The organism is Novosphingobium sp. BL-A-41-Hi4A-0G, from assembly GCF_055521735.1.
On the sequence record NZ_JBVFVU010000002.1, the window covers coordinates 57672 to 114080 of the forward strand.

The following is a 56409-nucleotide window of genomic DNA, read 5'->3' on the forward strand; positions in this document are numbered from 1 at the left end:
CAGAACTCCATATAGCGCCGCGTCGCGCCCTTCTTTGCCACATCCTGATAGGCCTTGGGCGGAGGTGCCAGATCGAGCGGGGTCACGTTGGGCAAATGCCCGAAATCGCTGCCCTGCGCCGCCTTTTCGCCCGCCAGCCCGCCAAGGTAATTGACGATCTCGGTGCGCAGCTTCTGGAATTCCACGCTGTCGTTCACCGCCTCGCGATCGCGCGGGCGCGGCAGCGTCACCGGGAAAATCCGCCCGATCTTCGCAGCAGGTGCCGGCGTCAGCACCGCCACCCGGTCCGCCAGCAGCAGCGCTTCGTCCACGTCGTTGGTGACGAGGATGATCGTGCGCTTTTCCTCCTCGCGGATGCGGTCGATCTCGTCCTGCAGCTTGGCGCGGGTCAGCGCGTCCAATGCGGAAAGCGGCTCGTCCAGCAGCAGGATTTCCGGCTCCATCGCCAGCGCGCGGGCGACTGAAACACGCTGCCGCATTCCGCCCGAAAGCTGCGCGGGCTTGCGGTCCATGGCATGGCCGAGGCCGACCAGCTCGACCTTCTGCCGCACCAGCGCCGCGCGCTCTTCCTTGCTGCGGTCCTTGTGCACCGCATCCACCGCCAGCGCCACGTTCTGCCCCACCGTCAGCCAGGGGAACAGCGAGTAGGACTGGAACACGAGGCCGCGATCCTTGTCCGGCCCGTCAATCGCCTTGCCATGCAGCAGGATCTCGCCCGCATCCGGCTCCACCAGCCCGGCAATGGCCGAGATCAGCGTGGTCTTGCCAGCGCCCGAGAAGCCGAGGATCGCGATGAATTCGCCCTCCTCCACATCAAGGTCGATGCCGCCGAGAACTTCCGAAACGCCCCCGGCCTTGCCGGTGTAGCTCTTGCGGACGTCTTTCAGCGAAAGGATCGTGGCCATGGTCGGTGCCTTTCTCAGACAGTGCGGTTGCGGCTGACGAAGGCCTGCAGCGCCATCATCACGCGGTCGAGAGCGAAGCCGATCAGCCCGATCACCACCACCGCCACCATGATCCGCGCCAGCGACTTTTCGGACCCGTTCTGGAATTCATCCCAAACGAACTTGCCCAGGCCCGGGTTCTGCGCGAGCATTTCCGCCGCGATCAGCACCATCCAGCCGGTGCCCAGCGACAGGCGCATGCCAGTGAAGATATAAGGCAGCGACGATGGCAGCACGAGGCGGGTCAGCTTGGCGAACCAGCCCAGCCGCAGCACCCGGCCCACCGCGATCAGGTCCTTGTCGATGCTCGCCGTGCCGATGGCGGTGTTGATCAGCGTCGGCCAGAGCGAGCACAGCATCACGACCACTGCCGAGATGATGAAGCTCTTGGCCAGCGTCGGATCGTCGCTGGTGACAGAGGCGGAAACCACCATCGTCACGATCGGCAGCCACGCCAGCGGGCTGACCGGGCGCATCACCTGCACCAGCGGATTGATCGCCGCGTTGACACGGCTGGACATGCCCGCAACCAGCCCCAGCGGCACCGCGAACAGCGTCGCCAGCACAAAGCCTGCCGCCACCGTTTCAAGGCTGGTGAAGATCTGGTCGATGAACGTCGGCGGCCCCGTATAGGCATAGCCTGCCGCAACAGCTTCAACTGCCGCAACCCGCGATGCCGCCGCCTCGTCAAGCAGCCCGAGAAAGGCTTCCCAGACATCCCCCGGCCCCGGCAGCGTGCCGAGCGAGGTCTGCACCAGCGGCGCCAGCAGCGCCCACAGCGCCAGGAACCCGCCGATCCCGGCCAGCGGCGGCCAGAGCGCTTCGAACGCGGCGCGGGCCGAGGGCAGCTTGATCCCGAACAGCAGCGCCTTTTCCGGCTTCGCGGCACTATCCACAGGTGTCTCCGCTTTCGCTTCGGGGAGGAGAGCCGCGCTCTCCTCCATGACATCCGCTTCGGTGCCGACGAATTCGTCCTTGCGCAATGCGACCGCGTTCATCGTCTCTGCTCCTGTCTTACTTGACGCCCGCAGGCGTGACCTTCTGGCCCGGCTTCAGCCCGATGGCGAAGCTGGCGGCATAGGCGGCGGGCTTTGTCGCATCGAAAGCCACGCCGTCGATCGCCTTGCGCGAATAGACGCGGAAGCCGTCGGTGGCGGGGAACTGGTCGGCCTGCGCCTTGCCTTCCTTGACCAAAGACTTGGCCGCCTCCTCATAGATGTCCGGGCGATAGACCGACTTGACCGTGTCGAGATACCACTGGTCGTTCTTGTCCTCGGCGATCTGCCCCCAGCGGCGCATCTGCGTCAGGAACCAGATGCCGTCCGAATAGAACGGATAGCTCGCCTGTTGGTCAAAGAAGAGGTTGAACTCCGGCGTATCGCGCGTATCGCCCGCGCCGAAGGTGAACTTTCCGGTCATCGAGGCCATCAGCACCTTTTCGTCGGCACCGACATACTTCGGGCTGGCGAGCATCTTGACCGCCTCGGGCCGGTTCTTGCCGCCCTCGGCATCAAGCCACATCGAAGCCCGGATCAGCGCGCGGGTCAGCGCCTTGACCGTGTTGGGGTTCTTCTTGGCAAACTCCGCCGTCAGGCCGAACACCTTGTCGCCCGTGGTCCCGGCAATGTCGGGATCGACGATGATCGGCACGCCGATCTTCTTGGCAACCGAGGCCTGATTCCACGGCTCGCCCACCGAATAGCCGTTGATCGTGCCCGCCTCCATGGTCGAGGGCATCTGCGGCGGCGGGGTGACCGAAAGCTGCACGTCGGCCCCGGTCACGCCTGCCGTATCGCCCGGCAGGTAGAAGCCGGGGTTCAGCCCGCCCGCCGCCAGCCAGTAACGCAGCACGTAGTTGTGGGTCGAAACCGGGAAGACCATGCCCATCTTGAAGGGCTTGCCCTCGGCCTTGAACTTGGCGACGACGGGCCCAAGTGCCGAAGCCGAAATCGGCATCTGCACCTTGCCGTCAGGCCCCTTCGGCAGGGTGGGCGCGATCATGTCCCACACCTGGTTGGAAACGGTCACGCCCTTGCCGTTGATGTCGAGCGAGAACGGCGTGACCAGCGGCACCTTGCTGCCGATCCCCGCACCCGAGGCCAGCACCTGCCCTGCCAGCATGTGCGCCCCGTCCAGCTGCCCGCCGGTCACGCCATCGAGCAGCACCTTCCAGTTCGCCTGCGGTTCAAGCGTCACGGTCAGCCCTTCCTCACGGAAGAAGCCCTTCTCCTGCGCCACCACCAGCGGGGCGATGTCGGTCAGCTTGATGAAGCCGAGCTTGAGCACCGGCTTTTCGATGCCATTGGCCGAAGCCGCGGGCTTTTCCGGCGCATCGCCGCCCTTGCCGCAGCTCGCCACGGCAATCCCTGCCAGCAGCGCCGCGACCATTCCCCGCCGGTTGAACCCGTTCCGTCCGCTCATGTAACCCACCCCTCGAATGCGGCGTGGCAAACACGAAAAAGCCGCCCGAACGCATCCCGAGATGGGGAAGGTCTGGGCGGCGACGTTGCCACGCAATGAAACTGCTGGTCCGCCCGGTGATCTGTCCGTCCATCCTTGGGCGGCACCGTTTGGCTTGAAACTCAAGCTATGTGATTCGGCTGCGGTTCGGCAAGCGTTTTTTGCACCGCAGCAGAAATTTATGTCTGACGCTGGCTTTCGATGTAACTCTGCAACAGCGCCGGATCGAACGGCTGACCATCAAAAAATCTGTTGTTTTCCAGTGTTATAACCCCCTGCTGCATGCTCACAGAAGTCGGCCCGCCAAGGCTGCCTTCCACCTTGGAACTGGCCCCCGGCAGCGGCTCCCCGGTCCCCAATAGTGCGCTGCGGTACACATCGGGCCGGAACACCCGCGCCGCCTTGCCCGCATCGCCCGCGTCAAAGCCCATGCCGTCCCAGCGCACCATCTGGCTGTAGAGCCACTCGGCCTGGCTGACCCAAGGGAAGTTCGCCGCCTCGCGATGCTGGAACATGAAATCGGGATAGTGCAGCAGCTCTCCTCCCTTTGGCCCACCTTGGGCCAGCAGCAGCCGGTCGGATATCGCCCGCCGGATCAGCTCGGCATTGCCGTCAAGATATTCCGCCCGCGCCAGAATCGCCGCATTGGCATCGAGGTTTGCCGGATCGACGAAGTGCTCGCCCGCCTTGCGCAGCGCGCGCACCAGCGCTTCCACCTTGGCGCGGCGCTCTTCCATCACCGGCTCGCGCAGGGCGAGAACCTTCTCCACCCCGCGCCGCCAGATCTGCGCGGTCACCAGCACGATCTCGCCCGCGCCGCGCTCCACCGCCACGCTGTTCCACGGCTCGCCCACGCAGATCGCATCGACTTCGCCAAACTCCAGCGCATCGGCGCAGAACGGCGGGGCGACCGTGGTGATCTCCACGTCCACGTCGGGCCGCACGCCACAGGCCGCCAGCCAGTAGCGCAGCATGTAGTTGTGGCTGGAATAGCGGTGGACCACGCCGAACCGCAGCGGCTTGCCGGTCTGCGCCAGATGCGCCTTCAGCGCCGCGCCGACGCTGGCCGGATCGCCGAGGCCGCCCGCCGGATTGACCGCGCGCGCAAGGTCTGGCCGCATCGTGATCGCATTGCCATTCAGCCCCAGCACGAACGGCACCGACAGCGGCTGCGCCGGCCGCCCGCGCCCCAGCGTCGTCGCAATCGCCAGCGGGGCGACCATGTGCGCGGCATCGCTGTGCCCGTAGAGCAGCCGGTCGAGCACCGTCGCCCAGCTCATGTCGCGCACCAGCCGCAGCGAGATGCCCTCGGCCTCGGCAAAGCCGTGCTCGCGCGCAAGGATCGGCAGGCACGCATCGACCAGCGGCAGGAAGCCGACGGTCAGTTCGCCCAGAGCAGACGCGGACGCCATCACTTCCCTCCCATCAGCTGATGCGCGGTCACCACCGCCTCGGCAATATCGGCAATGCGCTTGCCCTGGTTCATCGCGGTCTTGCGCAGTTCCGAATAGGCCTGGGGTTCGGAAAAGCCCCGGCTGTCCATCAGGATGCGCTTGGCCTTGTCCACCACCTCGCGCTCGGCCAGCTTGCCCTTGGCCTCGGCCAGATCGGCCTCCAGCCGGGCAAAGGCGTTGAACCGCCGCACCGCCAGATCGAGGATCGGGCGGATGCGATGCGGCGCAAGGCCGTCGACGACATAGGACGAAACGCCCGCATCCACCGAAGCGGCAATCGATTCCTCGTCGCTCTCGTCCACGAACATCGCGATCGGACGGCCGAGCACGCGGCTCACTGCAAAGTATTCTTCCAGCACGTCGCGCGAGGGGTTGCCGAGATCCATCAGCACGATGTCGGGCGCGATCTCGCCAATCCGCGCCACCAGCCCGCGTCGCTCGGTCACCACGAAGATCTCGCAGTCCTCGAGCATGGCCAGCCCCTCGCGGATCACCGCCGCGCGACTGGCGCTCTCATCGACGATGGCTATGCGCATGGCGATGCGTAGTGCGCGGGGGATTGCCGCGTTTCAAGGTCTTTTGTGTATATGACGCGCCCTAACGCGCTGGGGCGCGCCTAGGCAGGATTGCGGAACAGGTCGCCGATCGAGCGGGCAAAGTGCGATTCCATCGCCGCCTTGGCAAGCTCGGCATCGCGTGCAGCGATGGCCTCGGCTACTTCGCGATGAAGCTCGAGCGATTGCTCCTGCTCTTCGCGCGTGGTGCGCCCCGCCCATGCGCGCGGGATGGCAATGTGCATCATCTGCTCGAACGAGCGAACCACCTGGAAGAACAGCTGGTTGCCGCTCGCCAGTGCGATCAGCTGGTGAAACGCGGTGTCGGCCTGCGTCCTTTCGCCACCGTTGCGGCACGCCTCCATCGCCCTGACCGCCTGAAGGATCACCGCGGCCTGGTCGTCGGTCCGGTTGATCGCGGCGAGTTCTGCCGTGCGCAGTTCCAGCGTACAGCGCACGTCCCACACGTCGGCAAGCGAGACTTGCGCGGTGGAGATGGCATGGCTGATCGATGCCCCCATGACAGAGCCATCAATGGCCGCGACCCGCGCACAGCGGCCGTTGCCCACATCAATCATCTTGAGCGCGGCAAGCGCATGAAAAGCCTCGCGCATGACCGGACGGCTCACCCCCAGCTCGGTGGCAAAGCTGCCTTCGCTCGGCAGGGCATCGCCTACTTTCAGCCCGCGCGTCCGGATATAATCGCGCACCGCGTCGGTCGCGCTTTCGACCAGCGTGATCTTGGGCGTGGGCGTCATGCGGCAAGCCCCCGGCGGCGAAGTGCGCTCGGCGCGATGCCGAACCTGCGGTTGAACGCGCGCGTGAAGGCCGCATTGTTGAGATAAGAGCATCGGTAGGCGATAGTCGAGACGGGTAGATCCGTGCCAAGCAACAGCCGTCGTGCCTCGGCCAGCCGTCGTTCGGCCAGCACTTGCGCAATGGTCGTCCCATAGATTTCGTGGAAGCCCCGGACGAGCTTGTCGCGGTTGACTCCGGCAATCCGGGCCAGTTGCGGGATCGTCAGCTTCTGGTGCCAGTTCTCGTCAATGGCCCGCCGCGCCGCTGAAATGCGGGCAACGTCAAGCTCGCCAAGGCACCTCTCGCTGCCCGTCGCGACAAGCGTTGCGCCGTCGGCAAGGGCGGCATGGATCTGGCACAGCAGTTCGATGCTGCGCGCCAGACGCAGCGTCACGCGCGCTTCGCCCGAGGCCTCGCAGGCGATGATCGAGTTGGCGAGCGCGAGCAGCGGGCTTGGCAGATGCCAGATCGTCGCGCGCTCGGGTCGGGCGGCAAAAAGACGCTCGCAGGCCTTGCGCGCCACCACGAGGACGAGCGAGGCCGTCTCGGTCCCGTCTAGCTCCGGGCCATCGCGGTACTCGAGCAGCGTGGTCCCGTTGGCCTTGCCCGTGGGAAACAGGAAGATCACCGCATCATCGGGCATGCCCGGCGCGATGGCGCCCGCCGGAGCGGGTCCCTTGCCAACCAGCGTGATCATTTCGTGCGAAACCTGGATGCGCTCTTTCACCTGCCGACTCCCTGCAGCAGATTGCTTCTAACCTATAATACAGGTTGTGCAACGGCTGTCTTACAGGTCCGGCACATGCCGTCGGGCCACAATGAACCCTGCAGCCCCGGCAAGGCTCACGCCCAGCCCCACGATCGCCAGCGCCCGCGCGATCATGCCCTCGCCGCCGAGCACGTCGCTGATCGCGGCGACAAGTGTCGGCGAAAGGCCGAACGCAACCAGGCCGCCTATCGCGAAGAACACCCCAATCGCCAGCCCGCGCAGCTGGTTGGGCAAGAGCACCGCGAGCGCCGCCGCTGTCGTCAGGCCGGTGATCGTCCCGCCTAGAAGGAGGCAGAACAAGGCGGCGGCAAATAGCGGAATGGAGGGCATGACCGGAAAGATTGCAGCTGGCAGGGCAAGAATCGAAGCGATGACCGCATCCCTCGAGGATGCCGCCGCGCTTGTCCCGGCGATGGCCCGCATCGGCGGCAAATCCTCCCGCGAGCGAGCCCAGAATCCCCGCTGCGAATACCACCGCGCCAAGCCAGGCTGCCGATTGCGGCGGCGTCACGCCATACGTGCGCGACAGCACCGGCGCGGCCCAGACTGTCGCAGAGGCATCGGCCATGAACACGCCGATCTGACCGACGAACAGCGCCGCGAGGAAGCGGCGATAGCCCAGCAACGCGCGGAAGGTGTCGCCAAGCGCAGGCGTAGCCTCTCCAAGAGCTTCGCGCCGCACAGGCTCGCGCAGGAACAGGAGCGGCACAACAAACCCGAGGCTGGCCAGCCCGATGACCAGGTGGATGCTGCGCCACGGTGCCAGCCCCCCCTACGCCGCCATGATCGACGAACCAGCCGAGCAACCAGCCGCCCAAGGCAAAGGCAAGACCAGTCCCGGCATACTTGCCGATGGTCAGCAGAAGCAGCGCCCGTCCGCGCTGCGCCGGAAGGCACAGGTCGGCTGCGAGCGAAATCGCGATCGTGGTTGAGACATTGGCGCCGATCCCGCCCAGCATCCGCGCGAGGAACAGCCATGGCAGGCTCGCGGCAAGGGCGGTCAGGAGCGTGCCTGCAGTCCAGGCCAGCGCGGTCCACAACAGCATCCGCACTCTCACGCCTCGGTCCACCTGCAGGCCGACCGGCACCGCTAGGATCGCAAGCGGAATGGACACCGCAAGCCCGCTGACCAGGCTCAATTGTACGTCGCTAAGCGCAAGTTCGGCCTTGGCCTGTTCCTGCACTGCGCTAAACACGGCCAGCGCGACATTGCCAGTTGCCAAGGCAAGGTTCAGCACCAGCAAAGGGACAAGCGCGCGCCGCGATGCCGCACCCGTCGCTTCGCACTCCGCAGCGGTGCCCGCACGGGCGGTCACAGGGTGAATATCTTGCCGGGATTGAACAGGTTCTGCGGATCGAACGCCCGCTTGATCAGCCGCATCTGCTCGACCGCGCTGCCGAGTTCGGCCACCAGCCAGTCCTGCTTGCCAAGGCCGATGCCGTGTTCACCGGTGCAGGTGCCGTCCATCACCAGGGCGCGCTCCACCAGCCGGGCATTGATAGCCTCCACTTCGGCCAGTTCCTCGGGCGCATGCGGGTCCAGCGAAAAGACCACATGGAAATTGCCATCGCCGACATGGCCGAGGATGGTCGCCGGCACGCTCGATACGGCGAGATCCTGCTGCGTCTCGAGGATGCATTCGGCAAGTCGGCTCATCGGCACGCAGACATCGGTGGCCCAGCCTACCGCACCCTGCCGCAGATTGATGGCCGCATAGTAGGCTTCATGCCGCGCACGCCACAGCCGGCTGCGCTCTTCCGGCTTGTCGGACCAGGCAAAGGCCGCACCGCCGTTGGCACTTGCCAGCGCCTCGACCGTCGCAACCTGTTCGGCGACATGGGACGGCGTGCCGTGAAATTCGAAGAACAGCGTCGGCGCTTCGGGATAATCCAGCTTCGACCAGCGGTTGACCGCGCGCATCTGCAGGGCATCGAGAATCTCGACGCGGGCCAGCGGGACGCTGCAATAGATCGACTGGACGACGGTCTCGACAGCGCCTTCGAGCGTTGCGAAGCTGCAGACCGCAGACGAAATCGCTTCGGGGATCGGGTGGAGGCGCAGCGTGATCTCGGTGATGATACCCAGCGTCCCTTCGGAGCCGACATAGAGACGCGTGAGGTCATATCCCGCCGCCGACTTGCGCGCGCGCCGCGCCGTGCGGATCACGTTGCCCTGCGGTGTCACGATCTCCAGGGCGAGCACCGCGTCCTTCATCGTGCCATAGCGCACCGCGTTGGTGCCCGAGGCACGGGTGGAGGCCATGCCGCCGATGGTCGCATTGGCGCCCGGATCGATCGGGAAGAACAGGCCCCGATCGCGCAAGTGCAGGTTCAGTTCCTCGCGCCGCACTCCAGGTTCGATCACGCAGTCGAAGTCGGCGTCGTTCACCGCCACGATGCGGTTCATCCGCGACATGTCGAGGCAGATACCGCCAAACGGCGCGGCCGCGTTGCCCTCGATCGAGGTGCCTGCGCCAAACGGCACGATCGGCACAGCGGCACCAGCACACAGGTTCACCAGATCGACCACATCCTGCCGGCTTTGCGCGAAGACCACGGCATCGGGCGTCATGTTCTCGAAGTGCGATTCACTCGAACCGTGCTGTTCGCAGATCGTCTGCCCGGTCTGGAGCTGTTCGCCGAAGCGCTTCTCCAGGCCGGACAAGAACCCGTCAGGCAGGGGGCTTGGCCCTCGGGATGACGCGACACCGGCCATGGATCAGAACTTCATGCTTGCACGCACGCCGTAACGCCGCGCATCGCCCATGATCCCGAGGTCCGAGGCCGGAAGGCCGGCAAGTTGCAGGGTGGTGCGCTCGATGTAGCTTTCCCAGTAGCCCTTGTTGAGCAGGTTGTTGACGAAGCCCGATATCTCGACCGGACCGGTGCGATAGGTGGCCGATGCGCCGACCAGCCAGTAGCCATCGAGCGTCGTCGGCGTCGTCTGGTTGAGCGTTGCTGCAAGGCGCTTGCCCTTGCCGGTCAGGTTCGCACCGAGCACGATCTGGTCCTTGCCGAGATCGATCGTATAGTCGCTGGCGACGTTTGCCGACCAGTCCGGCTGGAAAGTCAGTCGGTCCGAAGCCAGCAACCGCCCGGTGGTGCGGGTATAGGCCGAACTGTCGGTCAAACGCGCATGCATCAGTGTCACGCCACCGCGGATCGACCATGCCGGGATCGGCCGCACGAAGCCTTCGAGCTCAAGGCCGTAGCTCTCGACATTGCCGCTATTGAGATCGACCGTGACCAGCCCACCACCGGCGGCCGGGGCAATCGAATTGAGGCCGATGTAGTCCTTGTAGTCGTTATAGAAGATGGCGCTGGAAAGGCCGCTTCTGCCATCGGGTGCCGCATACTTGGCGCCCAGCTCGTAGGTCCAGGCGCTGTCGCCGCTATAGGTCCGCGTCGGTGCGGTCGGCGCATTGAATCCACCGCCGCGGTAGCCGCGCGCCACCGATGCATAAGTCATCAGCGTGCTTGACCAGTTGCGCTTGATGGTCAGCTTCGGCTGCCACTCGCTCGAGGTGATCCGGGCTGCAGGCAGGGCGCCACCGACCGAGCCGAGCGGGCCGAGCACGGTCACGACCGATCCGTTCGCCACGCGGTTTTCGTGATCGTAGCGCAGGCCAACGGCCACTTCCCAGTCGGGCGTCGGCTTCCAGAACATGGTGCCGAAAGCTGCGTAAGTATCCGCCTTGGTGGCGTTGACGGTGTTGCGCGTGATATTGAACGGCAGCCCGCTGAAGGCCGGGAACAGCGTCGTCGCGTCGATAGCGTGGGCTTCCTCGCGGCTGTAGAACACGCCGACGAGCGTCGAGAGGCTCGAGGAGATGTCGCTGTCGAGCCGCAGCTCGACTGTCTTTGTGCGCAGCTCGTCACCGCCCGTCGCCCGTGCAAAATCGCCTGGGCCGAAATCCACATCGCCTTCGATGTTCTGGGCCGAGCGGGCATCCCATGCGCCGATCAGGGTCAGCTTGCTCGAAAGCGCATCGACCGGCACGGCCAGCTTTGCGTTGACGCCGCGATACTTGTACTTGACCCGGTTCAGCGTGTTGAAGGTCAGGTCACGCGAATAGGCCTGCGGCCCGCTGATCCGCGAGTAGGGAATGTTGACCGAGTCAATCCAGTCGTAATAGCCATTCACGGTCAGTTCGGCCGCACCCGGCGTGAAGCGAAGCGTGCTGTTGATCGAATCGCTTTTGAACGGATTGCCGTCCTTGCCAAGCAGGTTGTTGCGCGAGAAGCCGTCCTGCTGCTGGTGCGATCCGGCGATGCGTACGGCAAGCAGGTCCTCTACGACCGGAGCCGACACCGATCCGCTGGCAATGAACTGGTGGTCCGTACCGGCATAGCTGGCGCTCGCACGCACTGCGAATTCGTTGCCCGGTTGCCGGGTGATGACGTTGATGGCGCCGCCCAGCGTGTTCTTGCCATAGAGCGTACCCTGCGGTCCGCGCAGCACTTCGATCCGCTCGACATCGACCAGCGGGTTGTTGAGATAGGCGGTGTTCGGGCGATAGATGCCATCGACGAACAGGCCCACGCCGGGCTGGACCGATTGCACCAGCGTCACGCCCACGCCGCGGATCGCGACGAATGCGCGGCCCGCGCCGTCGCTGTTGATATTGAGGCCAGGCGACAGCACGGCAGCTTCGCGCACCGAATTGAGGCCGCGCGCGGCAAGCGTATCCCCGTTGATCGCGGTCACCGAGACCGGCACGTCCTTGACCGTCTCGGCGCGCTTGCGCGCGGTGACCACGATGGAGGCGTCAGCAGGGGAATTGGTTGCTGCGTCTTCGGCAGCACCGGCCTGAGTTTGGGCTTGGGCGCGGGCGGCACCCGCACCGGCCAGCGTCATTGCGGCGGTGGTGGCAAGAATGGCATGGCGAATTGAAAGCATGTGGAGGTTCCTCTCCCCGGGGCGATTATTGGCGCTTGTCAACCTGTATGACAGCTTGCAGACCTGTATTAAAGGTTTCCCGACTGTGCAGATCGTCAGCCTGACTTTGCCGCATGGCTCACCAGCAGGTGTATCCGCCGTCGGCGAGCACGATGCTGCCGGTCATCAGCGAGGCCATGTCGGAGGCGAGGAACAACACGACAGCGGCGACCTCCTCAGGCTCGCCCAACCGCTTCTGCGGCGTTCCATCGATCCAGCGGCGGTACATTTCGCCGTCCCGGTCGGCAAAGGCGTTGAGCGGCGTTGCGATATAGGTCGGTGCCACCGCATTCACTCGCACGCCCCGGCTCCCCCATTCGGCAGCAAGGCTTCGCGTCAGCTGGTGAACCGCGGCCTTGGACGCGTTGTAGTAGCTCTGCGGCTGTGGCCGGTTGACGATGAAGCCGCTCATCGACCCGATATTGACGATGCTACCCCGCCCCGCTGCGAGCATGTGGCGGCCAAAGGCGCGCGCGCACCAGAAGCTGCCGTTGAGATTGACGTCGAGCACATTGCGCCAGTGCTCGTCCTCGACCGCCTCGGCCGGGGTCTCACTGCGCGCGATGCCGGCATTGTTGACGAGGATGTCGATCCGTCCGTGTCGCGCCAGCATGTCATCGGCCGCGGCTGCAACCGCTACGGAATCGGTCACGTCGAGTATGCAGGCCGTCGCCTCTACCCCGCTGGAGCTCAGTATTTTAACCGCCTGTCTGAGCGCGCCGGGATCGCGGTCGGCGATGGTCACCTGTGCGCCTGCTTCGCCAAGCGCCTGCGCTGAGGCCAGCCCTATTCCCTGCCCGCCCCCGGTGATGAAGGCAGTGCGTCCATCGAGCCGCAGCTTCTCAAGGTACATGGGTTCTAATCCGGAAGGAAGCCGGACGCAGGCATCGGCGGCTCGTGGATCGTATCGCCGGCGGCAAGCTGATAGATCAGCCGGTCCCCGTTCCAAGGCTGCCATGGCAGCGTGCCGTCGCGCGCGAAGCCGACCCAGATCGCGTGGGTCCGCGCGGCCAGCTCGTTGGGCGGCGTTTCCCCGGCCAGGCCGCGAGGTCCTGTCACCGTTGCGAGGGTCTTGAACACGAAGGGCATCTCGATGCCATGGCAAGCACCCAGCTCGCCACCGCTGGCTGTCGAGCGCCAGTCCATCTCGTACATGAACGTGCGTCCCTTGTGCGCCGAGGCGAACTGGCGGGCGGGCCAGCGGAACACGAGATCGGACATCGCCCGCGTCATCGCCACGCCTGCGCGAATGCCTTTCTGCCCGAAACCATAGGCCTTGAGCGCGGCGCGCGCAGCAGGGTGCGAACGCGACAGCAGCCACCATGCCAGGAGCCCGGGGATCTTGTCGCGAAAGCCGGTCGGCACGAAGTAGAGGTTCATCTCCTCCGCATTGGTGCCGATCAGCAGATCCACTTCCACACCCGCTCCCCGGCGCAGTGCATCGACCGGCTTGAGTGGCAGCACGTCGTCGCCCCATACCGGAATGAACCGACTGATGCCGTAGACCGGCTCGAACCCTGCAGCGTCGCGCAAGTCCACCGCCAGCGGCTTGGCAACCTTTTCGAGCGCATCGCTTGCCTGCTCGTGGGTCACCTTGCCGAACCCTGCGGCATCAGGCGTGACCTTGAGCAGGCGCGCTAGCTTGCGCACCAGTCGCTGCGCCACCGCAATGTCGCGCACCATGGCACCGTGCCCGCTCTGGATGATGGCCCGGCCAAACAGCCCGCGCGCCAAAGGCGATGCGACGAGGTTGGCAATCGCCATGGCGCCCGCGCTTTCGCCAAAGACGGTCACATTGGCCTTATCGCCGCCGAAAGCGGCGATGTTGTCCTGTACCCACCGCAGTGCGAAGAGCATATCGCGGAGGCCGAGGTTGGTCGGCACTCCAGGAACCGGCAGGAAGCCGTCGATGCCCATGCGATAGTTGATGGCCACGCAGATCACGCCCGATCGCGCGAAAGCGCTGCCATCGCTGACCGGCGCATCCTTGCTGCCGACGACGAATCCACCCCCGTGGATCCACACCATCACCGGCGCGCCGTCCGCATTCTCGGGTGCCCAGACATTCACGCGCAGATAGTCGCCATCGCTACCGTCACTGCCTCTGCCTATCAGCGGGATGACGTCTAGCTGCGGCATCTCGCGGACCTGGTGCGGAGCAGAAGGGCCAGGATCGACGGCCTCAAGCACTTTGGTCCACGACGCGGGTGGCTGCGGCAGTTCGAAGCGGACCGGCGGCGCGGCGTAGGGGATTCCCAGAAACGTGCGCACGCCACCTGAGAGGCGCCCGCGCACCGGTCCGGCTTCGGTCATGACTGGAGTCAGGATCACATCACTCATGCGCGCAGCATGCGCTCGTGGGCGCCCCGCGTCATCCCCCGGGCGCTATGCCGATCGGCAGTCCCATTGTGCATTTGTCCGAAGGGCGTCGGCGTAAAGCCAACAGCCTGACCTTTTGCGTCGGTGAGTCCCAGCCCTTAAGCCCAATTCTCAGGCCCAGCCCGCAAGCACCGCCTTTAGCCCTCGTCGTCGATCACTTCAGGCTTGGTGATCTTGGCCATGCGCGAGTTGTACTTGACCGTCTTCACCGCGATCGAGGTCTCGACATGGTGGACGCCATCGATGGCGAGGATCTTGTCCGAGGCCAGTTCGACCAGCGCGTCCAGTTCATCGATCAGGCACAGCGCGGCGAGGTTGAATTCGCCCATCGTGATCAGCACTGCGTTGATGCCGGGAATGTCGGCCACCACCTGCGCCACTTCGCGCACGCGGTGCACGTCGACCTGGATGTTGATGAAGGCAAGGCGCGCGCGCTTGCCCATTTCGAAGCCGGTGATCGCGGTGAACGCGATCAGCCCGTCCTGCTGCAACCGCTTGATGCGGCCGCGCACGGTGCCTTCGGTCACGCCCAGTTCCGCCGCGATCTTGCGGTTGGAAACGCGCGCGTCGCTCGAGAGCATTTCGATCAGCTGCTGGTCGAGCGCGTCAAGTGCCGGTGCCGCCATGGTTCAGCCCTCCCGGCCCGTAAACTTGATGTTGGCCGCGCCCGCGCGGCCCGCAATCGGGGCCACGTCGAACTTGTACTTGATGATGTCGACCACCACCGCTGGGGTAAGCGAGCGGATGCCGCGCACGCCGGACAGGTCCTCAAGCAGGAACTGCGACAGGTCGTCGAAATCATGCAGCGCCACGAGCATGTCGATATCGTAGCGGCCCGTCACCAGATGCGTTGCGAAGACTTCCGGCAAGGCCGCCAGTTCCGCCGCCACTTCCGAAGCGGGGCGCCCGTCAACCTCGACCGAAATGCGAAGCAGCACGTTGAAGCCGTGCGCGGTGAAGTCCGATACCGCCACCACGCGCAGCTGGTCGGCATCTTCCATGCGCTTGATGCGCGTCGAAACCGTCGTCGCCGTAAGCCCGAGCTTCTCGGCGATCTGCTGGTTGTTGGCCCGCCCGTTCAGGCGGAGTTGTTCGACGATGTTGAGATCGGTCGCGTCGTAGCTGAAAGTCTGCGTCATGGTCCCCGGCGTGCCGCCCGAATTGTCTCGGGCGGGTTTGCGCAAGGGGGGGTGATCCGTCAACCTCATTATAGACCGATCCAGCGGCAAAGGCGGATCATGCGCAAGGTTTGGCGCGGTTTTGCTCCGCAGACGCCGTGCATGTCACGCATGGGCGACATCGGACGCAGGTTCGCCAGCCAATGCGCGCACCGCATCGGCCGCGCCGCGCATCGCGCCCTCGATATAGCCGACGCCATTGGCATCGCCGATCGCGTGGACGGTAAATCCGGCCGCGCGCAAGGTTTCGGCCAGCGAAAGGTCGCCCTCGGCACCCTTGGCCACGATCACGTTGCCCGCCGGCACCACGACCTGCTCGCCCGCCGCATTGACGAAGCTCACGCTGTCCTTGCCGATTACGATATCGCGCGCCCCGCCATGCAGCCCGACGCCATGCTCGGTCAGCTCCGCCATGATCCGCATCCGCCGCACCAGCGTCAGCCCCTTGCCCAGCCGTGGCGCTTCCTCGATCACGTTGACCGTGCGCCCGCGCTCGCACAGGAACTCGGCCAGCTCCAGCCCGACCAGCTCGCCGCCGATGATCGTCACGCTGTCGGCCAGCGGCATCCACGCATGGGTCGCCTTGCGCACCAGCGCGAGGTTTGCCGTCGCCCCGGTCGCCGCGCCGACCTTGGTGGCAAGCCGCGTGAACAGCCCGGTCTTGCGCTTCAGGGCTGCCGTATCCTCGCCCAGCATCATCGCGCGCATGTCGTCGCCCGAATAGACATGATCCTGATCGTTGCCGGGAATGGCAGGCATCCCGCGCACCGCCCCGCTCGCCACGATCACCGCCTCGGCACCCAGCGAGCGCAGCAGTTCTGGCGTCGCAACTGTCGAAAGCCTGACCTCGACCCCCGCCTCGGCCACTTCGCGCTTCAACCATTCGAGCACGCGCTCGTTGGGCTCATAGGCAAGGCTGGCAAAGCGCAGCGTGCCGCCCAGCCGGTCCGACTTCTCGATCAGCGTGACCTTGTGGCCCAGCGCCGCCAGCCTGCGCGCCGCTTCCATGCCGCCGGGACCACCGCCCACCACGGCGAACTTGCGCGGACTGTCGGCAGGAGCGACCGCGCCCTTGAACTCCAGCCCCAGATCCGGGTTCACCGCACAGCGCGCGCTCTCCCCCATGTAGATCGCGCTGACGCAGGTGTAGCAATAGACGCAAGGCCGCACCTTCTCGTCCTGCCCTTGGCTAAGCTTCCTCGGCAGGTGCGGATCAGCCAGCAGCTTGCGCCCCATCGCCACGAAGTCCGCCTCGCCCCGGCCGATCGTCGCATCCGCCGTCTCCACCTCGACGCGGCCCGCGCCGATCACCGGGATCGAAACCACCGCGCGTATCGCCTTGGCCGCCGGAAGGTTCCAGTCCTCGATATGCGGGATGTTCGATTCCGAATGGAGCTTGCCCACCGCCGTATCGTGATAGGCCGTGACCGCAATCGCATCGACGCCCGCCGCCTCGACCAGCTTGGCCGCCTCCTGCGCCATTTCCAGCGTGATCCCGCCGGGCTTGCCCACTTCGCGCGAATCGAGCTTGATCCACACCGGGTAGTCCCTGCCCACTTCGGCGCGGATCGCGCGGATCACGTCGCAAGTCAGCCGCAGCCGGTTCTCCAGACTGCCGCCGTACTGGTCGGTGCGGGTATTGGTATAGGGCGAGGTGAACGAGGACAGCAGGTAGCCGTGACCGCCGTGGATCTCCACGCCATCGAACCCCGCCTCCTTCGCGCGGCGCGCGCCAGCCGCAAACTGGCTGACGGCAAGATCGATGTCGTCCTGCTCCAGCACCTTGATCTCGGGCATCTTCATGCCTGCCAGCGCCTGCAGTTCCTCCATCAGGAAGTAGTCGATGAAGCTGCCCTTGGGCGCGGGCGGCACTGCAGGACCCCACAGCTTGTGCCCCCAGCGGTTGAACGAATAGCCCGCCACAAACCCGCCATGGTGCAGCTGCGCGGCGATCTTCGCCCCATGCTTGTGCACGCGGTCGGTCATTTCCCTGAGCTTGGGAATGAAGCGGTCCTCGGAGATCGCGGTCTGCCCCACGGCCACCGCGCCCACCGGCCAGGCCACGCCCGCCACGCCCGAGACGATCAGCCCGACGCCGCCTTTGGCCTGCTCCTCGTGATAGGCCATGATCCGCTCGCCCACGGTGCCATCGTCTTCCGAAAAGCTGACCCCCATCGCGGCCACGGCAATGCGGTTCCTCGTCTCCATCGTGCCGATGCGGCCCGGCGAGAGCAGGTGGGGATAGCGGTTCGAGGTCATGCTGGCAGCTCCGTGATGCCGGAGCGAAGGACAAGCGCGAATCTTGCGCAGCCATCCTCTTATCCCCGGCCATTATCTTATCTTGCGTAATTCATGATCTATTGATTTACGTTTTTCAAGGGGAATGGCGCAGGCGCAAGCTGAAATTCGCAAAGCCTACCCGGCCAGCGACGCAAGCAGCGCCACCAGCTGCGCCTGCCGGTGCACCCCGGTCTTGGCGAAGACCGCGCGCAGTTGCACCTTGGCGGTGTTGTGCGCAATGCCCAGCGCCTTTGCCGCCTCGACCAGGCTCATCCCCTCGGCCAGCACCGATGCCAGCCGCGCCTCGGCCATGGTCAGGCCGAGTAGTTCGCGCAAGGCAGCCGGGTCCTTGCGGCTTTCCGCGCCCTGCTGGCGATGGGGACTGGCAAGGAACAGCGCCAGCGCCCCGGTCCCGGCGTGAATGGCGCTAAGGTCCAAGGGCCGCGCCGTCACCACCACATCGCCGTGGCCGGGCCGCTCGATACGGAACCGCGTGAGTCCGCTGGCACGACGCCCATCGGCGAGCAACTCGCCCACCAGCCGCTGGTGCGCTCCATCGGCAAAGGCCAGCTCCTCGCCGCGCCGTTTCAATCCCTCGTCCTGCGCCAGCAGGCTCTCGGCCAGCGCATTGCTGCTGACGATCCGGCGATTGCGATCAAGCACCAGCAGCGCAAGCCCCAGCCCTTGCGCCGTCGCATGGAACATGCCGTGCTCGGCCCCTGCAAACTGTAGCTTCTCGAACAGGGTCACCGCGATGCGCAGATGCTGCGCCAGCGCCTGCAGCCGCGCGCGCTCCTCGCGGGTGAAATCGGGCAGCGAATTGTGGCGGCTGACCCGGAACCGCGCCTCGTAGCGCCCGTCGTCGGGCCGCCCTGCCCTGCCCCCGCCAAAATGCAGATCGATCCCCAGCACCCGGTCGAACCCGCTCTGGGCCATCGCGCGCCGGTAGGTGGCAAAGGCGCTGTCGGGCAGGTCGGCCATGAACTCGGCATAGGACGTGACCACGCCATCGCTCAGCCCCTGAAACGGGTCCTCGGCAAACAGCGTCTCGGTATAGGCGGCATCGAAATCAGGGCTCGACCCCGGCGTCAGGAATGTCGCAGGCTGGCGCTTGCCCGGCGCCGTGATGATCAGCGTCGCAAAACTCGCCTCCATCCACCGCGCCAGCGCCTCGAGAAACGCCCGCCACGGCTGCTCCCCCCCCACGCCCGGCGACACCCCGGCATAGAGCCGGGCCAGCAAATCCGAAAACCCCTCGTCAATCGCTCCACCCATGCACGCAGCATAGGCCGCGTACCCGCGATCCGACAACCGCCAAGCACCTAAGCCCGCAAACCGTCACCCCGGCGCAGGCCGGGGCCCATGCCCTATCGCCGCGCACAACATCTGCGAAACGCCACCATTCCCGCAGCATCTCCCCCTGCAGGCCCCCCGCCGCATGGTACATCCCGGACAATGAAAGGCGGCTGGGTTTACATCATGACCAACCGGCCCAATGGCACGCTCTACACCGGCGTGACCGCAGACCTCGCCGCCCGCGTAACCCAGCACCGCGAAGGCCGCGGCTCGTCGTTCTGCCGCCAGCACGGCCTCGTCCGCCTCGTCTATGCCGAACGGCACGACGAGATCGAGGCTGCCATTGCCCGCGAAAAGCAGATCAAGGAATGGCGCCGCGCCTGGAAAATCCGCCTGATCCATTCAATCAACGGCGGCTGGGACGACCTGTTCGACCAGCTGGCCTATCTCTAGGCCATTACTCTAGCGCTGGCCGCAAGGTCATGGGCCCCGGCCTCCGCCGGGGCGACGAGAAGGTGAGATCGCTCCAATCTCCGTCGCCCCGGCGAAGGCCGGGGCCCACAACCTCACCGCATGACGCAACCGTGGAAGAACCAACCCGCCGGACCAGCGCCTCACCTCACAACCAGCGCCAACAGAAAGCACGTGGATCCCGGCCTTCGCCGGGATGACGCTGAGAGTGGAACGAAAAGTCTTACGTCACCCCGGCGAAGTCCGGGGCCCACGCCCTCGCACCATGAACCGACAGAGCTGAACCCTACTCCGCCGCCTCCATCACGTCTGCTGCCTCAAGCGCGCGGAAGTGCGGGATGACCTTTTCGCCGATGTTGCGGATGGTCTCCATGATCACGTCGTGCGGGATGCCGCCCATCTGGAAGATGAAGAGGATCTCGTCGGCGCCTGCGTCCTTCAACCGCTGGACATAGCGGATGCAGTCGTCGGGCGTACCATAGGCGTCCTGCGCCACGGTGTAGTTCGAAAGATGCTCGTCCCCCACCGGGATCGCCTCTTCCGAAAGGTAAGCGATGGTCTGCTGCTTGCCCTGCTCGAGCACCTTGGCATGATCCTCGGCGTCGAGGTCCTCGTCGACCGTCGGCTTGGCCCCGCCCTGATACCAGTAGGCGATGGATTCGGCGAAGAAGCGCTGGCCGCGCAGGCCGATCTTGCGCGCCTTGTCGCGGTCATCCAGCACCGTCGCGGCGCAGAGTGCGGCCAGATGCTCGGTCGGACGGAAGCCCACCTGATCCTCGGCCTTGCGGGTGCGGAAAGCCTCGCGGTAGATCGCGTTCTTCTTGGCGATCTCCTCTGGCCCCGAAAAGCCCAGCACCAGCGCGCCGATGCCGCGCGCCCCTGCCGCCAGCAGCGTGTTCTCGCGCGTGCAGGCCATGTACATCGGCGGGTGCGGGTCCTGCCACGGCTTGGGGTGGATCGGGCGCTTGGGGATCTTGATATAGGTGCCGTCGTGCTCGATCTCGTCCTGCACCATGATCTTGGGGATCAGGTACATCGATTCATCGATCATCGGCTGCAACTCGTTCAGGTCATAGCCAAACGTCCCCGCCTCCTGCTGCGTCCCGCCCTTCCCCACGCCGAAGTGCAGGCGCCCCTGCGAAAGGATGTCGAGCGTGGCAATCCGCTCGGCCACCTTGACCGGATGGTTCATCGCTGGCGGCAGGCAGACCACGCCATGGCCGATGTGGATGCGGCTCGTCGCCCCGGCAATGAACGCCAGCACCGTCTCGGGCGCAGACATGTGCGCGTACTGCGTCAGCGCGGTATGCTCGACGCACCAGATGCAGTCGAAACCCATCTTTTCGGCATACTTCGCCTGCTCGACGATCTGGAGGAACACCGCGCGCTCGTTCTCGCGGCTCGCGTCCACCATCTGCGCTTCATAGATGATCGAGAATTTCATGTCGCTCTCTCCGGGCACCGCCCTGTTCTCGGGCGTTTTGGTTCCGGAGCCGAAGCTATCGCACGCAGCACGCGCGCGCATAACCCGATCGGGTTACGCATATGCTCGCTTCGCCGCGTATTGCCCGATAACCAGAGGAGAGTGCGATGACAGAGCAATTCAGAGGCGGCGTGGCCGTGATCACCGGCGCCGCATCGGGTCTCGGCGCAGGCCTTGCCCGGCAGGCCGCAACGCTCGGCATGATCGTCGTCGCCGCTGACGTAAACCTCGAAGGCGCGCAGAGCGTGGCCACCGGGATCGTCGCCAGCGGCGGCCGCGCCGAGGCCTTCGCCTGCGACGTCTCCCGCGCGGAGAATCTCGAAGCCCTCGCCGCCCACGTCTATCAGCGCCACGGCGCGGTGCGCCTGCTAGTCAACAACGCCGGGATCGAGACCGTCGGCTACACCTGGGACATCCCCGCCGATCGCTGGGACCGCACGCTGGCGATCAACGTCGGCGGCGTGATCCACGGCGTGCGCGCGTTCGTGCCGCGCATGCTCGAAGGCGGCGAGCCCGCGTGGATCGGCAATGTCGCCTCGGTCGGCGCGCTGGGTGCGATGCCCGCGCAGACCGCCTACATCACCGCCAAGCACGCGGTGCAGGCGTTCAGCGAATGCCTCCATCTCGAGATGGAACTGAAGGCCGCGCCGATCCGCGTCAGCTCGATCCTCCCCGGCCCGGTCCGCACCGCGATCTTCGATGCCGCCAACAACACCGGCGAGCCCACCAGCGCGCAAGGCCACCGCGCCGCGATGGACGCGATGATGCGCGAACACGGCATGGACCCTGACGAGGCGGCAGCCCTGATCCTCGCCCAGATGGCGCAAGGCAGGTTCTGGGTCCTCACCCACCCCGAAATGGCGCAAGCGATGCTGCAGGCCCGCGCCGCCTTCCTCACCGGCCAGACGCCCCCGCAGATGCCCGACATCGCCCGCCAGGTCGCGGTGGAATAAGCCCTATTGCGCGGCGGAAAGGTCCTGCGCCGACCAACCGCCGCCCAGCGCCTGATAGAGACTTACCCGTGCGTTCAGCGCATCGGCCCGCGCCTGGATCAGCGCGAGCTCCGCGCTCAGCAGCCCGCGCTGGGTGTCGAGCTGTTCGAGCAGCGGCGAATAGCCTTCGCGATAGCGATTGCCCGCCAGCCGGTTCGCCTCGGCCAGCGCATCGCGCTGCGTCGTCTGGATCGCAACCTGCCGGTCCAGCCCCTCGACCGAGGCCAGCGCATCGTTGACCTCGCGAAACGCCGTCAGCGCCGCCTTGCGATAGCCGAATGCCGCCGCATCGCGCTGCGCGCCAGCCGCTTCGGCCCCCGCCCGCAGCCGTCCGCCTTCGAACAGCGGTGCCAGAATGCTCCCGCCGATCGACCACAGCCCGACAGGGTTCGCCAGCAGGTTCGAGAACGCCACCCCCGCCGATGCCGAAAGCCGCAGCGATGGCAGGAACCGCTTGCGCGCCGCCGCCAGATTGCTGTCGGTCGCGGCCAACTGGTACTCGGCCTGCGCCACATCCGGCCTGCGCCGCAGCAATTCGGACGGCAGCGCCTCAGGCACCGGCGGCTTGGTCAGCGCGGCAAGCCCCTCGGCCCGCTCCACCGGCCCCGGCACCCGCCCCGCCAGCACGCTCAGGGCATTCTCCGCCTTCGCCAGCGCCTGCTCCAGCGCGGGCACCAGCACCAGCGCCGCCTGATAATCGACCTCGGCCTGCTGCAATTCCAGCTTGGGCGAATAGCCCACGTCCACCCGCCGCCTGATCAGGTCGCGAGAGCCCTTCCGCGTCTCTGCCGTGCGCCGGGCCAGCGCCAGCCGGTCATCGAGCGCCAGCAGCGTGACATAGGCATTGGCCGTGGCCGAGGCGACCGAGAGCCGCGCCGCATCGCGCGCCGCCTGGCTCGCCAACCAGCCAGACCGCGCAGCGCTCACCTGATCCGACAGGCGCCCGAACAGGTCCACTTCCCACGCCGCCTGCAACTGCGGCTGCGCGGCGCGCTGTACCACCGGCGTGCCGAACGGGCTGATCGTGCGCGAATCCGTTGCCCCCAAGGCTGCGTCCAACGAGGGCAACATCGCCGAGCGCGCCAGATCCTGCTGCGCCCGCGCCTCACGCACCCGCGCCGCGGCAATGTTGATATCGGCATTGCGCGCCAGCGCCTCTTCCACCAGCGCCGCCATCTGCGGATCGCCAAAGCTGCGCCACCACTCCGCTGTCACGGGGACCCCGGGACCAAGGTCAACCCGAAATGCCCCCGGTGCCTCCACCGGCGGCACTTGCGCGGTCTTCACCTGCGGCCCGGCGCAACCCGCCAGCAGAGCCACCGCGCCAAGCAGTGCGCGCCTCATGACCCGGTATCCACCCGCGCTTCAACCGACATCCCCGGTCGCAACCGCTTCGCCAGTGCCTGCCCCGGATCGACCCTGATCCGCACCGCAATCCGCTGCGCCACCTTCACGAAATTGCCCGTCGCATTGTCGGCCTTCAGCACCGCGAATTCGGACCCCGCAGCCGGTGCAATGTTCTCAACCTTGCCGGTCAATTCCTCGCCCGCCAGCGCATCGACGGTGAACTTCGCCACCTGCCCCACCGCCATCTGTGCGGTCTGCGCTTCCTTGAAGTTGGCGATCACCCAGATCTCGTCGGGCACGAGGAACAGCAGCTGCGTCCCCGCCGTCACGAAAGCCCCAAGCCGCACGCCCACTTCGGAAAGCTGCCCGTCCTCGGGCGCGCGGATCACGGTGTTTTCAAGGTCCACCTCGGCCGCATGCAACTGCGCCCGCGCCGCCTCGACCGAGGCCGCCAGGCCCCCTCGCCCGACGATCACGCTCTTCACGTCCTGCTCGCCCACACCGCGCGCCGCCTCGGCCTGCCGCACGCTGGCTTCTGCCGCCAGCAGCGCGGCGCGCGTCTGGTCGCGCTCGCGTTCGGAGATCGAGCCATCGCCGACCAGCGCCGATGCCCGCGCCATGTCGGCCCGCGCCTTGGCAAGGTTGGCCTGCGCGCTCGAAATCGCCGCGTCCTGCCCGCCCAGCGCCGCCTTGCGTGACCGTTCGCTCTGCTGCGAATTGGCCAGCGCCGCTTCCTGCGCCGCAAGGTTCGCGCGCGCCTGTTCGACCTTGGCCCGGTATTGCCGCTGGTCGATCACCGCGATCGCCTGCCCCTTCTTCACCCGGGCGAAGTCCTTGACGAAGACCTGCGTGACATAGCCGCTGACCTGCGGGCTGATCACCGTCACCTTGCCCCGGACATAGGCGTTGTCCGTCGATTGCGAGAGGCCCGCGAACGGCGGCAAGTGCCACGCATAGAGCACCGCAATCACCGCGCCCAGCACCGCCAGCGCAATCAGCGCCAACCGCCCCCGGTTCGGGCGCGGCGGCTTCCAGCCGTCAGCAGGGGCAGCGCCTGAGGCTGGCGCGGCTTCGGTCTCGCTCATTCGGGTGTCCTTTGGGGGGTGGTTGAAGGTCTCGCCGCCGCCGCGGCGGCCTGCATCTGAAGCTTCTGCAAGGTGACCAGCGGCGATTCCTCGCCCTTGCGCTGTATCCGCCAGCGTTCGAAGTACGACCAGATCGCCGCCAGCACCGCCAGCACGCCGACAAGCAGAAACATGTCGTTGAACGCCAGAATGTTGGCCTCGCGCGTCACCTGCTGCGAAAGGATTCCGGCGCCCTGCAGATTGCGCAGCACCGGATCGCCGATGGCCCGCGCCACCAGCCGCCCGCCCGCCGCAATCCGCGCCGCCACTTGCGGGTCGGTCATCACGATCGACTGCACCAGCTCGGCCGAATGCATCTTCTCGCGCACCACCTGGAACGTGCCGAGCAGCGCCGCACCCAACAGTCCGCCCAGCGACTGGCTCATCGTGAACAGCACGGTAAAGCTCACGAAATTGCGCGGTCCCGCCAGCAGCGTGCGCGCAAGGCCAATGATCATCGCCTGTGCCAGAAACAGGATCGAGGCGAACCCGATCAGCGCCTGGCTGAGGTAGAAGTTCTCGGGCCGCGTCAGGTTGGTCGCCCCCATATCGAGGAAGGCGGCAATCGCGATCAGCACCAGCGAGATCGAAATCGGCCGCGCCGGCTTTTCCGGATTGATCGTCAGCAGCGCCACCACCAGCCCCGCAATCGAAGCCGCTATGATCACCAGATTGAGGCCGACCATCTGCTCGTTGGTCATCCCCACCACGGTCAGCAGCCCGACAGAGCCGAAGGCCTGCTCCGAAAGCAGCACGCGCACTGCCGCAGCAATGCCGATCAGCCGCACCATCTCACGCGTGCCCAACCAGCGCGTGTTGATCAGCGGATTGCGGCGGAAGTGCTCGATCACGAAGGCGCTCGTCACCATCACCAGCCCGCCGATCAGCGCCCAGCCCATCCACGCCCGGCTCGTCCACCACTCGATCCGCCCTTGTGTCAGTACCGCGATCAGCAGCGACATTCCCGGCACCAGCAGCGCGATGCTCAAGGCGTCACCCTTCTCAAAGGCCTTGCTGCGCTCACTTGGCGGCAGCGGCAGCGCAAGGATCGCAGCGAGGCTCGCCAGTCCCAGCCCCAGCTCGAACCAGTAGAGCATGTGCCAGTCGCCCGAGATCAGCAGCGAGGGCGAGACCACCCGCGCCAGCGGCGTTGCGATCTGCGGCACCGAAATGCCGATCATCAGCCCCGCCAGCCGCTTGGCCGCAGGCATCGCCTGCATCAGGTAGAGGATGGTCAGCGTCGACAGCGCACTGCCCGCAAGTCCCCCTGCCGCCCGCACCACGATGGCCGACCAGAAGCCGTGGACGAACAGGTGGAACACCGTCGCCACCACATAGACGCCCAGCATCCAGCGGATGAACGGCTGCAGCCCGAACTGCTGGCGGTATTTCACCAGCACCAGATTGGCCACGGTATTGGTCATGAGATAGGCCGCTGTCAGCCACGCCGCCTCGTCCGGCCCCAGCCCCAGCGTGCCTTGCGCAAACGGCAGGTTCACCGCGATCAGCGCATTGCCAAGGCCGCCCGCAAGGCCAATCAGCACACCGATGGCCGCATAGGCCACGCGGCGGCGCGCGGGATGATCCGGGTTCGCGGGCGAACCGGGCAGCGTCGGTCTCTCATGGGGCTTGAACTCGTAGGCTCCAGCCTCAGCCATCATGCTTCCCTGTGCCAAGATCCAAGCCTGTCCGGACGAAACGCCCCCCGCCGCGTCCGGCTAGCCCCAGCCCACCGCAAGACGAAATGCGCCTGCGCGTGACAACTCCCAACAGGGCTGAACGTTCCAGCCCAGCGAAGAAATCCTGCCCCCTTTACCCCGTCATCCCCGGCGAAGGCCGGGCCCCCGCGCCCTCGCGCTCCCACACCAACGCCGCGCAAACACCACCACCCCGCAGCCCCGCGCCCCCAACTCACCGCCCAACCAACCCGCACCGCCATAGGCCCCGGCCTACGCCGGGGCGACGCAGAACCCGCTCCCTAAACCCCCGTCGTCCCGGCGTAGGCCGGGACCCACGCCCTCGCGCCTCGCGCAACGACAGGCTTGCACGCCCCATCGGATCGAGAAACACTCCACCGCAACGGCTGGACTCGCACCCCGATTGCGCGTCCAATGACGCGACATCAGCGTGCTTGAGATGTTTCACCACCGCATTGCGCGATTGAAGGAAATCGGTTAACCACTCGCCCAAACAGCTTCAAACAGGCGGGCGATGTCGGATCAGAATTCAATAGTCAGCCAGATCGGTGATCTTGCCTCAGCGGGCGAGAAGATGATCGAGCGCCTGCGCCGCAAGGCTTTCCTGCCAGACAGTCGCAAGGGACTCAATGTCCGCATCGGCATTGCCGAGGCCGCGCAGCTGCTCGGCTGTTCGACGAATCGCATCCGCATGGCCGAAGACGATGGCCGCCTGCCCCCTCCCCCTGCGGGCGACAACGGGCGGCGGCTCGGCTATTCGATGGAAGAGCTGATGCACATGCGCGAAGTGCTTGGCGCCTCCCCTGCCCGCGCACCCGACGATGTGCCCGCGATCATCGCGGTGCAGAACTTCAAGGGCGGCGTCGGCAAGTCCACCGTCACCACCCACCTCGCCCACTATTTCGGCGTGCAGGGCTACCGCGTGCTGGTGGTGGACTGCGACAGCCAGGCGACGACGACCACGCTGTTCGGCTTCAACCCGCACTTCAACATCACGCGCGACGAAACGCTCTATCCCTATCTCTCGATCGACCCGACGCAGACTGACCTGCTTTACGCGGTCAAGCGCACGCCCTGGCCCAATGTCGATCTGATCCCCTCGAACCTCGAACTGTTCGATGTGGAGTACGAACTTGCCGCATCCGGGGCCGATGGCCAGTCGGTCCTCGCCGCGCGCTTCCGCAAGCTGAAGGCCGGACTGATGGACATGGCGCGCGATTATGACATCGTCATCCTTGATCCGCCGCCCGCGCTCGGCACCATCTCGCTCGCAGTGATGCAGGCGGCCAATGCCCTGCTTGTGCCGCTGGCTGCCACCACACCCGATTTCTGCTCGACCGTGCAGTTCCTCTCGATGATGGACCAGGTCATCGCCCAGCTGATCGAGGCGGGCATCGCGGTGGACTACAGCTTCGTCCGCCTGATCTGCTCCAAGTTTGATGGCGGCGATCCCAGCCACGAAATGGTCCGTACGATCATGGAGCAGACCTTCGGCCCCGCCCTGCTCCCGGTGCCCATCCTCGAAAGCGCCGAGATCAGCCACGCAGCGCTACGGATGATGACGGTCTACGAACTCGAAAAGCCGATCGGCACCCCGCGCACCCACAAGCGCTGCCGCGCCAACCTTGATGAGGCGATGGGCCAGATCGAACAGCTCGTCCGCGCAGGCTGGGGCCGCGTCGCCCCGGCAAGGGAGGAGGACGTGATCCATGCGTGAGGGTGTTTCCGCTTTCCTACACGGAAATGTTCACTTTATGTTCCGCGCCTTTCGCAAAGAGGTGATTCATGGCGCGTAAGCAATCCGATTATCTCGCCGCCCTACTGGCGGACGAGGAAGCCATCGAGACCAAGTCCGCCGCGCCTGATGGCCCAGGCGGCGCGGTCGAGGTCGTGGCCGAGGAACCGGCGCAGCCCCCTTCCCCCACTCCGGCCGCGCGCCACGAACGCCTGCGCGGCACCACCTTGCTCGGCCGCGAGAGCGCGCTGGCGCGGGTCGCCTCGGGCGAAGTGCGGCAGGTCACGCAGCTCCTGCTCGATCCGGCGCGGGTGCGGGTGTGGAAGGGCAATGCCCGTTCCTACGAACACCTCTCGGTCGAATCCTGCCGCGAGCTGATCGATTCGATCATTGCCGAAGGCGGCCAGAAGGTCCCCGCCGTCGTCCGCCGCATCGATGGCGATCCGGACCATGACTACGAAGTCATCGCGGGCACCCGCCGCCACTGGTCGATCTCGTGGCTCCGCCGCCATTCCTATCCGGACATGCAGTTCGTGGCGCAAGTCGCCCAGCTGGATGACGAAGCCGCCTTCCGCCTCGCCGATCTCGAAAACCGCGCGCGCAAGGACGTCTCGGATCTCGAACGCGCGCGCAACTATGCGCAGGCGCTCTATGACCACTACGGCGCCCACCTCACCCGCATGGCGGAACGGCTAAACCTCTCAAAAGGCTGGCTTTCCAAGATGCTGAAGGTGGCATCCCTGCCCGACGCCGTGGTTGCGGCCTTCGCCAGCCCGGCAGACGTCCAGCTCAAGCCCGCCTACCCGCTGGCCCATGCGCTCGACAATCGCGAGCTGGCCCCCGGCATCCTGCGCGAGGCCAAGACCATCGCCCGCTTGCAGGACGAGCGGCGCAACGCGGGCGATCCGGCAATCCCGGCAAACGAGGTGATCGCGCGCCTGATGGCCGCGTCTGCGCCCAAGGCCGATGGCCCTCCCCGCGAGATCGTGATCAATGGCCGCGGCGGACGCCCCGCCATCACGCTGCGTTCGATCAACCGGCAGGGCGTAACCCTGCGTTTCCACGCAGGCTCAGGCATGCACCTCGACGCCCTCCTCGAACTGGCGCGCGAAGCCCTGACCGAGCTCGAGGACGAGGGCCGGAGCATCCTGCTCTGATGGAACAGGGGGGGAGGAGCGCTGCGAGGTTTGAGTGTTTCCCCGGGGAAACACTCTTGGCACGCGCCCCTGCCCCTTTCATCAGGACACGTGTTTCCCCGGGGAAACATCACGGAACACGGCACAGGCCTCGCTACAGACTCACCCCATTCCCCAACCCTTCTGCCTGTTTAGCTACGCAGAACTTCACTTCGCTACGTTTCCCCGGGGAAACGAGCCGAAGGCGCGTTCGGCGAAGCCAAACACGCCCGAAAGCCCCCTCCCCTTGACCCGCGCCAGCACATCCAGATCCGCATCATCCGGCGAGCAGTTCGACCTGTTCCTGCCCTATGTGGCAGACATGCCGATGCGCGATCAGCGCGAGATGATGGAGCGGCCGTTCTTCAGCCTCGCCAAGTCGAAGCGCGTCAAGCCGATCGACTACACCTCGCCCGACGGCAAGCTGTGGGTCCACGTCTCGGCCAGCCCCGAATATGGCATGGCGACGATCTGGGATGCCGACATCCTGATCTATTGCGCGAGCGTGCTGGCCGACATGGCGCGGCGCGGGGTGAACGATGTGCCGCGCAAGCTGCATCTCATGCCCTACGACCTGCTGCGCGCGATCGGCAGGCCGACCACGGGCCGCGCCTACGAACTGCTCGGGCAATCGCTCGACCGCCTGGTGGCGACGACGATCAAGACCAACATCCGTGCGGAGAACAGGCGCGAGGCGACCTTCTCCTGGCTCGATGGCTGGACGCAGCTGGTCGATGAAAAGACCGAACGTTCACGCGGCATGACCATCGAGCTGTCCAACTGGTTCTGGGAAGGCGTGATGATGAAGGGCGGCGTGCTCTCCATCGACCGCGCCTATTTCAACATCACCGGCGGGCGCGAGCGCTGGCTCTACAAGGTGGCGCGCAAGCATGCGGGCGGGGCAGGGGAAGAGGGCTTTGCCATCTCCATGCCGACGCTGTTCGAGAAATCCGGCGCGGAAGGCGAATACCGCCGCTTCAAGTTCGAGATCCTCAAGCTCGCCGAAAAGGACGCGCTGCCCGGCTACGGCCTCAGCGTCGAAACCGCCAAGGGTGGCGAACCGATGCTGCGGATGCGCCGGATTGACGGCAAGGACGGGGCCGAGCGGGCGCTGCCACGCGGAGAGGGGGGCGGGGCTGGCATCCTTCGACAGGCTCAGGATGAGCGGACGTTGTTCGAGCCAGACCCTGAATTCGCACGGCCCGCACCTGCCCCCGAATACGATCAGCCTGAGCTTGTCGAAGGCCCATCGCGCAAGAGTGTTTCCCCGGGGAAACACTCGCGCCAAGACTCCGCCAAAGCCGAAACCGTCGATGCATCCGCACTGATCCGGCGCGCGGTGGCGGGCTTAAGCGATACGGCGACGCGCGGGCTCATGACCGACGAGACCATCGAGACCCTGCGCGCCACGTGCCCCGGCTGGGACCTTCACGCGCTCCACGCCGAGTTCGAGAAGTGGGTCAACGCCGATGCCGCGCGGCTTCCGGCCAACTGGCAGAAGGCCTTCATCGGCTTCGTCAAGCGCCACCACGAGAAGCACGGCCACACGCTGCGGCGCTGATGCCGTAGGGCCTGCGTTCGCAAAATGTCGTTTCCGAAAGCCGCGCCGTTCCCGAAGTGTCGGGCGCATTTTGCCGTTGATCCCTGCCTGTTCCAACGCGCTCGCGCTTTCCACAGAATTTGAACGTCCTTGTTGGAGTTCTGTTGGAAAGTGATTCAATCGCAGGTGCTCAAACACCGCATTTCCGGACCGTCGATACATCAGGAACGCCGATTTGCAGACCTTCGACACTCCGGGAACGATGCTTCGACCTATCAGGAACAATCCGCCGATCCTTCGGGAACGCTGCATCGACATTCCGGGAACGCAAGGTTTGGCGCGAATCGCCGGAACATGGCGAGTCGGAGACGCCAGCGGGGAGCTTAACTTTTCTAACTACCTATAAAAGCCTCTAACAGCGCAGGAAACTTCGCTTGTTTCGGGATAAGGGGAGAAGGGGTCAATCCTCGACCGCAATGCCCAGCTTGCGCAGACGATCCTCGATATCGGCCATCTCGCTGTCGAACGACTGGAGGATCGCCTCGACCTCGGGCGCAGGGGTCGAAACCGAAGGCGGACGCCCGCGTTCGGCGCTGCGCAGGCCGAGGGATATGGCGATATCGGGCGCGACGTAGGTCCGCCAGGAACCGCGGCCGGAGACTTCGGCGAGGAGCCCCAGGGCGGTAGCGCGTTCGAGCAGCTTGCCTGCGCCCGAGACAGTGAGCCCCGTCAGCCGAGCGAGGCTGCGGGCGGCGAGGCAGGGACGGGCGAGAGCAATCCGGCCGAGGTCTGCGAGCTTCCCGGGGCGGTGCTCAGCGGCGATGGCGCGGGCAGTGCGGCGCGCGGTAGCCTCAAGCCGGTCAAGGCGCTCCAGACCGTCCTCAGCCTGCTTCCTGACGGTCCTGAGCAGGCGGCGCAGGAGCACAGGGCGCGGGTCCATGGCGAAGCGCTGGGCGGCGTCTCCGGGGACCATGCAGGGCAGGGCGGTGCGGGTGAGGCCGATGCGGCGCAAGGTCATTGGGAAGGCGAGCCACGGGGCCACGGTGCGGTCCGCACGCGCGGCGGCGTCGAGCAGGTGGAGCGCGCGGATCAGGGCAGGGGCCTCGCGCCAGCCAGCGGGCGGATCGAAGGTGAAGGGCTGGCCATCGGCCCAGTGGCGGCCATCGGGTTCGGTGAGGAGGGCGGCCCAAGACTCGTAGGCGGCGAAGGGTTCGTCCTCGGTGCGGACGAGGGCGCGGCCGGGGAGGCGCAGGCCGCAGCGCTCGGCAATAATGTCGATTTCCTCGACCGGCGACTGCTGCAGCGCAAGCGCGGCGGCATAGCCTGCCCACGAGGCGCGCAGGAGCCAGGCCGGGCGCAAGGGACTGGCCGAAACGCGGGCGTCCAGACGGGCCAGTGCGGCGGATGCCTCCGCCAGACTGTCGGCCAGCGCGGGCGTCCAGGCAATTGCGGTGAGGGGGAGGGGAGGGGTGGCCACGGACAGGATTATAGACTGAAAGTCCCCTTTCAGTCCACGTGCTTTGATGGCCTTTGGGGGCCAGTGCCCGGTGAGAAAAGCCTCAGCCTGCCGGCTCGGCGGGGCGGCGACCTTTCTGGCGCCCGTTGTAGACGACGAAGGAGCCCACTGCCACGGCAAAGAACACGAAGATCAGCACCCAGGTCACGACAAGGGCGGTCTGGATGTTGGAGATGCTCGACGCGGTCCAGACCTGACCGGGATCGTTGTCTGCGCTGGTCAGCAGCCACTGGTAATCGCCGGGGCATTGCGAGGTTGCGTCGATCTCCTCCATGCTTCGGGCGAGCTTGGCGACCAGCGGCTTCCAGCCGCAGCCCAGCACCAGCGGTTGCTCGATCGTCGGCACCGAGACGACGAACTTCATGTGCAGATAGACCTGCGCGAGCAGGGCAAGCGCGAACGCCGTGGTCCCGCCGATGAACACCCGGGCAAAGCCCTTGCGGGTGCGCGGCAGGAACATGAACAGCATGGCCACGGTGAGGAAGGTCAGGGTGGCGGTGACGAACGAGAGGTCATCGGCGCCCGGCGGGGCAAGGCCCGAGGCCGCACCGATGATCGGGGCAATCGCAGCCCCGGTGGCGGCAAGTGCGCCCACGGTGCCAAACTGCTTGAACAGGTCTTGAAAGCGTTCGAGCGGCGTCATGGCTTTGGCCTTGTTCTATTCCCCGAGATCGATGGGACGGGGCAGCAGGTTGAGGTTCAAGGTGCCCTGCTTCGGCACCTTGCCGGGGCGTTCCATGTAGAAGCGATAACGGACACCGGTGAGGGTCATGCCCGTGCCGTATAGCTTGTAGCCGCCACAGGCAGGGCGATAGGGTGCTCCGGTCTTCATCTCGCAGATGCGTGCGGTCAATTCCGAGGCGATCCAGACCTCCGCGCCGGAAGGAATCCTGAAATCCACCGGTGCAACCATGGCCGCATAATAGGCCGGAGGGGGTGGCGGTGGCGGCGGCGGGGGTGGCAGGGGCGGCGGCGGTACGGGGCCGTCCGAGGCTTTCCACTTTGCCACGGTTGCCTGATACCTTTCGGCGGCCTGCGCATAAGTGCCGCGCTGGGTGGGCGGGCAGAACGGTTCGAACACCGCGATGCGCTGCGTGAGCTTGCCAGCTTCGTAGGCGGACTGGAGTGCGGCGTTGAGCGTCTTGAGTGCGGGGTCCGGCTTATCGCGGTTCCATTGGGACGTGGCTCGCGCTTCGAGCTTGGCAGGCGCCAGTTGGGCAGCGGCGGCGGCATCGAGCCCCCTGGCGACCAGCGCCTGACGGATCAGCGCGGTTTCGGCAGCGGCCCTCATGTCGGGCGACCATTCGCCTTTGTTCATCCAGTCGACCGCGAAAGCCTCAGGCGTGCATTGCGACAGGTAGAGCACTTCGACCGTGCCGGTGGAGGGGAAGCCGGCGGGGATCTGGCCGCTGTACCACGTTGTCCTTGCGGCCTTTTCCCACTTCGTATCGTCCGCGAGATAGGGCTTCACGTAGATCGAAGCCTGCTCCGCCTTGAACGCCGGGGCAGGGGTGTTGCGCGCCACTTCGGGTGCGAGTACGGCGACCATGGCTTCGAATTCGCTCAGTTCCGTGGCCGGTTCGGGCGGCTTTTCCTGCGCGGATGCGGTGACGGGGTGGCCCCCGCACAACGCAAGCGCGATCGCCATGCCGCAGGCCGTGCGCGTGATCGCCGTCATGTCTCGTCCCCCTGTTGCCGACTCCGCAAAGTTCCGACATCGGCGGCAGTTTACGGGCGGTGGGCGATCATGCCAGCGACGAATGTTGCAGTATTGGTGTGATGCAGATTTCACTCGCGCGGGGCGACATTTCCGCGCGACAGGCGGACGAGCTTTCCGCCCGTGACCTGATACTGCCGACGATCCAGTGGCGCATCGACCCGGCCCGAGGGCAGGTGGACGACCGAACCGCGACCGGCGAGCGTGACGGTGACGGGCGGGCTTTCGAGCGGGACGCCGGGCGTGATGGTGCGCAAGGGGGTGCCGTCGACGATCGATGCTGCGCCGTCCGGGTGGGGGCTGGCGAGGCGGGCGGTGCCGTCAGGTTCGACCATGAGGGCGGCGTCCTCGTCTATGCCAAGGCCGATCATCGGCTTGCCGGTCAGGCCTTGCGCCTTGGCGAGGAAGGCGAGCAGGCGGCCTAGGCGGTCGCGCTGGGCGAAGTGGCTGTCGGTGATGACGCCCGACAGCAGGGGCAAGTGGAGGAAATCGCGCTCGATCGTCACGCCGGGGCCGAACGGGTCGGCAAGGGCCTGCTCGCTGGTGATCGAGTGGCCGTCCATCGCGCCGTAGAGCGCCTCGCCCAGCACCGCGAGACCGGCGCTGGTGCCGCCCAGGGGCTTGCCCGCCGCGACATGGGCATCGAGCAGGCGGGTGACTTGCGTGCCGCCCCAGAACCGCACGTAGCGCGCCTGATCGCCGCCTGCGATGAAGATGGCATCGGCGCGGGCGAGGCTGGCGAGGACGGCGGGATCGGCGCTCTGGCTGCGGGCGTGGAAGACGAGCACTTCGACCGAGGCGGGGCCATTGGCGGTGCGGAAGAATTCCTCGCCCATATCCTTGCCGTAGGACGCGCTGATGATGACGACGTGGCCGCGTGCGGCCTTGGCGAAGAACCACTGGAGCGCGGTGGCGTCACGCTTGCCGCCGCCCATGAGGAGCAGACCGGGGGCAGGGCGGCTGGTGGTGGGGGAGGCGACATCGCCGAAGGTGTAGCGCTCGAGCGGGCGTTCGCCCTCCTGCGCGAGGGCGGGGAGGGTGGCGAGGAACAGCGAGAGGACGAGGGCGATGAGGCGCGGCATTCGGGCTCCCGTCAGGGTTGCGGGGGCAGGGTAAGGGCGCTGTGCGGGGCGAGGCAATGGGGGTGGGCAACAAGGGTGGCGAGAGCGTTGGCGTTGGCGTCGCCCCCTCGCTCTCGTCGTCCCGGGCTTGACCCGGGATCCCGCTGCTCTTTCTGTGGCGCGGGGGTGGCGAAAAAAGCGGGGTCCCGGATCACGTCCGGGACGACGGTGCGTTTTGGGTGGGTTACCTGGGACGCGTCTTTTTTCGCTCGTGAGGTGATTCAGGTTGAAATTCGGTCGGCTGCGGTGCGCTCTCTCAGGAGTTTCATCGCCTCGTAGGACGAGAGAATTGCGCCTTCCTGCCAGAAGGGGATGTAGCTGAGGTGTTCGCCGGCGAAGAAGATGCGGCCTTCGGGTTTGCACAGCTCGAGATAGTCGGTCTGGCGCTGCTCGTCGGCCCAAAGGCAGCCGACGCCGCCGCTGTAGCGGGTTTCGTTCCATGCCACAGTGAGCGGCTTGGTCAGCAGTGTCGATTTGCCCGGGTGCATGCGCTCGATCACGTCGCGCGAGATGGCGAAGCGTTCTGCGTGGGCCATGTGGGTGAAGGCGACGGAATTGGGGCGGCCGCCGTAGGTATAGGCGCCCATCAGGATGCCCCTGGCGCTGTTCCACCCGCCGCTGGGATACCAGACGAGGGTGTTTGCGGCATCGGTCCAGGCAAGGCCGCCGTAGATGCCTTCCTCCTCCCAGAAGCGCGGGGCTTCCCATGCGACCTTGGCCGATGGGATATAGGTGGCGGTGGCGAGGGAGGCGACTTTTGCTGCGCTGAAATCTTTGGTCAGCTTGGCCACGTAGTTGGCGGGCAGGGTGCATAGGCAATAGTCTGCGGTGACGGGCGCGGCCCCTGCCAGCGTGACCGTGACGCCGCGATCCGAATTGCGCAGGCCGGTGACCACCGTGTTCAGCCGGACGCGGTCTCTGATCTTGTCGTAAAGCGCATGGGCGATGCGATCCATTCCGCCGACGGGCTGGAACATCGGGGCCTGCTGGTCGAAGGTTTCCTCGAACACGGCAGGCGCGCCCCAATCGCCGTGTTTCATCAGCTGGTCGAGCGTGAGCGGATCGAGCACTTTGCCCGGATCGTCATAGCCGCCGGGGAGCCGGCTGTATCCGGCGCGGTCCGAGCCCTTGTAGCTGCCGCCTTCGGACAATGCGCCCCAGTCGGTCAGGTAGGCGCGCAGCATCTCCTTGTCGGTGGCGGTCAATTCCCGGTCCAGCGCGCCGCGATCGATCGACTTGGCGAGCAGTTCGGCGATATGGCCGCGCGTATCGTTGACGGCGCGGCGCTGCGACACGGTCTCGCCGCCCGCATCGACCACGGCGGAGCGGTTGACGTTGACCATGACTTCGAGGGGCACGCCAAGTTCGCGGGCATAGTGGAACACGGCGTGGTGTTCGGTGGGCAGGCGGGCCGCGCCGGCGTTCATGTAAAGCCCGTCGTCGAACTGGCAGATCTGGTCGGCGCGACCATCCTGCACGACGCGGTCACCGCCGCGGATGGTCCAGACCCGGCCGCCGATGCGGTCCCGCGCTTCAAGGATGGTGACGGCGTAGCCCGCCTTGCCCAGTTCGTACCCGGCGGTCAGCCCGGCCATGCCTGCGCCGAGGATGACCACCGATTTGCCCTTGCCCGATCCGGTGGGCAGGTCCGGCACGCCGGCAAAGGCGCGCGGCATCGACAGCAGGCCCAATGCGCGCATCGAGAGGAAGGCTGCGCTGTATCCTCCCGCTTTGCCCATCGCCTCGAGAAAGGCGCGGCGCGAGGTCACTTGGTCAGGACCTTGGCGGCCTGGACTTCGATTTCGACAAGGAATTGCGGGGCGGCGAGCGCTGCGACTTCGACCGTCACGCGCGCGGGCTTGTTGGGCTGTTCGGGGGTGCCGAACATCTCCTTGTAGGCCTTCATCATGCCGGCAAAGTCCATGGCCTTGGCCCCTGGAGGAGCGACCAGATAGACGCGCATCATCACGACGTCCTGCGGCCCCATGCCTTGCGCGGCCAGCGCTTCGGCAAGGCGCTTCAGCACCGAGCGGGTCTGGGTTTCGGTATCGCCGTAGCGCTCGACGCTGCCTGCAGGCGCGGCCATGTTCGATTCTGCGGCAAGCGCGCCGCTGATATAGACCGTGGTGGCACCGGGCGGGACGGCGACGCTGGAGGCAATGGGCGAGGTTTCAGGCGCGATGCGCGTGATCTGGGCCATGGCCGGGCTTGCCAGCGATAGGACAGAAGCCAGCAAGGCGAACGACGCGGATGCAATTCGTGCTCTCATGAGAACCCCCTGATGCCCTGTTGGCGCAAGGTCTCATGGATTGCGGCGAACTACAATGTCGGTCGCGGCACCTTTGTTTGGCGCCGCGACCGGGCGATCAGCCCGCATCCTCCAGGATCATCTCCGCCGCGCGTTCGGCGACGGCCATGGCGGGGCCGTTGGTGTTGCCGGAGACGGGGGTGGGCATGATCGAGCAGTCGACCACGCGCAAATGCCCGATGCCGTGGACGCGGGTGCGGGCGTCGGTGACGGAGGTCGTCGCGTCGGTGCCCATGGCGCAAGTGCCGGTGCCGTGGAGGCCGACTTCGACCATTTTCGCCAGCTCGGCGAGGATCGCGGCTTCGTCCTGAATGTCGGGGCCGGGCATGCGTTCGGTGCCGATGAAGGGCTTCAAGGGCTCGGACGCGGCGATGGCGCGGAACAGGCGGAAGAGTTCGAGGCTCTTGGCCTTGTCGGAAGGATCGGCCCAGATCGCGGCGTCGGCGACGGGGGCGTCGCGGTAATTCGGCGAGGTCAGGCGGATCGAGCCGCGGCTCTTGGGGCGCAGGTGGTAGCCCGAGAAAGTCAGGCCAGGATTGGGGGTGAGGGGGCTGCCGGGGCGGGCGGCCATCTCGTTCACGGTGCGCATGGCAAATGGCGCGGCGGCGACCTGGAGGTCGGGCCAGTCCTTGTCGGTGCCCTCGCTGGCGTAGAGGCCGGTCAGCGGCATGCCGACCCGGGCGAGGTGGCCGGTGCCGGTGAGGAAATACTGCAGCGCGTTGCGATAGAGCCGCCAGCCGAAGAATTCGCGGTTGGTGCCGGGGTGGTTGGTCAGGTCGAACGAGACGCCGAACTTGGTGTGATCGGACAGGTTGCGGCCAACCATCGGCAGGTCCTTGATCACCGGGATGCCAAGGTCGTTCAGCGCTGCGCCAGCGCCGATGCCCGAGAGCTGGAGCAGGTGCGGCGAGCCATAGACGCCTGCTGAAAGGATAACTTCGCGCCGCGCAGTGTGGATGCGCTCTTCACCGTGGGCGTGGGTAACGACGCCGGTGGCGCGGCCCTGCTCGATCACCACGCGCGAGACGGCGGTGTGCTGGGCGATGGTGAGGTTGCGGCGCGTCAGGATCGGCATGACGAAAGCCTTGTAGGCACTTTCGCGCACGCCCTTGCGGTCCACGGTATATTGGCTGCGGCCGACGCCCTGCTTGCCGGGGGTGGTGATGTCATCGAGCCAAGGCATGCCTTGCGCTTCAAAGCCTGCGGCAAGCGCGTCGAACACCGGCGACTGGTAGGTGGAAGCGGTGACCTGCAGCTCGCCGCCGTGGCCGCGACCGGGGTGGGCTCCGGGGTCGCGGTAGTCCTCGAACTTGCGGTAGCAGCGGGCGATGTCAGACCAGCCCCAGCCGGGAAGGCCCTGCGCGGTCCAGCTGTCGAAATCCTTCGGCATGCCGGTGAGATACCAGGTGCCATTGATCGCCGAGGAGCCGCCGAGGCCGCGCCCATAAGTATGGATGCCGGCGCGCATGCCTTCGCGCGGCTCGGTCTGGTAAACGCGGAAATAGTCAGGGTTGCCCATGATCTTGATGAAGCCGCCGGCCATCTTGATGAAGGGATGCTGGTTGTCGCCACCGTCCTCGATCAGGAGGACGCGGTTGCGCGGATCGGCGCTGAGGCGGTTGGCCAGAACGCAGCCTGCCGAGCCTGCGCCGACGATGATGTAATCGAATTCCGCCATGACCCCTTGGCACCCGCCCTCAAATTAAAATAGAACTGAAGTTCGGTTTTTATCTGCCGGGCGCTTGACCGCGTGTCAAGCGATGATTAGAAGACCAATTCTAATTGAAAGCGGGAGAGCGAGACGTGCTGCCAGTCGAACGGGTGATCGGGGAAGAAGGGCTTGCCGCTACGGCGGGTGGGCTGAAGCTGGCGATGCGCCTGCCGTGGTATCGCTCGCTGCCGTTCTCGGTGGTCGAGGTCGGGCCGTTGACGATCGATGGAAAGGCTGTGGATCTTTCGGATGCGCGCATTTCCTACGAAGGCGAGGAATGGGCGCTTTCCGACAATGGCGAGCGCGTGGACACCTTCTGGTTCGTGCGCGATTCGGCGTTCCTGGTGCTGCCATCGCTGAACGCCAACGCGGGTTCGACCCATGAGGTCTCGCTGAATCTGTTCGTCAGCCCGCCCTACATTCCCGGCATGAAGCGGACCAATCCGCAGACGTCGACGCTCACTGTTGAAGCTGCCTGAGAGAGGACCGGCATAATGACCACGACCGCAACCGGCCCGCAAACTGGCGTCACGCTCTATTCGTTCACCAACGAGTTCCTGACCCGTCAGTTCGAACTCGATACGCTGCTGGCTGAAGTCGCCAAGCGCGGGCTTGGGCCGAACATCGAGATCATCGGCTTCCAGAGCTTCCGCGAATTTCCGGACGTTTCGGACAAGTTTGCCGAAGAATTCAAGCAGATGATCGCCGAGACGGGGCTGAACCCGGTTTCGTGCGCGATCAACTCGGACCGCTTTTTGAAGCCCGGCCAGCAGCCGATCGAGGATGCGGCGCTGGTGGAATATCACAAGCGCCAGCTGCGCTCGGCCAAGAAGATGGGCTTTTCGCTGGTCCGCTACCAGTTCGCGCTGCCGGTGCACCTGCTGCCCGAAATCGCGCCTTATGCCGAAGAGCTGGACATTCGCATGGGCGTGGAAGTGCACGCGCCGATGTGGGCGGGGCACCCCGCCGTGCAGGCCTATGGCGAGATGTACGACAAGCTGGACACGCCCTATCTCGGCTGGATTCCCGACTTCGGCGGCACGGCGAGCCGTATCCCGGAATCGATGCTCGACGCCGCGCGCGACAAGGGGGCCAAGGAAGACCTGCTCGACAAGCTGAAAGAGGTCTGGCTGGAAGGTGGCATGAGCCACGAGAAGGCCGGGCGCTTGCGCGAATGGGCCGTGGCGAAGGGCCACGGGCCGATGGAGATTCAGGCGGCGTGCCTTGCGTTCTTCATCCTCTCCAACCACGATCCGAAGAGCTGGGCCGCGCTGGTCGATCGCACGATCCACATCCACGGCAAGTTCTATGGCGTGAGCGAGGATCTGGTCGAGGAAGCGATCGACTACGACACGATCCTGCCGCTGTTCAAGGACGGCGGGTTCACCGGCACGATGGTCTCCGAATGGGAAGGCCATGCCTATGACACGCGCGATGCCTTCGAGCAGGTCCGCCGCCACCAGGCGATGGCCCGCCGCATCTGGGGGGCCTGAGGCGATGGCTTTCGATCTCTCGGTAAATCTCGAATACGGCTTCACCGAAGCGGGCGAGAAGGTTGAGGACCGCATTGCGGCGGCAGCGGCAGTGGGCTTCCGCAAGGTCGAGCTGTTCCTGCTCAAGGGGCGCGATCTGGGGGCGATCAAGGCGGCGCTGGAGACCCATGGCGTCGAACTGGTCAGCACGGTGGCGGACTATGTGACGCAGCTGGTCGACCCTGCCACGCATGAGGGTTTCCTCGAAGTGTTCCGCGAGGCGGCTTCGGCGGCGAAGTCGCTGGGTTGTACGAACGTGGTGGTGACATCGGGGCGCGGGGTGCCGTGGCTCAAGCGTCCGGTGCAGCTTTCGATCTTTGCCGATGCCCTGCGCAAGCTGGTGCCGATTGCCGAGGAGCTGGACGTCACGATCCTGCTCGAATCCGCCAACACGCGGTTCGATCATCCGGGCGTGCTGTGCTCGACGACCGAGGATAGCGTGGTGGTGGCCGACATGGTGGCGCACCCGCGCGTGAAGGTGCTCTACGATCTCTACCACTCGGTGGTGGAAGGCGAAGACCCCGAGGCCGCGCTTTCGGCGGCGATGCATCAGGTGGTGCATGTGCAGGTGGCCGATGCGCCGGGCCGGGGCGAGCCGGGGTCTGGCAAGATCGACTGGCCGGGCGCTTTGGCGATGTTCGAACGCGTGGGGTACAAGGGCACGGTCGGGCTGGAACTGCAGCCGACGAAGCCTTCGACCGAGGCGTTCGGGTATATTCGCGGGCTTTGCGCCTAGGCTGCGCTGAAAGTCCCCTCTCGGGGCCCTCTCCCCTGAAGCGGAGAGGGCTAAGGTGGCGGTTGGGGGCTGCCAGCCCATTCTCCAAACTCCCGTCGCCCCGGCGAAGGCCGGGGTCCACAGCGTTGCGGCATGGCGCGGCGCTGTTGGTGAGGATCGAGGGTGCGCCAGGATCGCGAGGGTGCGCGCGGGGGAGAGGTCATGGGCCCCGGCCTGCGCCGGGGTGACGGATGTTTTGGGTGGTGGGGTGGGCTGTCAGTTGCCCAGCGCCTCGCGCCAGGCGGTGAGGCGGGTGCCTCGCTCCACTTCGGCCATGCGGGGTTCGAAGACGTCGGTGCGGGGGATGAAGGTGCGGGCGGTGGCGAGGTCGGGGAAGAGGCCGGCGCCGATGGCGGCGAGGATTGCCGCGCCCCGCGCCGTCGTCTCGACATCGGTGGGCCTCTCGCAGCGCAGGGCGAGGACGTTGGCGATGTCCTGGGCCAGCCAGTCGTTGGCGCTCATGCCGCCATCGAGGCGCAGCACTTCCCAGCCAGCGCCGTCTGCCGCGTAGGCACGCGCGAGGTCGTGGAAGACGTGGGCGATGGATTCCAGCGCGGCGCGGGTCACGTGGGCGCGGGTGGCGGCGAAGGTGAGACCGGTGATGCTGGCGCGGGCCTCGGGCTGCCAGTAGGGCGCGCCGAGGCCGGAGAGCGCGGGCACGAAGACGACGCCTGCGCTATCGGGCACCGAGCGGGCGAGCGCTTCGCTTTCCGCCGCGCTGGAGAGCATGCCGAGGCTGTCGCGCAGCCACTTGATCACGCTGCCTGCGGCAAAGACCGAGCCTTCGAGCGCATAGGTGCGCACGCCGCCGAGTTCGCACAGCACGGTGCCTAGCAGGCGGTGGGTGGAGCGCGGCGGGGTGGTGCCCATGTTCGAGAGGATGAACGCGCCGGTGCCGAGCGTGGCCTTGGCTTCTCCCCTGGCGAAGCAGCCCTGTCCGATGGTGGCGGCCTGCTGGTCTCCGGCAAGGCCGGTGATGGCGATGGGCACGCCGAACATTTCAGGGACTGTGCGGCCGAATGCGCCCGCGCTGGGGACGACTTCGGGGAGCGCGGACCGGGGCACGCCGAACAGGTCGCACAGGCTTTCGTCCCACGATTGCCCCACGAGGGGGAAGAGCGAGGTGCGGCTGGCGTTGGAGACGTCGGAGATGTGCAGGCCGCCGGTGAGCTTCCACACCAGCCAGCTTTCCACGGTGCCGAAGGCGAGGCGGTCTCCCAAGGCGGCAGCTTCGGGCACGTTGCGCAAGATCCACGCCATCTTGCTGGCGGAGAAATAGGGATCGAGCAGCAGGCCGGTGGTCTGCTGGATCGCGGCTTCGTGGCCGGCATCGCGCAAGGACCGGCATTGCTCTTCGGTGCGGCGGTCCTGCCAGACGATGGCGCGGGTGACCGGCTCGCCGGTCTGGCGGTCCCACGCGACGACGGTCTCGCGCTGGTTGGTGACGCCGATCCCGGCGATGTGCGAGGGGCCGCCCGCGCGCTCGACCATGGCGCGGGCGCAGCGCAGGGTGCGCTCCCAGATCTCGGCGGCGTCATGTTCTACAAGGCCGGGGGCGGGGTAATATTGGGTCAGTTCCTCCTGCGCGAGGGCGAGGACGTCACCGGCTGCGGAATAGAGGATCACGCGCGTCGAGGTGGTGCCTTCGTCCAGCACGAGGATGCATTGGTCATCGCTCATTTCGCGGCATTCTCCCCCATGAAGCGGCGCAGGCTTTCCTGCTGCTCGGGTGACAGGCGCAGGCCAAGCTTGGTGCGCCGCCACAACACGTCTTCTGCCTCCACCGCCCACTCGCGCGCAATCAGGTACTGCACTTCGCGCGCGGTGAGGCCGTGGCCGAAGTGCTGGCCGCAATCCTGAAGTCCTTGCGCATCTGCAAGCACCTCGGGCGCGAGCGAGCCGTAGCAGTGGATCAGGCGCTCGGCCCAGGCGGGTTCGAGGAAGGGGTAGCGCACCTTGAGATCGGCGATGCGGCGGTCCACTTCGTGCACGCCGAAGTCGCCGCCGGGGAGCGGCTTGGCGTCGGTCCAGTGCGGGGCGGCGAGGCCGGGGATACGCTCGCCCATGCGGTCCACCGCTTCTTCGGAGAGGGTGCGGAAGGTGGTGATCTTGCCGCCGAAGACCGAGAGGATTGGGGCGCCTTCGTCTTCCGGGCTGAGTTCGAAGCGATAGCCGCGCGTGGCAGCTTCGGGTTTGCCGGAGCCATCGTCGACGAGGGGGCGGACGCCGGAATAGGTCCACACCACGTCTTCGGGCCGGACCGGCTTGGCGAAGAAGCGGCTGGCGCCTTCGCACAGGTACGCGATCTCCTCGGCGCTGGCGACGATGGGGGTGCCCGGCGTGTGGTCGCGGTCGGTCGTGCCGATCAGGGTGAAGTCGTGCTCGTAGGGGATGGCGAAGAAGATGCGGCCATCGGGGAGCTGGAAGAAGTAGGGGTGGGGGTGGTCGAACAGCTTCGGCACGACGATGTGCGAGCCGCGTACGAGGCGGATCGACTGGCTGTGCTGCTCGCCGCTGCGGTCGAGGATCGAGAGGACCGAGGGACCGGCGGCGTTGATCACCGCGCGCGCGCGGAAAGCCCCAAGTGGTGTTTCGATGCGCCAGAGGTCGCCCTCGCGCTCCAGCCTTTCGACCGGGCAGCGGGTGCGGATATCTGCGCCCTTGTCCGCAGCATCGCGGGCGTTGAGCACGACGAGGCGCGCGTCATCGACCCAGCCATCGGAATAGACGAAACCGTGGACGAATTCGGGCTTCAGGGGCTTTCCGGCAGGGTGGCGGTCGAGACGGATGGTCTCGGTTGCCGGCAGAAGCTTGCGCTTGCCGAGGTGGTCGTAAAGGAACAGGCCGAGGCGCAGCAGCCAGCGCGGGCGCAGGCCCTGCACCCACGGCAGGACGAAGCGCATCGGCCAGATGATGTGCGGCGCGATGGCCCAGAGCTTCTCACGCTCGCCCAGCGCCTCGCGCACCAAGCCGAATTCGTAGTGTTCGAGATAGCGCAGGCCGCCGTGGATCAGCTTGCTGGAATTGGACGATGTGCCGCTGGCAAGATCGTCCGCTTCAAGCAGGAGCACGGACGCGCCGCGCCCCGCCGCATCGCGCGCGATGCCGGTGCCGTTGACGCCGCCGCCGATCACGGCGACGTCGAAGATTCGGTCCTGCTGTTCCACCGCGTGCGTCATATCAGATATTCAGCGGTCCATGGCTGATGTGCGGGAGCACGTAGCGGCTGAACATGTCAGCTTCCTGCGCGTGCGGATAGCCCGAGAGGATGAAGGCCTCGATGCCTTCGGCCTGATAGGCGCGCAGCTTGGCGAGGACCTGATCAGGCGTGCCGACGATGGCCGCGCCGCAGCCGGAGCGGGCGCGGCCAATGCCGGTCCACAGGTTCTCCTCGACGAAGCCATCGCCATCGGCGGCGCCGCGCAGTTCCTGTTGGCGCTGCACGCCGAAGTTCTTGGCGTCCAATGACTTCTCGCGGATCGCGCGCCCTGCCTCGTCATCCAGCTTGGACAGGAGGCGGTCGGCATAGGCGCGGGCCTCGTCCTCGGTCTCGCGCACGATCACGTGGACGCGATAGCCGAACTTGAGCGTGCGACCGTAGTTGGCGGCGCGGGCTTTCATGTCTGCGATGGTTTCGCGCACCTTGTCCATGGTGTCGGGCCACATCAGATAGACGTCGCAGGCCTCGGCGGCGCATTCGCGGGCATCGTGGCTGAGGCCGCCGAAGTAGAACGCGGGGCACTTGCCCGAGAGCGTGCCGATGCGCGGGGGATCGAGCTTGAGCTTGTAGAACTCGCCCTGGAAATCGAGGTGCTCGCCGTTGAGCAAGGTGCGGACGATCTTCATGACCTCGGTGGCGCGGGCATAGCGCGGGCCGCTGGCGATGGTTTCGCCCGGCATGTCTGACGAGATGATGTTGACGTTGAGCCGCCCGCCCGTCCCGGCAGCGTTGGGGCCGAGGATGCGGTCGAGCGTGGCGATGCGGCGGGCAAGCTGCGGCGGCCAGTCTTCGCCCATGCGCGTGGCCCAGAGCAGCTTGATCCGGCGGACCTGCGTGGCAACGGCGGCGGCAAAGGCAGTGGTATCGAGGCCGAGGCTGTAGCCCGAGGGCAGCAGGATATTGTCGAACCCGCCCTCTTCGGCGCGCATCACGATGTTGCGGCAGTGCTCCCAGCTGGACTGGAGATACTTGTCGGGCACACCGAGGAATTCATAGTCATCGTCGCACAGCGCCGAGAACCAGGCGATCTCGCAATTCTGTTCGGCCATCTTGCCTCTCCTTCTGTGCAGCGGACGCAATTGTTTACCGGCAAAACCGTGAACCGGTACCGTCCGCCTTGAGTTTCAATCCGTTGCGGCCAGTTACGGGAGCCGCTCGCCGCGCGCCGCGACGAGCACGGCGTACCAATCCGTTCGTGTCCAGCGCACCGAAAGCGCGGCTGCGCCCTCGGCAATGCGCTCTGCCTTTTGCGATCCGATGATCGGGACGATCCCGGCGGGGTGTGCCATAAGCCAGGAATAGGCCGCGACCGTGCGCGAGACGCCCTGCGCGTCGGCCACGGCATCGAGCGCAGAAGCGACGGCCATCTCGCGATCGAGCTTGGGGCCAGCCAGACGGCCACCGCCGAGCGGCGACCAGGCCATTGGCGTCAGGCCAAGCTGTATCGCCTGATCCAGCTCGCCGTTCTCGAAGCAGGTGATGCGCAAGGGGCTGATCTCGGGCTGCGTCGTTGCCAGCTTCTCGCCGAGGAAGTGGTTGAGCGCGGCGATCTGCGCTTGCGTGAAGTTGGATACGCCAAGCGCGCGGACCTTGCCCGAGGCCACCGCATCATCGAGCACGCGCGCGGTCTCGTGCGGGTGGGCGAGGATATCCGGGCGGTGGATCTGCCACAGGTCGATCACGTCGGTCTTCAGGCGGCGCAGCGAGTCCTCGATGGCTTTGCGCAGGTAATCGGGGCTCTGGTCATAGGGCAGGGGCGGGAGGATGCCGCCCTTGGTGGCCAGAACCATGCGGGTGCGCAGCGCGGGTTCTGCTGCCAGCACATCGCCCAGCAGCGCCTCGGCATCGCCGAAGCCACCCTGCCCGTCGAACCCGTAGATGTCGGCGGTGTCGAGGAAGTTGACTCCGGCATCCAATGCGGCGTGAACAAGCTTCGCCGCATCGGCTGCACTGCGGCCATCCTCGGCAAGGCGCCACATGCCCCAGGCAATCGGCGACACGGCAATGCCTGAAGCCCCAAGCGGACGGAAGGCAGGCGGCAAGGGCAATTCGCTCATGAAACAGTCCTGTATGGCGGCGCGACCGATGCGCGCTCTACGAGAGTATGGGGCAGGCGGCGGTGGGTGATGTCGCCCCCGGCAATAAGGATTTCGGTGGCGGTGCGGGCAAGCTCAGCCATCGGCTGGTGGATCGTGGTGAGCGGCGGCCAGACGGTGCGGGCGAGCGTGGTATCGTCAAAGCCTGCGACCGAGAGTTCGGCGGGCACATTGATGCCCCGATCGTGCGCGACGGCAAGGACGCCTGCGGCCATGTCGTCGTTCGAGGCGAAGATTGCGGTGGGGCGATTGGGCAGGTCGAGCAGGGCCTGCCCGCCGCGGGTGCCGGAATCGAAATCGAACTCGCCATCACGGACCAGAACCGGATCGTAGGAAATCCCGGCGCGGTCGAGCGCGCGGCGGTAACCGAACAGGCGGTCGTCCGAGGCCATGTGGTTCTGGTGGCCCTTGATGAAGCCGATGCGGCGGTGCCCGGCGTTGATCAGGTGCGTGGTCATGTCATCGGCGGCCTGGGCATCGTCCATGAACACCGAACTGGTCAGCGCGTGGTTGGTGCCGGGCGAGATGCGCACGAAGGGAATGTCCATCGCTTCCAGCGCGCGCAGCACCGGATCGCAATCGGTGACCGGCGAGGACAGGATGATCCCGTCGACGTGGGTTTCGCTGACGAGGCCGCGCACCTGCTCACCCACCTGCGGATCGGCCACGTCGACCGGCTGGGCGAGCAGGCGGATGCCGTTCGAGCGACAGAAGTCCCAGCAGCCGGTCTGGATCTGGAACATGTAGTAAGGGCTGTGATTGTCGTAGATCAGCGCGATCTGGTTCGACTTGGCGCCCGAGAGGATGCGCGCGGCAACGCTGGGGCGGAAATCGAGCGCGCGCATGGCCTCCTCGACCCGCGCCTTGGTATCGGCACTGACATAGGGGTGCGCGTTGAGCACGCGGCTGACGGTCTTCACCGCTACGCCGGCCCTTGCCGCAACATCCCTGATGTTTGCCCGCTCGCTCATCCTTCCAATGCCCCCTTCAGACCTTCGAACAGTGGCGCGAACGCGCTGTCCGGACGGTAGAAAACCGGCGGCTGGCCGATGGGTGCAGGGATATCGTGCGTGCTGGGAGCGATGTCCTCGCCCGTCCAGCAATGACGCCAGGGTCCGGTTCCGGGAAGAACCACCTGGCGATGACGAGCCCCCTCCTCGATCACCGGTGCCACCAGCAAGTCGGCACCGTAGAGGAACTGGTCCTGCACCGTAAAGAGCGCAGAATCCTGCGGGTAATGCAGGAACAGTGGGCGCTGTGCAGGAAGGCCCATTGTGCTCGCCTCGTGGCAGAGGTGGCGGACATAGGGCGCAAGGTGTGCGTGGACGCGGCTCCATCCGGCAAAGCAGGCGAGCAGTTCGGGCGTGCTGTCGTACTGCAGGTTGTCGTCGGGGCGGTTGCCTTCGTGGCTGCGCATTACGGGCGCGAAGGCGGCAAGCTCGCACCAGCGTTGCATCAGTTCTGCGGTGCGCACGTTGCCGTGGAGCGAGGTGTAGCCGCCGCAATCGGAGTGGCTGTAGGCATTGCCGACAAGCCCTGCCGAAAGCGCCCCGGTGATGACCGTGCCGATACCGTCGTGGCGGGTGAAATCGACCGACTGGTCACCCGCCCAGAGCAGCGGGCAGAAGCCTTGCACGCCCGAGAATCCGGCGCGCATGAAGAACAGCGCGTCACCCGTCTTGTTGCGTGAAGCGAGCGCCATGGCGTTGACTTTCGCCCACAGAACCGGCCAGCGGTTGTGCGCTTCCATTGGATCGGAGCCATCGGCAAGGCGCAGATCGGTCGGCAGGTACTCGCCGAAATCCGCCATCCAGCCAGAGATGCCGATGTCGAGCATCTCGCGACCGAGCACGCGCTCGGCAAACCAAGCGCGGGTTTGGCCCCGCGTGAAATCGACCACGCCGCAATCGAACTCGCCGAAATCGACGAGGTGGACTTCGTCGGACGTCTGGCTGAGGCAGAAGTGGCCGCCTGTGCGCGCCTCTTCGTAAAGGTCGCCGTCGACCGCGATATAGGGGTTGGCGTAGGCGAGGAAGCGGATGCCGCGGGCTTCGAGCTGCCGGATTTTTGCGCGAAGATCGGGGTAGCGCTGGGCGCTGCGTGCGCCCGAATGCCAGTCCCAGAACAGGCGGCGGCCGAAGGTGGTTTCGCGGATGCCCGCCCAGTCCTCGCACCACAGGCCGGAGACGGCAGCGCCTGCCGCGATGAACCGTTCGAGCCGCTCGAAGCTGGATGCGCCCGATTTCAGTCCGACGATCGCGCCGCCGATGGCCCAGTCGGGCAGTTCGGGCTGGCGACCGAAGCGGGTGGAAAGCTGGTTGACGAGGTCTTGCGGACCATTGGCGACGAAGATCTCAAAGCGCGCCGTGTTGCTCCACACTTCGACCAGATGGCTGTCGTCCTGCGTGAAATCGAGGACGCTGTAGCAGCTGGCGTCGAGATGGACCGCGAGCCAGCGCGAGGTGAGGAAGGTCGGCTGTGGGTAGTTGGTGTTCCAGTAATCGCCGCCGGCCATGCCCTCGGCGTCCATGATCAGGGTCAGATCGGTCGACTTGTCGCGCCCGACGCCGGGCTCGCTCGTCCAGATCGGGAATTTGCGACCGTTGAGAGCGAGATAGCTCATCTGCTCACCACCACCCCAGACGCATTCGCCGGGTTCGGCGTGGAAGCGGACATGGAGGCGGTCATGGCCTTGAAGGAGCGAGCGGACTTCGAGTGCGGTGCCCGAGAAGGTCAGGCGGACGACGGGGCGGTCCTGTTCAAGCAGTTCGACGCCGCCTTCGATCTCCTGCCACGCGGTGGGTGCGATCTCGCCGGTCGGCGCGTCGGAAATGGCGAAGTTACCGCGATACATGGCCACAGTTGCCTGTCCGCATGCCATGACTACCGCAGGACATAGGGGGGAGTGGCGCAGCACGACTCGCTCTCCGATGCGGAGAGAAAATCCTTTGTTTTCGGCGTGGAGCCGCAGTTCCAACAGTTCTTTCCTCATCCCCGAACGGCCAGTGTGGCACATTGGCCGCAGACTCTGTCCGTTTTTCTGACACCGCTTGACATATCCATCCCGCCGTAGCAGATCAAGCACCAATCGCGGCCGATCGACGAGGGAGCATGACTACCCTTGGAAGACCGCTTTTCGCAGGGAGAGTTCCATGAGATTCACGCATTCCGCAATCGCGCGCGCACTGGCTCTGTCTGCCAGCGCGCTGTCACTGGCCTTTGCAGGCACTGCCCGCGCGCAGGACGCCGCCGCTGAAGAGACCACTGGTGGCATCAGCGAAATCGTCGTCACCGCACAGAAGGTGAAGGAAAACGTCCAGGACGTTCCGATCGCCATCACCGCGCTGACCGCAGGCCGACTCGAATCGACCGGCACGACCAGCCTCGAAGGGCTGACCCAGCTGGTTCCCTCGGTCACCTTCCGCAAGGGCACGACCAGCGCCAACAGCGCCATCGTGATGCGCGGCGTCGGCACGATCACCTTCTCGGTGGCGGCAGAGCCCAGCGTCTCGACGGTAGTCGATGGCGTGGTGCTGAGCCGTTCGGGCCAGGCCTTCATGGACCTCGTCGATGCCCAGCGCCTCGAAGTGCTGCGCGGGCCGCAGGGCACGCTGTTCGGCAAGAACGCGTCGGCCGGTCTCGTCAACATCGTCTCGAAGGGCGGCACCGACACGCTGCAGGGCGAGGCGCGCATTGAAGCCTATGAAGGCAACGAATATCGCCTGCGCGCCGCCGTTTCCGGGCCGCTATCCGAAGGCCTGACCGCGCGCGTCACCGGCTTCTACGGCAGCTATGACGGCAACATCACCAACATTTACGGCGGCAAGAACAACAAGGTGAACGGCTACGAGCACTACGGCGCTCGCGGCATTCTCGATTATGAGAACGGTGGGTCGAAGTTCCGCCTGATCGCCGACTACTTCCGCGCCAACGACGATTGCTGCGCCGACGTCACCACGGTCAGCCGCGGTGCGGTGCTCGATGCCGAGCTTGGCCTGCCGGGCGGCGTGGCGCAGGGTCTGAACCAGCGCTACATCAACCACGATCTGGTCACGCGCACCAAGGACCGCCAGTGGAGCCTGACCGCTTCGGGCGATTTCGACGTGTTCGAAAGCCACACACTGAGCGTGATCGCGGGCTATCGCAATTGGCAGAATGAGGAAAACCGCGACGGCGACTTCCTGCCGCGCGCCATCGTCGGCACCGGCCAGCTGCATGACTTCGGCGTGGTCAACACGCAGCAGCTCAGCCTCGAAGTGCGCCTTGCCTCGGACCAGACGCAGCCGTTCTTCTATCAGGTCGGTGCCTTCGCTTGGGGTTCGAACAACCAGCAGGACTTCACCCGCCGCAATGTGACCTGCGCCAGCTCGACCCTGCCGACAGCGGCATCGGGCGCGACACCGTGCAATCTTTCCGACACGGTCAACACGATCTTCCCGACCGCGACGTCGCGCAGCGAAGTGGAATCGCGCAACTATGCGGTATTCGGCCAGGCGACCTATCGCTTCAGCGACATGATCTCGCTGACCGGCGGCCTGCGCTATACCTGGGATGACCTGAGCTACACTCACACCCGCGCGCCTGCGGTCAACGCTACAACGGGCCTGCCCGCCACCGGCCCCGGCACCAACGGCAACCCGGCGGGCGGCACGATCGCTTCGGGCGGCAATGGCACGAACACTTCGGCCGGATCGAGCAACAACGGCAACCTTTCGGGCCGCGCCGTCCTGCAGATCACGCCAGCCGAGGACGTTATGCTCTATGGCAGCTACACCCGTGGCTACAAGGGCCCGGCGTTCAACGTGTTCTTCAACCACACCGCGCCGACCAACGCGATCCCGATCGACGAGGAAACCTCGAACGCCTACGAGATCGGCCTGAAGTCGCAGTTCCTCGACAACCGGGTGCAGTTCAACGCGGCGGCCTTCACCGTCACCTACAACGGCTTCCAGGCGAACAATTTCGTGCTGCTGAACGGCGCGGTGGTTTCGAACCTGACCAATGCCGGATCGGTGCGCAGCAAGGGCTTCGAAGTGGACCTGCTGGCGGTGCCGGTCGACGGGCTGACGCTGCGCGCAAGCGGTGCCTATGCCGATGCCAAGGTGCTGAAGTTCAACCCGAACCCCAACACCAACGCGCCCGACGCCCGCAACGGCACGCGCCTGCCGCTGGCCCCGAAGTTCACCTACACTCTGGGCGGCAGCTACGAGCGTGATCTGGGCGGGTTCAAGGTCTATCTCGACACCGACTTCCGTCATGTCGGCAAGCAGTTCTCCGACCTTGGCGAGAGCGGCCCGATCGCAGCCTACGGCATCTGGAACGCCAGCATCGGGTTCTCGGACGCGGACGACAACTATCGCCTGTCGTTCCTGGCACGCAACATCACCGACAAGTCCTATGCGCTGCTCAACGTCAGCGCCGGCCAGCGCCTGCAGATCCCGCGAGATGCCGACCGCTACTTCGGCGTGAGCCTGCGCGCCAAGTTCCAGTAAACGCCCACCCCTCCCTTGGGCGCACGAAGAGGCTCCGGGCGAAAGTCCGGGGCCTCTTTTTTGGTGTTCAAGCCATTGGTGCGGATGCGGAGTAGGTGGGTTGACTAAAGAGAGGGAGTTGCGGACCTGGCCGGAAAGTGACAGCCTGTTCGCATGAGTGCAGAGCAGACGGAACATGCCGGCCGCAAACTTGGTATCCCGCTGATCGCAGGTATCTACATTGCGCCTGCACTTTTCGGCTGGCTGATCTTGCGGCGAGGCTATGCGAGTTCGACCCGGACTGCGGTCTTCACCTATGCCTTCGTGACCACGGCTCTCGGTGTTGCAAACGCCGCCGCCATGAGTTGAGTGCTGGTGGCTCAAATGGAAGGCAAATGGCAGAATTTGCTGATAGTACTGGGGCTTTGTAGGCTGTCAGCATGAGTGAACTGATCAGGCGCAGTGGTTTCAAATGGCTCAACCTACTGGTCTGGCCGGCAATAACCTTCGCTGGGCTCTATTTGCTTCGGCCCAACCCGGTCCTCACCGGCACGCTCGCGATGGCATACTTCGCAGCAAGGGCCTTCGCCGTATGGCGTCGAAAGCGAGTGGAGGCGGCGCTCGAGAAGATCGGCGAGACCGATGATCGCTGCGTCAGATTCGATGGCACATTCGAACAGGCGCAAGCAGCCATCGCCATCGGGGAGGCTCAGGGGTGGAGCTTCGAGGAGATGCCGCAAGACAATCCACGGATGCTGAGTGTGCGATTTCGGCGCGAGGATGGGGCTGCAACTGCGCGCGATCTGGTCGACGCGTTCTTTCAGGCTGGACTGCTTATCAGAAGTGTCGAGGCATGACGGGAACCGCGTTGCGGAAGAAAAAGCGGGATCCCGGGTCAAGCCCGGGATGACGAGGGTAGAGAAAACATCAAGCTTCCGGGGCCGCTCAGGCCGCTACTCCACCGCTGCCAGTTCCAGTTTCGGCAGCATCAGGTGGATGAAGGCCAGCGCGACGAGGTAGGCGCTGCCGCAGATTGCGAACATCGGGACGTAGCCGAGGCCGTTGGTCAGCGACCAGCCCGCGAACTCGATGATTGCGGTGCCCGAGAGGTTGCCGGCGACCGCGCCCAGCGCGATCACGCTGGCGACGCGGGTGGCGGGGATGACGTCTGCGGTCATGCCGAAGACATTGGTCGAAAAGCCCTGATGCGCGAAGAGGCCGAGGCCGATGAGCACGGCGGCCATCCACGGGTTGCCGGTGAACAGGGACAGCGGCATGGCCAGCACGACCAATGCGTAGAACAGCATCGAGGTCTTGCGCGCGCGGTTCACGCTGAAGCCCTTGCCGAGCAGGATCGGGTAGAGCCCGCCCGAGGTGAGCGCACCCAATGCGGCCAGCGTGAAGATGATGGCGATGGGCCAGCCCAGCGCGCCTTGGCTCAGGCCGAACTGGCGGTTGAAGAAATCGGGCATCCAGAACAGCACGAACCACCACACCGCATCGATGCAGAATTTCGCGCCGATCACCGTCCATGTCTTGCGATCGGACAGCAGCACGCCCCACGGCACGCGCGCGCGCTCGGGCATGTCGCCCAGCGGCTTGAGGTTGCGGGTGCCCAACCACCAGCCGCCTAGCCAGATAAAGCCGAGCGCGCCGGTTACCCAGAAGGCGGCCTGCCAGCCAAAGGCCAGCGCAAAGGGCGGGATCAGCAGCGGGGTGAGGATTGCGCCGATGTTGGGTGCAGTGTTGATCAGGCCGATGGCGAAACTGCGCTCTTTCACCGGCAGATACATTGCCGCCGCCTTGAGGCCTGCGGGCGTGCTGACGGATTCGCCTGCCGCCAGCACGATGCGCGCGGCGACGAACTGCTGCACCGTCTGCGCCAGCGCATGGGCCATGCCGGCCGCGCTCCACACCGTGACGGCGATGGCATAGGCGATGCGCACGCCCAGCCGGTCAACGAACCAGCCGACGAACAGCAGCGTGCCGGCGGCCGCGATCTGGAAGGAGGAGCCAAGGTGGGCGTAATCGCTGTCGGTCCAGCCGAACTCCGCCTCGAGCGTGGGCTTGAGCAGCGCCAGCACCTGCCGGTCAACGTAGTTGAGTGCGTTGCCGAGGAACAGCAGCACCACCAGCGCAATCCCTGCGCTGCGCGCCATGTTCTGCCCGCCAACGCCGCCTTGGGCCTGCCCCAAACCGCTCATCAGTGCTCTCCCGCCATGCGTGCGCCGTGGTGCGCTTCTCGCTTGCAAGATAGCCGCTCCGGCGCGTAAGGAAAGCACAATATGACACCGTGGGACAGAGGTGCCCTCGGAACGGAAAATCCACGCAGGAGAACGGGTTTGGAACGCCGGACCACAGGTCAGATCGATTGGGTTTCGCTGCCATCGGCGGCGGACCTGTTCGGCGAAATGCACCTTGCCGAGCTGGCGCTTGCGCCTGCGCCGCAACGCGAGACGGTGTTTCACGGGCTTGCCATCTGCGTGATTGCGGCGGCAGCGGCGGCATGGCTGTCCGAGCATTATCACTTCCCGATCATCCTGCTGGGCCTGTTGATCGGCCTGTCGCTGAGTTTCGTCGCGCGTGACCCGCGCAGCCACATGGGGCTCGACTTCGCATCGCGCACCTGCCTGCGCTTTGGCGTGGTACTGCTGGGCCTGCAGGTGACGTTCGGGCAGATCGGATCGCTGGGGCCCAAGCCCTTCGCGGCGCTGCTGGCGATCATGACGGTGACGTTCCTTGCCGGAATTGCCGGAGCGCGGCTGGTGGGCGAATCCCGCTACACCGGCATCCTTGCAGGCGGTGCCACTGCCATCTGCGGGGCGAGCGCGGCCATGGCGCTCTATGGCATCATCGGGCGCGAGCGGCTGAGCCAGTCGCAGTTTGCGATCACGCTCGTCGTCGTCTCGCTGGCCAGCGCGCTGGCGATGTCGCTCTATCCGATCCTTGCGGAATACCTGCACCTCAGCGACAGCCAGGCCGGGTTCCTGATCGGCGCATCGATCCACGACGTGGCGCAGGCGATTGGCGGGGGCTATGCCTTTTCGGCAAGCGCGGGCAGCTATGCGACCATCGTCAAGCTTTCGCGCGTGGCGCTGCTCGCGCCGGTGGTTATCCTGACCGGGCTGACCATCGGCAGTGTGCAGAGCAAGGGCAACGAACCGATCTGGAAGCGGCTGGCCCTGCCGTGGTTCATCGTGGCTTTTTTTGCCGTGGTTCTGGCAAACTCGATGGTGCAGGTGCCCGCAGGCTTCCGCGACGCGGCGCTGAACGGGTCAAAGGGCCTGCTGCTGATCGCGGTGATCGCCACGGCGATGCGCAGCAGGCTGGACCTCCTGATGGAGACCGGCCTCAAGCCAGCAATCCCGGTGACCATCGCCACACTGGTGAGCTTCGTCGCCTCGCTTGCCTCGGCCTATCTGATCGGATGAGCGGCGGAACCTTTCCTCTCTTGCGTCAGGCGATGCAGATGGTGCCGTAGCGTTCGGCGTGCATCGGGAAGATGTGCACGTCGGGCGGGAAGTAGGAATAGCGGATGCGGGCGAGGACCTCGATCTTGTGGACGCCCGGTTCGAGACCGCCGGGCTTGTCGACGAGGATTTCACCCCATTCGGTCAGGCCCCAGCGTGCGGTGATTTCTTCGCGCATTTCGGCCATGGTATAGACTTCGTCGCGGATGCCGAAGCGGTTTACCTCGTGATCGTAGAAGACGCCATCGACCGTCACATCAAAGCCGTCCAGTTGGGACAGGCGGGTGCCGTGGTAGTTGGGGATGCGGATGCGGATAGCAAAGCCTTCGCGTGCGCCGACGGGTCCGAAATTGCGGAAGCCGGTGCTCTGGATGAGCTGGTGTTCGAGCATGGTGTTCTCCGGGAAATCTTGGGGTGCGGAAGGCCTCAGGCGAACTTGCCTTCGTCGTATTCGCGTTCCAGCTTGCGCAGCAGGACGTGCTGGCGGCGCACCTGGTCGATCGAGCGCCACGGCGCGCGCCAACCTTCGTACTCGCTCGACAGGTAGCCCGAATAGCCCGAGCGCTTGATTGCCGAAATCACCGGCTGCCACGGAATGTTAAGATCCTCGAGGTTCTCGTCGATGTCGTGGAACTTGGCCTGAATGAACACGACATACTGGGCGACGTCGAGGAAGTGTTCGGGCGGAACCTTGATGCCGTTGAGGAACTCCATGTGCTTGCGCGCCTCCTCGTTGATCTGGTGCGAGCCCCAGTGCGTCAGCGGGCGATCCTGGAAGATGCCGGTGTCGATCATCAGACCGAAGTTCTTGGTGCCGGTGCGTTCGATGAAGTTGATGTAGCCATCGACGACTTCAT

50 protein-coding genes and 1 pseudogene (2 of these 51 running past the window's edge) are annotated in these 56409 nt (G+C 65.9%); 14 read left to right on the plus strand and 37 right to left on the minus strand.

Translation table 11 applies throughout. The features are described from left to right. From ACZ1JX_RS17955 to ACZ1JX_RS17990, 8 genes are all read right to left on the minus strand, one after another. On the minus strand, positions 1 to 905 hold the 5' portion of the coding sequence (locus tag ACZ1JX_RS17955; protein WP_465126718.1) for an ABC transporter ATP-binding protein. Its footprint begins 775 nt before the window's first position; only the first 905 of its 1680 coding nucleotides appear in the window; it begins with the start codon at positions 903 to 905; its stop codon lies off the left edge, out of view. Positions 906 to 919: 14 nt separating this feature from the next. Next, complete coding sequence (locus ACZ1JX_RS17960) at positions 920 to 1942, minus strand: ABC transporter permease (RefSeq protein WP_465126719.1); 1023 nt, start codon at positions 1940 to 1942, stop codon at positions 920 to 922. Positions 1943 to 1958: 16 nt separating this feature from the next. Further along, entirely contained in the window at positions 1959 to 3365 is a 1407-nt protein-coding gene (locus tag ACZ1JX_RS17965; protein ID WP_465126720.1) for a CmpA/NrtA family ABC transporter substrate-binding protein, read from the minus strand. A 218-nt stretch (positions 3366 to 3583) separates the two neighbouring features. Further along, on the minus strand, positions 3584 to 4816 hold the full coding sequence (locus ACZ1JX_RS17970; protein ID WP_465126721.1) for an ABC transporter substrate-binding protein: 1233 nt from the start codon (positions 4814 to 4816) through the stop codon (positions 3584 to 3586). Next, complete coding sequence (locus ACZ1JX_RS17975) at positions 4816 to 5394, minus strand: ANTAR domain-containing response regulator (RefSeq protein ID WP_144907676.1); 579 nt, start codon at positions 5392 to 5394, stop codon at positions 4816 to 4818. Before ACZ1JX_RS17975 ends, ACZ1JX_RS17970 begins: the two co-directional genes overlap by 1 nt. 80 nt (positions 5395 to 5474) lie before the next feature. Beyond that, entirely contained in the window at positions 5475 to 6170 is a 696-nt protein-coding gene (locus ACZ1JX_RS17980; RefSeq protein WP_465126722.1) for a FadR/GntR family transcriptional regulator, read from the minus strand. Continuing rightward, positions 6167 to 6937, minus strand: a complete 771-nt coding sequence (locus ACZ1JX_RS17985; RefSeq protein WP_465126723.1) for a helix-turn-helix transcriptional regulator — start codon at positions 6935 to 6937, stop codon at positions 6167 to 6169. Before ACZ1JX_RS17985 ends, ACZ1JX_RS17980 begins: the two co-directional genes overlap by 4 nt. 60 nt (positions 6938 to 6997) lie before the next feature. Then, the gene (locus ACZ1JX_RS17990; protein ID WP_465126879.1) at positions 6998 to 7309 is read right to left on the minus strand and encodes a hypothetical protein; all 312 of its coding nucleotides are present in this window, start codon (positions 7307 to 7309) and stop codon (positions 6998 to 7000) included. A 71-nt stretch (positions 7310 to 7380) separates the two neighbouring features. On the opposite strand from ACZ1JX_RS17990, the gene ACZ1JX_RS17995 reads away from it, so the two are divergent. Then, positions 7381 to 7563, plus strand: a complete 183-nt coding sequence (locus tag ACZ1JX_RS17995) for a hypothetical protein (protein WP_465126880.1) — start codon at positions 7381 to 7383, stop codon at positions 7561 to 7563. A gap of 150 nt (positions 7564 to 7713) precedes the next feature. Continuing rightward, a complete protein-coding gene (locus tag ACZ1JX_RS18000; protein WP_465126881.1) occupies positions 7714 to 7911 on the plus strand; it encodes a hypothetical protein in 198 nt (65 codons plus the stop codon). Here ACZ1JX_RS18000 and ACZ1JX_RS18005 read toward each other — a convergent pair. From ACZ1JX_RS18005 to ACZ1JX_RS18045, 9 genes and pseudogenes are all read right to left on the minus strand, one after another. Next, a pseudogene (locus ACZ1JX_RS18005) lies at positions 7828 to 8295 on the minus strand (MFS transporter); the annotation flags it as partial. The gene ACZ1JX_RS18000 and the pseudogene ACZ1JX_RS18005 overlap by 84 nt on opposite strands. Beyond that, the gene (locus ACZ1JX_RS18010) at positions 8292 to 9695 is read right to left on the minus strand and encodes an FAD-binding oxidoreductase (protein WP_465126724.1); all 1404 of its coding nucleotides are present in this window, start codon (positions 9693 to 9695) and stop codon (positions 8292 to 8294) included. The gene ACZ1JX_RS18010 and the pseudogene ACZ1JX_RS18005, both read right to left, overlap by 4 nt. Before the next feature lie 3 nt (positions 9696 to 9698). Beyond that, positions 9699 to 11879 carry a TonB-dependent receptor gene (locus ACZ1JX_RS18015; RefSeq protein ID WP_465126725.1) on the minus strand — a complete coding sequence of 727 codons (2181 nt, stop codon included), beginning with the start codon at positions 11877 to 11879 and terminating at the stop codon, positions 9699 to 9701. Positions 11880 to 11997: 118 nt separating this feature from the next. Then, positions 11998 to 12771, minus strand: a complete 774-nt coding sequence (locus ACZ1JX_RS18020; RefSeq protein WP_465126726.1) for an SDR family NAD(P)-dependent oxidoreductase — start codon at positions 12769 to 12771, stop codon at positions 11998 to 12000. A gap of 5 nt (positions 12772 to 12776) precedes the next feature. Continuing rightward, entirely contained in the window at positions 12777 to 14258 is a 1482-nt protein-coding gene (locus ACZ1JX_RS18025; RefSeq protein WP_465126727.1) for a carboxylesterase/lipase family protein, read from the minus strand. Between the two features lie 176 nt (positions 14259 to 14434). Beyond that, complete coding sequence (locus ACZ1JX_RS18030; protein WP_465126728.1) at positions 14435 to 14923, minus strand: Lrp/AsnC family transcriptional regulator; 489 nt, start codon at positions 14921 to 14923, stop codon at positions 14435 to 14437. 3 nt (positions 14924 to 14926) lie between these two features. Continuing rightward, positions 14927 to 15436, minus strand: a complete 510-nt coding sequence (locus ACZ1JX_RS18035; protein ID WP_465126729.1) for an Lrp/AsnC family transcriptional regulator — start codon at positions 15434 to 15436, stop codon at positions 14927 to 14929. 144 nt (positions 15437 to 15580) lie between these two features. Next, positions 15581 to 17734, minus strand: a complete 2154-nt coding sequence (locus ACZ1JX_RS18040; RefSeq protein ID WP_465126730.1) for an oxidoreductase — start codon at positions 17732 to 17734, stop codon at positions 15581 to 15583. A 156-nt stretch (positions 17735 to 17890) separates the two neighbouring features. Continuing rightward, positions 17891 to 19030, minus strand: a complete 1140-nt coding sequence (locus ACZ1JX_RS18045; protein WP_465126731.1) for a helix-turn-helix transcriptional regulator — start codon at positions 19028 to 19030, stop codon at positions 17891 to 17893. Positions 19031 to 19210: 180 nt separating this feature from the next. On the opposite strand from ACZ1JX_RS18045, the gene ACZ1JX_RS18050 reads away from it, so the two are divergent. Then, positions 19211 to 19504 carry a GIY-YIG nuclease family protein gene (locus ACZ1JX_RS18050; protein ID WP_465126732.1) on the plus strand — a complete coding sequence of 98 codons (294 nt, stop codon included), beginning with the start codon at positions 19211 to 19213 and terminating at the stop codon, positions 19502 to 19504. Between the two features lie 304 nt (positions 19505 to 19808). Here ACZ1JX_RS18050 and ACZ1JX_RS18055 read toward each other — a convergent pair whose 3' ends face one another. Continuing rightward, on the minus strand, positions 19809 to 20966 hold the full coding sequence (locus ACZ1JX_RS18055; protein WP_465126733.1) for an LLM class flavin-dependent oxidoreductase: 1158 nt from the start codon (positions 20964 to 20966) through the stop codon (positions 19809 to 19811). A 146-nt stretch (positions 20967 to 21112) separates the two neighbouring features. Here ACZ1JX_RS18055 and ACZ1JX_RS18060 point away from each other — a divergent pair, with 146 nt between their 5' ends. Further along, positions 21113 to 21958 carry an SDR family NAD(P)-dependent oxidoreductase gene (locus ACZ1JX_RS18060; protein WP_465126734.1) on the plus strand — a complete coding sequence of 282 codons (846 nt, stop codon included), beginning with the start codon at positions 21113 to 21115 and terminating at the stop codon, positions 21956 to 21958. A gap of 3 nt (positions 21959 to 21961) precedes the next feature. On the opposite strand, the gene ACZ1JX_RS18065 is transcribed toward ACZ1JX_RS18060, so the two are convergent. From ACZ1JX_RS18065 to ACZ1JX_RS18075, 3 genes are read right to left on the minus strand one after another with little or no spacing between them, the layout of a single operon-like run. Further along, positions 21962 to 23341 carry an efflux transporter outer membrane subunit gene (locus ACZ1JX_RS18065; protein ID WP_465126735.1) on the minus strand — a complete coding sequence of 460 codons (1380 nt, stop codon included), beginning with the start codon at positions 23339 to 23341 and terminating at the stop codon, positions 21962 to 21964. Then, positions 23338 to 24429, minus strand: coding sequence for an HlyD family secretion protein (locus tag ACZ1JX_RS18070; RefSeq protein ID WP_465126736.1), 1092 nt, complete (start codon positions 24427 to 24429; stop codon positions 23338 to 23340). Before ACZ1JX_RS18070 ends, ACZ1JX_RS18065 begins: the two co-directional genes overlap by 4 nt. Then, on the minus strand, positions 24426 to 26144 hold the full coding sequence (locus tag ACZ1JX_RS18075; protein ID WP_465126737.1) for an MFS transporter: 1719 nt from the start codon (positions 26142 to 26144) through the stop codon (positions 24426 to 24428). The genes ACZ1JX_RS18070 and ACZ1JX_RS18075 overlap by 4 nt, the downstream gene beginning before the upstream one ends. 535 nt (positions 26145 to 26679) lie before the next feature. On the opposite strand from ACZ1JX_RS18075, the gene ACZ1JX_RS18080 reads away from it, so the two are divergent. The 3 genes from ACZ1JX_RS18080 to ACZ1JX_RS18090 all read left to right on the plus strand — a co-directional run bounded on the left by ACZ1JX_RS18080 (position 26680) and on the right by ACZ1JX_RS18090 (position 30636). After that, entirely contained in the window at positions 26680 to 27882 is a 1203-nt protein-coding gene (locus tag ACZ1JX_RS18080) for an AAA family ATPase (RefSeq protein WP_465126738.1), read from the plus strand. A 68-nt stretch (positions 27883 to 27950) separates the two neighbouring features. Further along, the gene (locus tag ACZ1JX_RS18085; protein WP_465126739.1) at positions 27951 to 29057 is read left to right on the plus strand and encodes a ParB/RepB/Spo0J family partition protein; all 1107 of its coding nucleotides are present in this window, start codon (positions 27951 to 27953) and stop codon (positions 29055 to 29057) included. A gap of 340 nt (positions 29058 to 29397) precedes the next feature. Further along, entirely contained in the window at positions 29398 to 30636 is a 1239-nt protein-coding gene (locus ACZ1JX_RS18090) for a replication initiator protein A (RefSeq protein ID WP_465126865.1), read from the plus strand. Between the two features lie 439 nt (positions 30637 to 31075). On the opposite strand, the gene ACZ1JX_RS18095 is transcribed toward ACZ1JX_RS18090, so the two are convergent. From ACZ1JX_RS18095 to ACZ1JX_RS18125, 7 genes are all read right to left on the minus strand, one after another. After that, positions 31076 to 32092, minus strand: a complete 1017-nt coding sequence (locus ACZ1JX_RS18095) for a hypothetical protein (RefSeq protein ID WP_465126740.1) — start codon at positions 32090 to 32092, stop codon at positions 31076 to 31078. Positions 32093 to 32174: 82 nt separating this feature from the next. Then, complete coding sequence (locus tag ACZ1JX_RS18100; protein ID WP_465126741.1) at positions 32175 to 32774, minus strand: hypothetical protein; 600 nt, start codon at positions 32772 to 32774, stop codon at positions 32175 to 32177. Between the two features lie 15 nt (positions 32775 to 32789). Continuing rightward, on the minus strand, positions 32790 to 33809 hold the full coding sequence (locus tag ACZ1JX_RS18105; protein ID WP_465126742.1) for a hypothetical protein: 1020 nt from the start codon (positions 33807 to 33809) through the stop codon (positions 32790 to 32792). 110 nt (positions 33810 to 33919) lie between these two features. Continuing rightward, a complete protein-coding gene (locus ACZ1JX_RS18110) occupies positions 33920 to 34930 on the minus strand; it encodes a cyanophycinase (protein ID WP_465126743.1) in 1011 nt (336 codons plus the stop codon). A 260-nt stretch (positions 34931 to 35190) separates the two neighbouring features. Continuing rightward, positions 35191 to 36738, minus strand: coding sequence for a flavin monoamine oxidase family protein (locus tag ACZ1JX_RS18115; protein ID WP_465126744.1), 1548 nt, complete (start codon positions 36736 to 36738; stop codon positions 35191 to 35193). Beyond that, positions 36735 to 37169 (minus strand): RidA family protein, encoded by a 435-nt coding sequence (locus tag ACZ1JX_RS18120; protein WP_465126745.1) that lies wholly within the window; start codon positions 37167 to 37169, stop codon positions 36735 to 36737. The genes ACZ1JX_RS18115 and ACZ1JX_RS18120 overlap by 4 nt, the downstream gene beginning before the upstream one ends. A gap of 166 nt (positions 37170 to 37335) precedes the next feature. Continuing rightward, positions 37336 to 38955, minus strand: coding sequence for a GMC family oxidoreductase (locus tag ACZ1JX_RS18125; protein WP_465126746.1), 1620 nt, complete (start codon positions 38953 to 38955; stop codon positions 37336 to 37338). A gap of 125 nt (positions 38956 to 39080) precedes the next feature. Here ACZ1JX_RS18125 and ACZ1JX_RS18130 point away from each other — a divergent pair, with 125 nt between their 5' ends. Genes ACZ1JX_RS18130 through ACZ1JX_RS18140 form a run of 3 tightly spaced genes read left to right on the plus strand, consistent with a single transcriptional unit; the run spans position 39081 to position 41256 of the window. Further along, on the plus strand, positions 39081 to 39467 hold the full coding sequence (locus tag ACZ1JX_RS18130; RefSeq protein WP_465126747.1) for a C-glycoside deglycosidase beta subunit domain-containing protein: 387 nt from the start codon (positions 39081 to 39083) through the stop codon (positions 39465 to 39467). Positions 39468 to 39482: 15 nt separating this feature from the next. Continuing rightward, positions 39483 to 40481: a sugar phosphate isomerase/epimerase family protein gene (locus ACZ1JX_RS18135; RefSeq protein ID WP_465126748.1), complete on the plus strand. Its 999-nt coding sequence runs from the start codon at positions 39483 to 39485 to the stop codon at positions 40479 to 40481. 4 nt (positions 40482 to 40485) lie between these two features. After that, positions 40486 to 41256, plus strand: coding sequence for a TIM barrel protein (locus ACZ1JX_RS18140; protein ID WP_465126749.1), 771 nt, complete (start codon positions 40486 to 40488; stop codon positions 41254 to 41256). A gap of 255 nt (positions 41257 to 41511) precedes the next feature. On the opposite strand, the gene ACZ1JX_RS18145 is transcribed toward ACZ1JX_RS18140, so the two are convergent. The 6 genes from ACZ1JX_RS18145 to ACZ1JX_RS18170 all read right to left on the minus strand — a co-directional run bounded on the left by ACZ1JX_RS18145 (position 41512) and on the right by ACZ1JX_RS18170 (position 49603). Then, positions 41512 to 42975 carry a glycerol kinase gene (locus ACZ1JX_RS18145; RefSeq protein ID WP_465126750.1) on the minus strand — a complete coding sequence of 488 codons (1464 nt, stop codon included), beginning with the start codon at positions 42973 to 42975 and terminating at the stop codon, positions 41512 to 41514. After that, entirely contained in the window at positions 42972 to 44474 is a 1503-nt protein-coding gene (gene glpD / locus ACZ1JX_RS18150) for a glycerol-3-phosphate dehydrogenase (RefSeq protein WP_465126751.1), read from the minus strand. Before glpD ends, ACZ1JX_RS18145 begins: the two co-directional genes overlap by 4 nt. Position 44475: 1 nt before the next feature. Beyond that, positions 44476 to 45564 carry an LLM class flavin-dependent oxidoreductase gene (locus ACZ1JX_RS18155; protein WP_465126752.1) on the minus strand — a complete coding sequence of 363 codons (1089 nt, stop codon included), beginning with the start codon at positions 45562 to 45564 and terminating at the stop codon, positions 44476 to 44478. 93 nt (positions 45565 to 45657) lie between these two features. Then, positions 45658 to 46572, minus strand: a complete 915-nt coding sequence (locus ACZ1JX_RS18160; RefSeq protein WP_465126753.1) for an aldo/keto reductase — start codon at positions 46570 to 46572, stop codon at positions 45658 to 45660. After that, positions 46569 to 47582: a LacI family DNA-binding transcriptional regulator gene (locus ACZ1JX_RS18165; RefSeq protein ID WP_465126754.1), complete on the minus strand. Its 1014-nt coding sequence runs from the start codon at positions 47580 to 47582 to the stop codon at positions 46569 to 46571. Before ACZ1JX_RS18165 ends, ACZ1JX_RS18160 begins: the two co-directional genes overlap by 4 nt. Continuing rightward, a complete protein-coding gene (locus tag ACZ1JX_RS18170; RefSeq protein ID WP_465126755.1) occupies positions 47579 to 49603 on the minus strand; it encodes an alpha-glucosidase in 2025 nt (674 codons plus the stop codon). The genes ACZ1JX_RS18165 and ACZ1JX_RS18170 overlap by 4 nt, the downstream gene beginning before the upstream one ends. A 160-nt stretch (positions 49604 to 49763) precedes the next feature. Between ACZ1JX_RS18170 and ACZ1JX_RS18175 the strand changes: the two genes are divergently transcribed. The 3 genes from ACZ1JX_RS18175 (at position 49764) to ACZ1JX_RS18185 (ending at position 52939) form a co-directional block, all read left to right on the plus strand. Then, positions 49764 to 52103: a TonB-dependent receptor gene (locus ACZ1JX_RS18175; RefSeq protein WP_465126756.1), complete on the plus strand. Its 2340-nt coding sequence runs from the start codon at positions 49764 to 49766 to the stop codon at positions 52101 to 52103. Between the two features lie 153 nt (positions 52104 to 52256). After that, positions 52257 to 52451 (plus strand): hypothetical protein, encoded by a 195-nt coding sequence (locus ACZ1JX_RS18180; RefSeq protein WP_465126757.1) that lies wholly within the window; start codon positions 52257 to 52259, stop codon positions 52449 to 52451. A 71-nt stretch (positions 52452 to 52522) separates the two neighbouring features. Further along, positions 52523 to 52939, plus strand: a complete 417-nt coding sequence (locus tag ACZ1JX_RS18185) for a hypothetical protein (protein WP_465126758.1) — start codon at positions 52523 to 52525, stop codon at positions 52937 to 52939. Between the two features lie 96 nt (positions 52940 to 53035). Here ACZ1JX_RS18185 and ACZ1JX_RS18190 read toward each other — a convergent pair whose 3' ends face one another. Then, on the minus strand, positions 53036 to 54241 hold the full coding sequence (locus ACZ1JX_RS18190) for an MFS transporter (protein ID WP_465126866.1): 1206 nt from the start codon (positions 54239 to 54241) through the stop codon (positions 53036 to 53038). Between the two features lie 252 nt (positions 54242 to 54493). Between ACZ1JX_RS18190 and ACZ1JX_RS18195 the strand changes: the two genes are divergently transcribed. Next, positions 54494 to 55513 (plus strand): YeiH family protein, encoded by a 1020-nt coding sequence (locus tag ACZ1JX_RS18195; RefSeq protein ID WP_465126867.1) that lies wholly within the window; start codon positions 54494 to 54496, stop codon positions 55511 to 55513. 25 nt (positions 55514 to 55538) lie between these two features. Here the strand turns inward: ACZ1JX_RS18195 and ACZ1JX_RS18200 are convergent, their stop codons facing one another. Both ACZ1JX_RS18200 and ACZ1JX_RS18205 read right to left on the minus strand, forming a co-directional pair. Continuing rightward, positions 55539 to 55943: a C-glycoside deglycosidase beta subunit domain-containing protein gene (locus tag ACZ1JX_RS18200; protein ID WP_465126759.1), complete on the minus strand. Its 405-nt coding sequence runs from the start codon at positions 55941 to 55943 to the stop codon at positions 55539 to 55541. A gap of 35 nt (positions 55944 to 55978) precedes the next feature. Further along, a protein-coding gene (locus tag ACZ1JX_RS18205; RefSeq protein WP_465126760.1) for a sugar phosphate isomerase/epimerase family protein crosses the window boundary here: on the minus strand, positions 55979 to 56409 show its 3' end. It continues 478 nt past the right edge of the window; only the last 431 of its 909 coding nucleotides appear in the window; the start codon falls outside the window, past its right edge; the stop codon is at positions 55979 to 55981.

Bases quoted from the DNA above. Each gene is read 5' to 3' on its own strand.
- ACZ1JX_RS18030 (WP_465126728.1), bottom strand. From the start codon at position 14,923: ATGGCGGCACCGGCACTTGACGCGCTCGACCAGCAGCTGATCGAAATG.
- ACZ1JX_RS18200 (WP_465126759.1), bottom strand. From the start codon at position 55,943: ATGCTCGAACACCAGCTCATCCAGAGCACCGGCTTCCGCAATTTCGGA.
- ACZ1JX_RS18165 (WP_465126754.1), bottom strand. From the start codon at position 47,582: ATGAGCGAGCGGGCAAACATCAGGGATGTTGCGGCAAGGGCCGGCGTA.
- ACZ1JX_RS18105 (WP_465126742.1), bottom strand. From the start codon at position 33,809: ATGACGGCGATCACGCGCACGGCCTGCGGCATGGCGATCGCGCTTGCG.
- ACZ1JX_RS18035 (WP_465126729.1), bottom strand. From the start codon at position 15,436: ATGACGCAGACTTTCAGCTACGACGCGACCGATCTCAACATCGTCGAA.
- ACZ1JX_RS17965 (WP_465126720.1), bottom strand. From the start codon at position 3,365: ATGAGCGGACGGAACGGGTTCAACCGGCGGGGAATGGTCGCGGCGCTG.
- ACZ1JX_RS17980 (WP_465126722.1), bottom strand. From the start codon at position 6,170: ATGACGCCCACGCCCAAGATCACGCTGGTCGAAAGCGCGACCGACGCG.
- ACZ1JX_RS18125 (WP_465126746.1), bottom strand. From the start codon at position 38,955: ATGGCGGAATTCGATTACATCATCGTCGGCGCAGGCTCGGCAGGCTGC.
- ACZ1JX_RS18175 (WP_465126756.1), top strand. From the start codon at position 49,764: ATGAGATTCACGCATTCCGCAATCGCGCGCGCACTGGCTCTGTCTGCC.
- glpD (WP_465126751.1), bottom strand. From the start codon at position 44,474: ATGACGCACGCGGTGGAACAGCAGGACCGAATCTTCGACGTCGCCGTG.
- ACZ1JX_RS18170 (WP_465126755.1), bottom strand. From the start codon at position 49,603: ATGAGGAAAGAACTGTTGGAACTGCGGCTCCACGCCGAAAACAAAGGA.
- ACZ1JX_RS18185 (WP_465126758.1), top strand. From the start codon at position 52,523: ATGAGTGAACTGATCAGGCGCAGTGGTTTCAAATGGCTCAACCTACTG.
- ACZ1JX_RS18080 (WP_465126738.1), top strand. From the start codon at position 26,680: ATGTCGGATCAGAATTCAATAGTCAGCCAGATCGGTGATCTTGCCTCA.
- ACZ1JX_RS18045 (WP_465126731.1), bottom strand. From the start codon at position 19,030: ATGGGTGGAGCGATTGACGAGGGGTTTTCGGATTTGCTGGCCCGGCTC.
- ACZ1JX_RS18160 (WP_465126753.1), bottom strand. From the start codon at position 46,572: ATGAGCGAATTGCCCTTGCCGCCTGCCTTCCGTCCGCTTGGGGCTTCA.
- ACZ1JX_RS18000 (WP_465126881.1), top strand. From the start codon at position 7,714: ATGACCAGGTGGATGCTGCGCCACGGTGCCAGCCCCCCCTACGCCGCC.
- ACZ1JX_RS18180 (WP_465126757.1), top strand. From the start codon at position 52,257: ATGAGTGCAGAGCAGACGGAACATGCCGGCCGCAAACTTGGTATCCCG.
- ACZ1JX_RS18155 (WP_465126752.1), bottom strand. From the start codon at position 45,564: ATGGCCGAACAGAATTGCGAGATCGCCTGGTTCTCGGCGCTGTGCGAC.
- ACZ1JX_RS18050 (WP_465126732.1), top strand. From the start codon at position 19,211: ATGAAAGGCGGCTGGGTTTACATCATGACCAACCGGCCCAATGGCACG.
- ACZ1JX_RS18055 (WP_465126733.1), bottom strand. From the start codon at position 20,966: ATGAAATTCTCGATCATCTATGAAGCGCAGATGGTGGACGCGAGCCGC.
- ACZ1JX_RS18065 (WP_465126735.1), bottom strand. From the start codon at position 23,341: ATGAGGCGCGCACTGCTTGGCGCGGTGGCTCTGCTGGCGGGTTGCGCC.
- ACZ1JX_RS17960 (WP_465126719.1), bottom strand. From the start codon at position 1,942: ATGAACGCGGTCGCATTGCGCAAGGACGAATTCGTCGGCACCGAAGCG.
- ACZ1JX_RS18015 (WP_465126725.1), bottom strand. From the start codon at position 11,879: ATGCTTTCAATTCGCCATGCCATTCTTGCCACCACCGCCGCAATGACG.
- ACZ1JX_RS17975 (WP_144907676.1), bottom strand. From the start codon at position 5,394: ATGCGCATAGCCATCGTCGATGAGAGCGCCAGTCGCGCGGCGGTGATC.
- ACZ1JX_RS17990 (WP_465126879.1), bottom strand. From the start codon at position 7,309: ATGCCCTCCATTCCGCTATTTGCCGCCGCCTTGTTCTGCCTCCTTCTA.
- ACZ1JX_RS18090 (WP_465126865.1), top strand. From the start codon at position 29,398: ATGCCGATGCGCGATCAGCGCGAGATGATGGAGCGGCCGTTCTTCAGC.
- ACZ1JX_RS18135 (WP_465126748.1), top strand. From the start codon at position 39,483: ATGACCACGACCGCAACCGGCCCGCAAACTGGCGTCACGCTCTATTCG.
- ACZ1JX_RS18120 (WP_465126745.1), bottom strand. From the start codon at position 37,169: ATGGCCCAGATCACGCGCATCGCGCCTGAAACCTCGCCCATTGCCTCC.
- ACZ1JX_RS18190 (WP_465126866.1), bottom strand. From the start codon at position 54,241: ATGGCGCGCAGCGCAGGGATTGCGCTGGTGGTGCTGCTGTTCCTCGGC.
- ACZ1JX_RS18110 (WP_465126743.1), bottom strand. From the start codon at position 34,930: ATGCCGCGCCTCATCGCCCTCGTCCTCTCGCTGTTCCTCGCCACCCTC.
- ACZ1JX_RS18085 (WP_465126739.1), top strand. From the start codon at position 27,951: ATGGCGCGTAAGCAATCCGATTATCTCGCCGCCCTACTGGCGGACGAG.
- ACZ1JX_RS17970 (WP_465126721.1), bottom strand. From the start codon at position 4,816: ATGGCGTCCGCGTCTGCTCTGGGCGAACTGACCGTCGGCTTCCTGCCG.
- ACZ1JX_RS18100 (WP_465126741.1), bottom strand. From the start codon at position 32,774: ATGACGCCGCTCGAACGCTTTCAAGACCTGTTCAAGCAGTTTGGCACC.
- ACZ1JX_RS18140 (WP_465126749.1), top strand. From the start codon at position 40,486: ATGGCTTTCGATCTCTCGGTAAATCTCGAATACGGCTTCACCGAAGCG.
- ACZ1JX_RS18010 (WP_465126724.1), bottom strand. From the start codon at position 9,695: ATGGCCGGTGTCGCGTCATCCCGAGGGCCAAGCCCCCTGCCTGACGGG.
- ACZ1JX_RS18060 (WP_465126734.1), top strand. From the start codon at position 21,113: ATGACAGAGCAATTCAGAGGCGGCGTGGCCGTGATCACCGGCGCCGCA.
- ACZ1JX_RS18195 (WP_465126867.1), top strand. From the start codon at position 54,494: ATGCACCTTGCCGAGCTGGCGCTTGCGCCTGCGCCGCAACGCGAGACG.
- ACZ1JX_RS18040 (WP_465126730.1), bottom strand. From the start codon at position 17,734: ATGACCTCGAACCGCTATCCCCACCTGCTCTCGCCGGGCCGCATCGGC.
- ACZ1JX_RS18145 (WP_465126750.1), bottom strand. From the start codon at position 42,975: ATGAGCGATGACCAATGCATCCTCGTGCTGGACGAAGGCACCACCTCG.
- ACZ1JX_RS18020 (WP_465126726.1), bottom strand. From the start codon at position 12,771: ATGTACCTTGAGAAGCTGCGGCTCGATGGACGCACTGCCTTCATCACC.
- ACZ1JX_RS18025 (WP_465126727.1), bottom strand. From the start codon at position 14,258: ATGAGTGATGTGATCCTGACTCCAGTCATGACCGAAGCCGGACCGGTG.
- ACZ1JX_RS18070 (WP_465126736.1), bottom strand. From the start codon at position 24,429: ATGAGCGAGACCGAAGCCGCGCCAGCCTCAGGCGCTGCCCCTGCTGAC.